Below are 57,671 nucleotides of genomic sequence, written 5' to 3'. Positions count from 1 at the left end.
TCGATCAGGCGCGACCGTACCAGTTGCGCACGCGCTGGGCCGGTGGCGAGCAGGTCGCGGAAGATCCGTACAGCTTCGGCCAGTTACTCGGTGAAATGGATTTGTATCTGTTCGCCGAGGGCAATCACCGCGACCTCAGTGCGTGCCTGGGCGCACAGCTGAAAACTGTGGACGGTGTCGACGGCGTACGGTTTGCCGTGTGGGCGCCGAATGCCCGACGGGTCTCGGTGGTGGGTGATTTCAACGTCTGGGACGGCCGCCGCCATCCCATGCGCCTGCGCCATCCGTCCGGGGTCTGGGAGTTGTTTATCCCACGCCTGAAAGCGGGCGAGCTGTACAAATACGAAATCCTCGGCGCCCACGGAATCCTGCCGCTCAAGGCTGACCCGATGGCGCTGGCCACCAGCCTGCCGCCGGACACTGCTTCGAAAGTCGCAGAGCCGCTGCAGGTCGACTGGCAGGATCACGACTGGATGAACAGTCGCCGCGACCGCCAGAAGCATTCGGCGCCACTGTCGATCTACGAACTGCACGCCGGTTCGTGGCAATGCGAGCTGGATGATCTCGGTGAAGTGGCGCGCCAGTACACCTGGCCGGAATTGGCTGAGCGGCTGATTCCATACGTCAAGGAGCTGGGCTTCACCCACATCGAACTGATGCCGATCATGGAGCACCCGTTTGGCGGTTCCTGGGGTTATCAGTTGCTCTCGCAATTCGCGCCGAGCGCACGTTACGGCACACCGGCGCAGTTCGCCGAATTCGTCGACGCCTGCCACCGCGCCGAGATCGGCGTGATTCTCGACTGGGTGCCGGCGCATTTCCCCACCGATGCTCACGGCATGGCGCAGTTCGACGGCACCGCGCTGTACGAATACGGCAACCCGCTGGAAGGCTTCCACCAGGATTGGGACACGCTGATCTACAACCTCGGGCGTACCGAAGTGCATGGCTACATGCTCGCGTCCGGGCTGCACTGGTTGAAGCATTTCCACATCGATGGCTTGCGCGTGGATGCGGTGGCGTCGATGTTGTACCGCGACTATTCGCGCAAGGCCGGCGAATGGGTGCCGAACCGTCACGGTGGGCGCGAGAATCTCGAAGCCATCGATTTTCTCCGCCATTTGAACGACGTGGTCGAGCTGGAGGCACCGGGCGCACTGGTAATCGCCGAGGAATCCACGGCGTGGCCGGGCGTCAGTCAGAGCACTCAGCAGGGCGGTCTCGGCTTTGCCTATAAGTGGAACATGGGCTGGATGCACGATTCGCTGCACTACATCCAGCAGGATCCGGTCTATCGCGCGCACCATCACAACGAGCTGAGTTTCGGTCTGGTCTACGCCTGGTCCGAGCGCTTTATCCTGCCGATCTCCCACGACGAAGTGGTGCACGGCAAGCATTCGTTGATCGACAAGATGCCCGGTGATCGCTGGCAGAAGTTCGCCAATCTGCGCGCTTACCTGAGTTTCATGTGGACGCACCCGGGCAAGAAACTGTTGTTCATGGGCTGCGAGTTCGGTCAGTGGCGCGAGTGGAATCACGATCAACAGCTCGATTGGTATCTGCTGCAATATTCCGAGCACAAAGGCGTGCAGAAACTGATTGGCGACCTCAATCGGTTGTATCGCGAAGAGCCGGCGCTGCACGACCAGGACGACGTACCGCAGGGTTTCCAGTGGCTGATTGGCGACGATGCAATCAACAGCGTTTACGCGTGGTTGCGCTGGAGCAAGGACGGTAAACCGGTGCTGGTGGTGGCCAACTTCACTCCGGTGCCGCGTCAGGCCTATCGGGTTGGGGTGCCGTTCGCCGGGCGCTGGACCGAGTTGCTCAACAGCGATGCCGACACCTATGCCGGTTCCAATTACGGCAATGGCGGCGGGGCGTTTACCGAGGAAGTGCCAAGCCATGGCCAGTCACTGTCGCTGGAACTGAATCTGCCGCCGTTGGCGGTGTTGATCCTGAAACCTGAGGGTTGATCCGGGACCGAGTCGCCTGCCATCGCTAGCAGGGCTACCTACCACATTGGTTTGTGTCGTTCACAAAACCCCTGTGGGAGCTAGCCCTGCTAGCGATGGGGCCCTCACCAACGCATCCGCACACCCAGACTGCCAATGATCCCGTTCAGATCATTGTCATCGACATCACTGCTGTAATCCGCACTGACATACAGACTCACCGCCGGCGTCACCCGCGCGACCAAGCCCAATCCCAATTCCACGGTCGATGATTTACGGCTGCTGCTGATCTTGTCGACCTGATCGAGGGTCACTGTGTTGCCGGTGTACACCGTGTGCCAGAGGTTGGTGCGCACGTACGGTTCGACCGGCAGGCCGTTCAAGTCGTAACTGCCTTTCAAGCGTGCGCCGACGCGGCCGCTCCAAGCGCTCAGATCCGTTGATGAGGCATTGCCGGAACCGGCGTAAGGCGTGTCGAGGGTGATGCGTTGATTGATCAATTGCGCCTGCGGTTCGACCACCCAGTTTTCGCTCAACCCAATCGGATAACCCCCCTCCACCGAGAACGTCATCGCACTGCCTTCGGTGGCTTGTCGCGCGCCTTGTTCGTTGCGACTGAACCCGCTGACGCGACCACCACTGGCCGTCAGGTCAACGTGCCAGCCCTGTGCACCTTTAAGGCTGTAATAGGCGCCGAGGCTTTGCCCCTGCAGATTAAGGGTGTCGGTGGTCGGGTCGTCGAAGGCGCGGCGGGTGATCAAGCCATTGCCGTTGGCCTGGATCTGGTTGAGGCCGCCGACCAGGCCGATGGTCTGGGTATGCCCGCCGCTTTGCAGGGTCAGCACGGCCGGGCCTTTGAACTCGCCGCTGCCGGGTGTCGCAAACCCCGAGGTCAACACATCGGTTTGTGCCTGCCGGGCAGGGCGACCGTAGAGCTGGTCCCAGGCGTTCGGTGCGAGGTCTTCAGTGATCAGGTTTGCGCCACGCAGGTCCGGCCGTGGGCTGAAGCGTTGCTGGTCTGGGGTGATGACGGTGGCGGGCAAGGTCATCACCGGTACGTCCGCGCGATACCACGGCAGGGTTTCATCCGCCGCAGGACCGGCCTGCGCCTCCATGGATGAGCACAGCAAGATCGAAGTCGAGACTGTGCAGAAGGTGATTTTGATCTCGTGTGGGGTCACTGAAATTCTCATGGAGGTCTACCTTGCAGGCGCATGCATTCTCTCTGTTTGGCGCCTCTCCTACCCCGAATGAGGGGCGACCGAATGGAGCGGGGCGAACCGTGGCCGCTCGATTTCGCGAGTGTCCGAAGTCTCGCCCCGGGTAGTGATTCCGGGGGTAGTAAGGTAGAGATAAGAAGAGCGCGAAGCGTCCGTCAAGAAATTGAACGATGAGCGGTAGTGGAAAATCGCAATTTGCAAGCGTTTGTTTTTCTGCACATAACTAAGTGATTGTTTGTAGGGTGAATCGCTATGTATGCCCCGTATTAGAGCCGTTTTATGTCCGACGAAAGGTCTACCAGCTGATACGCACGCCGAGATTGCCGACCACGCCACGCATCTCATTGCTGTCAATATTGCGGCTGTAATCGGTACTGGCGTACACGCTGACGGCGCGGTCGAGGGTGACCACTACGCCGAGACCGATGTCGGCAGTCGATGATTTTTGCTCAGTGCTGATGACGTCGCTGTCGCCGAATGTCACCGAATCGCGACCGGAAAAGGTGTGCCACAGGTTGGCGCGCAGATAGGGTTCCACCGGTAAGCCACTGACTTGATAGCGACCCTTGAGGCGCGCACCGAGGCGACCGGTCCAGGCGCCGTCGGATTCGAAGGAGACCCGTGAGACGCCGTCGTCCTGGCTGTCGAGGGAGATCTTCTGGTGGATGACTTGTGCTTGGGGCTCGACCACCCAGGTGTCGTTGATCGGCAGGGGGTAACCGGCCTCGGCGGAAACCGTCAGGGCATGCCCGCGGTTGTCCAGTTTGAGCCCGCGATCCGAGCGATTATCGCCATCGAAGCGGGTGCCCATGACGACCGTATCGACGTACCAGCCGTAGGGATCGGTCAACGTCCAGTACAAGCCGTAGCTGTCGCCTTCGAGTTTGATCTTGCCGGCGCTGTTGTCCTCGAATCCTTCGTTGAAACCGTCGACGTCGCCCCGCAAACGGCTATGGCCGACGAAGAAACCGAGGCGTTGCGTCTGCCCGCCCGAGGTCAGGGAACTGTACAGGTCATTGCCGACCTGGAAGCCGTTGAGCGAACCGTCCAGGCGCGGCGTGACCGTGCCGGCCCAGGTCTGATCGAAATTTTTCCCGTAGACACGACCCCAGCCCGCGCCGAACGCGCCGGTTTCATTGAGCAGACGCTGATCGCCCTGACGGTCATGAAAGGTGCCCAGTGCGCTGAGCGTCAGTTGTGCGGTGGCGGATGGCAGCACCGACCAGGTCGGCACTTCCGGTCGGTACAAGGGAATCGGCTCGGCCCCGGCGACCGCTGCCGGCAGCACTGGTAATGGCGGGCTGCCCGCAGGGGCGATGGCCGCGACCGGGGCGGCGACCACCGGCACCAGAATCGGCGGCAAGCTCGGATCGGGGTTGGGTACGCTCACGACTTGCGGTGCAACGATCGCGGAACGCAGATACCAACTGTTTTCCGTGCCCGCCGTGACGCCACCCTTGAACAGGTAGTAATCATAGGCCCCGGCGGAAACCGGGCCGTTGAGGGTGAACGCGTTATCGGTGCTGACCGTGCTGCCCTGGGCCTGCACCAGTTGAATGCCGTTGACTTGCGTCAGGCCGCCCAGTCCGCCGAGATTGCTGACGCTGATCACTGTGGCGCCGCTGAGACTGCCGTTGTTGACCACCAGTTTGTCGCTCGGCGAGTCATCGGCACCGACCACGCTTTGCAGCAACAACTGGCCGTTGTTGCCGACGTAATTGCCTTGCACGGTCAGCGTATCGTCGGTGCGGTTGTTATTGCGCGTCAGGTCGACAATCCCCGCGTTGTTGAAGGTCACGGCTTGCCCGGCGAGTGCGGGCAACACCGAGCCCTGCGTCGAAAACACGCTACTGCTGGCATCGACATTCAGCACACCGCTGCCCGTGACGGCATCACCCAAGACCAGATTGCTCGAACCGAGATCCAGTTGTGTGCCGTTGCTCAGGTTCACTGTTTCCCAGTTAACGAAGCGTGCGGGAAGGGCCGTGCGGACATTGTCGAAGGTCAGAGTGTCGCTGCCGACACCGCCGTCGATGCGTGGCGTAAGCGTGAGAACGCTGTCATCGAGGTTGCGCAGGGTGGCGCTGTCATTGCCGACGTCCATCAGAATCGCTGAACGGATGATGCCACCCCCGTCCCAGAGCAAACGGTCATCGCCGACACTGGCGCGGATCTCGCCGACGATTTCGCCGCCAGTCACGGTGATGCTGTCATTGCCGCCGCTGACGCTGATGTTGCCGCCAATCCGCCCGCCGGAGACGATGATCGTGTCGGTGCCGAATCCCGTTACCAGATTGCCAATGATCTGCCCGCCGGACAGGTCAAAAATATTGTTGTCGAGTTTCATGTCGACGCGGCCGATGCTGCCGCCGGTCATCCGCGCGACATCACCGTCCTCGAACGCGCCGACAATGGTGCCGCCGGTCATCAGGAATGTATCGCGGCTGTCGCCTTGGGCGAGGGAGCCGATCAAGCCGCCGCTCATGACGAAATCGTCGACACCATTGCCCTGATTGACGGCCCCGGTGATCACCCCGGAGTTCATCTCGACCCGATCGGTGCCGGCGCCAAAGGTCACGTTGCCGTTGATCTGGCCGCTGCCATTGGCGGGGAAGGTCAGGCTGTTGTTGCCGGAAAGGTCAATCAGTGAGCCACTGCTGCCGCTGTCGCAGGTGAACGCGTCGTTACCCGGACCGGCAACGAGATTGCAGGCGGCGGAGGCAGGTGGGCTGCTGAGTAAAAGAAGGGAGGCAGGTAAAAAAACAACGTGCGGCAGCAGCCGCCGACATTTGGCGTAGCGCGTCATGGCAATTCCCTACAACAAAATTCGGGGAATTCATCCTTGTGCAGGCCATGAGACGGACATCGACCGGAGCTGATGCCTTACCTCAGAATCATGGCCTAACGGATTGAATGCGCTACTCCTTGAGCTGATTTAGGTGTAGTTGCTTTTGCCCATGGTTCAAGCAAACCTGACCAACGGTGTTGTCAAAACCGCGATCAGAGATGCACTTCCACCGCCAGCGGCAAGTGATCCGACAGATGCGTCCAGGGCTTGTTGCCGAGAATCCGCGGGTCATGGCTGCTGGCGTTGCGCAGGTAGATGCGGTCTAGGCGCAGCAGGGGAAACCGTGCCGGATAGGTCTTGGCCGGACGGCCGTGATGACGCTCGAAGGCTTCGTGCAGATAGTCGCGACGGGCGAGGGCGGCGTTGCCTTGCAGCTGCCAGTCGTTGAAGTCACCGGCGATGATCACCGGCGCGTCCTCCGGTAACGATTCGAGCAACTGACACAACAGTTGCAGCTGCAATTGGCGGTGACTTTCCAGCAGGCTTAAGTGCACGCAAATGGCATGCACTTCCGCATGCCCAGGCACGTCGAGAATGCAGTGCAGCAGACCACGGCGTTCAGGGCCGGTGATCGACACATCGAGGTTGCGGAATTCACGAATCGGGTATTTCGACAGCAGCGCGTTTCCGTGATGGCCATCGGGATACACCGCGTTGCGCCCGTAGGCAAAATCGCTCCACATGCTGTCGGCGAGAAATTCGTACTGCGAGGTCTGCGGCCATTCGTTGTAGCGGCTGGAATGGCGCTCGTGTTCGCCCACCACTTCCTGCAAGAACACCAGATCGGCCGAGGTGCTGCGTACCGCCTCGCGCAGTTCCGGCAGGATGAAACGCCGGTTCAGCGCGGTGAAGCCCTTGTGGGTGTTGACCGTCAACACGCGCAAGCGATGAATGACGGGCGCGTCGACGGGATGACGCTTGGGATCGCTGGACACGTTCACTCCTCTGAATCCTGACTGCTTATTCATGCGACTGATGCGAGGTGGCGACAGTTCCTTCCATGATCGCGCAGGGTTTGAGGAGCTTCACACGAACACAATCTCATACGGCAACCGCATCCGCTCCAGCAGCACCGGCGGCAACATCGGTGCAATGCCGATCGCCGGCTCACCCTTGAGCTGGCTGGCGTAGGCGTGGGTGGCGTGGCTTTTGCGCGCGACAGTCCAGCTGTCGAGGCGCAGTTTGCGCGCGCGATCCCAAGGGATCAGATGCTGCTCGCGCTCCGGCCAGTGCCAGGCCCAGACCGGCACATCATGAAAGGTCGCACCAACCCGTTCAGCCGCGAGCGCGCTGGCGTGGCCGACGGCTTGGTGGTCATCGTTGCCGTCGCCGCGCCAAGTGCTGAACACCACGTCACCCGGGCGCAGGTAACGGCTGATGAACTCGGTGACTTGCGCTTCCTGCTCAGTCAGCGCGTTGTCGGTAAAGCCGCCGCGCACCCATTTCAGGCTGTGCATCGGCAAACCGAGGCGACGCAGGGCTTCGACGCTTTCCTGCGGGCGGAACACGCTCAGGCGTTTTTCCGACCATTCTCGCGAACCGGGGTGGCTGGCGCTGCCGTCGGTGATGGAGAGTAATTGCAGGGGATGACCGAGGCTGGCGAGCAACTGCAGCAAGCCGCCGCAGGTTACTACTTCATCGCCGGGATGCGGCGCAACGACCACCGCGCGCGCGCCTTCAGGTACCAGACTGCGGGTGTTGATGACGGGAATGTGGTCGAGTTGTGCCGCGCTGTTCCAGATTTGCGCAGGCAGGCTGCTGTCGCTGAGGGATAACGATTTCATGGCGGTGACGTCCTTGTTGTGGCTGGCCCTCAGTCATGGGCCGGAACGGCTGTCCACGACCCGTGAAGGCGGGTGATAGCAATGTGTACGGCGCTCCAACCCTTGGATTACCGCGCAGCAGAGTATTGCTCAAGACACGGGATTCGTCGCCTCACAGATCAATCTGATCCGTGTTTTTTTGTTCCAGCTGCGCCATGTTTCGCAAAAAGTCACCGAAGCCACCCGGCGCACGGCTGTCGAGACGGGCGCTGGTGTGCACTTGTGGCCGATGGCTCCACGCGATGTTGGCGCCACACGCCTCCAGTTGCCGCACCAAATGCACGTCTTCGTGGCAGGTCAGCGGTTTAAAGCCGCCGGCCCAGCGATAGGCTTCAGCGCTGATGCCCAAATTGGCGCCGTGGATATGCCGATGGCCATCACGCGCCTGATAGTGGCTGTGATAGCGGATCTGCGCGGCTTCATCGAAGGATTCATGCCAGCGCTCGACGGTCACGGTGCCGCACACCGCGTCAGCACCAAGGCCCAGTTGCGCCACCAGCCAGTCGTCAGCCACGCGGCTGTCGGCGTCGGAGCAGGAGATCCAGCGCGCGCCGCGCTCCAGCAGCACCTGCGCCCCGGCCGCGCGGGCCTGGCCGACATTGCGCGCAGCAATCTCAAGGCTCAGGACCGGAAAGCCCGCAACGATCTGCGCTGAGCGATCGGTGCAGCTGTCGAGCACCACCAGCACTTCGACCGGCTCACCGGCGAGCGATCCGTGCCGGGCGGCCCGCAGCGCCGCGCTCAAACATTCTTCGAGGTGTTCTTCTTCGTTGTGTGCCGGAATCAGAATGCCGATCATCGCAAACCCTCCAGCGCCGCCACCGAACGCGGCTCGCGGCTCCACACTTCAAGGATGAAATCCGCTTCCTGATGCAGCACCAGCCGCGGCAGCCCCAAGTGCTCATGGATCAGGTCGTGAACCTGTCGAGCATTCAGCGGGCAGTCGTCGATGGGCGGGCGCCAGTGGCAGGCGAGCAATTGACCGTCGGCGGTCAGGCTGTCACTGGCTCGACGGATCATGTCTGTCAGATCTTCGCCATCGAGGTAGTAGCCGATCTCGCTAAATACAATCAGGTCGAATTTTTCCGCCGGCCAGTCCCCCGGCAGGCGACTTTGGCGCACTTCGGCGTGGTCGAAATGGCTGAGGCGGATCTGCGCCAGATTCACCGCCGCCGCTGCAGTATCGCAACACAACAAGCGATCGCAGCGACTGGCCAGTTCGGCGCTCAACTCACCGTTGGCGCAGCCGGCTTCGAAGATCGCTTGGTAGTGCGGACGCGGCAGCGCGGCGACAGTGATTGCCCGTTTGCGCTGCTCGTACCAGCGCTGACGGAACGCCCAAGGGTCGTCGTTGCCGGCGAACAGGCCATCGAAATAACGGTCCTCGACACTCATAGAAACACCACCTCGAAGGGCTGCAGCAGGCGATCGATCACGTAGGGCGCGAGCACTGGCGCGAGTCCGGCGTCCGGGTCGCCTTCCAACTGACTGGCGAAGGCGTGCACCGCATGGCGTTTGCGCGCGATCTGCGCAGGTGACAGCAGAATTTTCCGCGCCCGCTGCCATGGCACCACCGCGTCTTCCGGCGTCGCCCAGTGCCAGGTCCACACCGGCAGTTCGTGGCAGATCGCGCCGACACGTTGCGCGGCGTCGGCACTGGCGCGGCCCACGGCTTCGTGATCGCTGTGACCGTCCTCGCGCCAAGTGGTGAAGACCACGTCGCCGGGGCGCAAATGGCTTTCGATGAACGCGCTCAGCTCCTTTTCCTGCGCTGCGACACGGGTGTCGGTAAAACCGCCGCGCAGCCATTTCAGGCTGTGCATCGGCAGACCGAGACGGCGCAGGGCTTCGGCGGATTCTTGCGGTCTTACGATGCTCAGGCGCTCGACCGGCCAGCGTGCGGAACCGGGATGACTGGCGCTGCCGTCGGTGACCGAGATCAGTTGCAAGGGGCGCCCGGCTGCTGCGAGCAACTGCTGCAAGCCGCCGCAGCCGAGGATTTCATCGTCCGGGTGCGGCGCAATGATCACCGCCCGCGCATCTGCCGGTACCAGACTGAGGATGTCGATGCTTTGCAGTTGCGCCAGTTGCTGCGAGCCCTGCCATTGTTGCAGCGAGGTGCCTTGGCCGACGATCGGATTGGCCTTCATAGCGACCAGACCTCTTCAGGTTGGCTGGCCACGCTCTGGCCGAGGGCGGCGAGGTCGCGTTCGGCATGGCTTTGCCGCAGGAATACCGGCAGATCGGCGATCAGTCGGGCGAACTGCCGATCCTTGCAGAACGGACCGGCGCCGAGTGCACGACCGACTTCACGCATGACCTGTTCGGCAGACTGTTCGACCACCGCGCGGGCGCGCCGGGCGAGTAATTGCGCATCGGCGTCGGGCCGCGCATCAATGTGCAACGCACTGCAGCGCAACACATCAGCCGCCGCTTGCAGCGCCGTATCGACCGCGCCGAGATGGGCGAGGGCGTGGGGTTCTTCGCGTTGCTCGCACTGTTTACGCAAGCGTTCGGCGATCTGCTGCGCGGCGCCGTACCAGCACGCCGCGATGCCGATCCCGCCTTGCCAGAAACCGGGTCGTTGCAAGTAATCGCCGGGATTGCCGATGGCCTGGGCTTCGGCGTTATCGAACAGCACTTCAACGCTGCCGGTGGCGGCCATGCCGACGGCTTGCCAGCCTTCACCGGTGACCGTCACGCCGGATTGATCGAGGGCCACCGCGACCAATTGCTGCTGATCGTCGGCGTCCCATGCGGTGAGCAATGCGTGGCTCAACACGGCTGCACCGGAGCACCACGCTTTGCGTCCATTCAAGTTGACCATGTGCCCGTTGGGCGTGACGGTCACCCGCGCCTGCGGCGGTTCGGCTGCCCACATGCCCCACGTGCTGCCGGGCGTTGGCGCGCCACCCAGTTGCTCGATGATCGCCAACGCGTCGGTGTGACCTTCGTACAGTTTGCACAAACCCAGATCGTGCCCGCCGACTTCAGCGAGCCGCTGGAAACGTTCCAGCGTGTGACCGCTGCCCGGTAACGGCAAGCGATCCAGCCCGGCCTCGACCAGCGCCCGCAGACAACTGCCGAGGGCGGCAGTGTCGGCGTAGTCCGGTGCTCGGCGGGCGAGATAACAGTGCAGATCCATATCAGTCTTCTTCATCACGTTGCAGTTCGAACAGCAGCAACGAGCGTCCGGTGACCGAGTATTCGTGACCGAATTCGAAGCGTTCCTGGCCGCGAATAGAAGGCTGATTGGTGTCGATCATGCAGGTCCAGAAACCGCCGTCAGGCACTTCCGGCAAGGTGAAGTTGACGATGTCGTGATGAGCGTTGACCACCAGCAGCAACGTCGCATCACCACCCTTGCGGCGAATCCCGGTTTCCTGCGCGCGGCCATCGAGCAACATGCCGAGGCAGCGATTGTGCGCGTCATGCCAGTGCTCGGTGGTCATCTCGGTGGCGTCCGGCGCCAGCCAGGTCACGTCTTTGACGCCGATGTCTTCGTTGTACTCGCCGACCAGGAAACGTCCGCGACGCAGGATCGGGTACGCCAGACGCAACTTGATCAGACGTTTGACGAATTTCAGCAGCGCCTTGCCGTCTTCGCTCAGATCCCAATTGACCCAGCCGATCTCGCTGTCCTGGCAATAAGCGTTGTTGTTGCCGTCCTGAGTACGGGCGAATTCATCGCCGGCAACGATCATCGGCGTGCCCTGAGAGAGCAGCAGGGTGGCGAAGAAATTGCGCATCTGCCGATGGCGCAGCGCATTGATTTCAGGATCGTCGGTCGGGCCTTCGACGCCGTGGTTCCACGACAGGTTGTTGTTGCTGCCGTCCTGATTGTTCTCGTCGTTGGCTTCGTTGTGCTTGTCGTTGTACGACACCAGATCGTTGAGGGTGAAGCCGTCGTGGGCGGTGATGAAGTTCACCGACGCGTACGGCCGACGCCCGCGCTGATTGAACATCTCGCCGGAAGCAGTCATGCGGCTGGCGAAGTCGGCGACCTGGGCGTCGTCACCTTTCCAGAATGCGCGCACGGTGTCGCGGAATTTGTCGTTCCACTCAACCCAGCCCGGCGGGAAGTTGCCGACCTGATAACCACCGGGGCCGCAGTCCCATGGCTCGGCGATCATTTTCACCTGACGCAGCACTGGGTCCTGACGGCAAGCCACGAGGAAGCTGTGACGTTCGTCAAAGCCATCGTGATAACGGCCGAGAATGGTCGCCAGGTCGAAGCGGAAACCGTCGACGTGCATTTCCGTGGCCCAGTAACGCAGAGAGTCGGTGACCATTTGCAGCACACATGGATGGCTCAGGTCGAGGGTGTTGCCGGTGCCGGAATCGTTGATGTAGAAACGCTTGTCATCGGGCATCAAGCGGTAGTACGAGGCGTTATCGATGCCGCGCATCGACAGGGTCGGGCCTTGCTCGTTGCCCTCGGCGGTGTGGTTGTAGACCACGTCGAGGATCACTTCGAGGTTGGCTTCGTGCAGGTGCGCAACCATCTCCTTGAACTCGGCAATCTTGCCGCTGGCCAGATAGCGCGGGTCCGGGGCGAAAAACGCGATGCTGTTGTAGCCCCAGTAATTGGTCATGCCTTTTTGCAGCAGATGCTGGTCGTTGACGAAGGCGTGAATCGGCAACAGCTCGACCGACGAAACGCCGACGCTGCGAATGTGTTTGAGCACATCGTCATTCATCAGACCGGCAAAGGTGCCACGCACGTTTTCCGGCACCGATGGGTGACGCATGCTGATGCCGCGTACATGGGTTTCGTAAATGATGGTTTTGTCCCACGGCACGCTGACACGCTGGTCGTTGCCCCAGGTGTGTGCCGGGTCGATGACCTTGCACTTGGGCACGAACGGCGCGCTGTCGCGTTCATCGAAACTGAGGTCGGCGTCAGGGTGGCCGATGGTGTAGCCGAACAGCGCTTCCGACCATTTCAGTTCGCCAACCAGTTGCTTGGCGTACGGGTCGATGAGCAATTTGTTGTGGTTGAAACGGTGACCATTGGCCGGGTCGTACGGGCCGTAGACGCGGTAGCCGTAGATCAGCCCCGGATGCGCATCGGGCAAGTAGCCGTGGTAAATCTCGTCGGTGTATTCCGGCAGTTCAATGCGTTCGAGTTCGACTTCGCCGGCATCGTCGAAGATGCACAGTTCAACCTTGGTCGCGTTGGCGGAGAACAGCGCAAAATTCACCCCCAGGCCATCCCAGGTCGCACCCAGCGGGAAGGGCAGGCCTTCACGGATTCTCGACGGCTCGGCGTGCGCGGTGGGTTCGGCTTTCTTTGGACGGGTCATGATTGCTCCTGCAAAAATCGGGGTAGTTCGGTTAGTACCTGACCCTGTGGGAGCGAGCCTGCTCGCGAAGGCGTCGACACATCCGATATCTCGGTGAGCTGATCCGGCGCTTTCGCGAGCAGGCTCGCTCCCACAGGGGATTGGTGGGTTTCTTGAGGACGAGTGAGTCCTCGGTGGCGAGCACGCCCGCCACACATTCATTCAGTTCAATAATCCGGTTTAGCGTCAGATCGCCGAAGGCTTTCGCGGCGCCTTGGGCTTTTTCTCGGCGGGTTTTTCACCCGGTGGAATCACTTTCGCAGCGCCGGCCGGTTTGGCTTTGGCCGGCGGTTTTGCTTTGGCGGCCGGTGCTTTGGGCTCGGCTGTCTTGCCAGCGGCTTTGCTGCCGGCGGCTTTGGGTGGCTTCTTCGGCGCCAGGGCTTCCGCTTCCGCCAGCTTGCGCGCCATCTCCCAGTGACGTGCCTCCTGGCCGTCCGGCTGGCCTTCCGATTCCCAGATTTGATAGGCGAATTCGCGAATGCGTTTATCGTCGGTACTCATCGCAATGCTCCTGAACTGAACTCGTGCTTACGTTAAGTGTTGGATAAAGAGATTGACCGGGACATCCCCCAGCGCGTCGCTGATATTCAGCTCCCTGTTTTTTGTGACTGCGGCAGTTGAAAAAAGTCCCTTCAGGTTTGTGTCAGAGGCGGCGAACGGTAGAACAACCCGCGTATCGCCCCAGCGCAGCGCATCCACCTGAGGTACAGCACTGTTTTCCAGCAGCGTGGCGCAACGGATCGGCACGATCACGATGGCCTGTTTCCCCTCGTGTTCGCGGGCAAACGCGAGCACGTTGTGCGCCTGAGTGCCCAGCACCTCCAACGGCTGGTAAGTACCCCGCCGAAACAGCTCGGCGTGTTCGACGCGCAGGTTCAGCACCGCGGCGATCAAGGCTTGCTTGATGCGCCCGTCACGCCACTGCGGCAGCAGGTCTGCGATCGGCAACGGCTGATCCAGCGCTTGCTCGCGGGCGGCGTAATCCACCGGCCGGCGGTTGTCCGGATCGACCAGGCTGAAATCCCAGAACTCGTTGCCCTGATACAGATCCGGCACCCCCGGTACGGTCATGCGCAGCAAGGTTTGCGCCAAACCATTGAGCGCGCCGGCAGCAGCAATGCTGCTGACGGTCTTGCTCAACGCGGCGCGCAGCAGTTCGCCTTCGTCGCCGGTCAGGAGTTTTTCGGTGAACGCTTGCGCGGCGTTTTCATAGGCTTCGTTGGGCGCGCTCCAACTGCTTTGCAGCTTGGCCTCGCGCAGGGCTTTCTGCTGCCACTGCCAGATGCGTTTGGCGTAGTCGGCGAACCCGGCCTGATCGTCATCGCGCAAGTCCAGCGGCCAGCTGCCGATCAAGGCTTGATAGAGGATCAGCTCATCGCCGCTCGACGGCAGTTGATCGTCACTGCGCACCGGGCGGGCGAGGGCGCGCCACAGTTCGATTTGCTCGGCGTACCAATGGCTGCGTTCGCTGAGCACGGCGAGCCGCGCGCGGGTATCTTCGCCACGTTTGTGGTCGTGGGTCGCGGTGGCCAGCAGGTTGTCCGGGAATTCGGCTAAGCGTTGTTGATTGATCTCGTGGAAATCGCTGACCGGCGCGCTGAATTGCTCGGTGTTGTAACCGACGTCATTGCGCGACAGCAGCACCGCCGAACGATAGAGCGCGGTGTCTTCCACGGCTTTGGCGGCGGCAGGCGAGGTCAGTTGCTGAAAGCGTACGCAGGCATGCTTGAGGATCTTGCGTGAACGCCCGCGCGGTTTGCGCCGCCACGGCGTGCCACCGAGCCAGGCGGCGACGCAATCGAGCACCGGCCAGTCGGCTTCGCCCAGAGTTTGCCGGGCACCGTCCATGGCCTGCTGGAAAAAACCCTCGTCCTGCGCCGAACGTCCCATCGCGCTGATGTAAGTGCGGTAGACCGGGAAGTGCACGATCAGCGCCTGCAACACCCGGCGAATAGCACCGAGCGTAAGGTCGCGAGTCATCAGGTCATCGCGGGCCACTTGCAGCAGAGCCTGAGCGACGCTTTCGCAATCGCTGGCCAGTGAACCGTTGAGAATCTGCTGACGCGCCAGTTGCGCTTCTTCGATAAACGCCGCCGGGCGTTCGGTGCGCCGTTGCCACAAGTCGCCGAGGACGTATTCGCCATCGGGATCGTGTTGCAGCAGCGACAACTGGTTCATGAATTCATAACCGGTGGTGCCGTCCACCGACCAATCGCGATGCAGGGTTTCGCCGGCGCCGAGGATCTTTTCGACGTAGATTGGCAAGTGCCGGCCCGGCGCCAGTGAATCCACGCGCCGACGCAATTTGCGGCAGTAGCCACGCGGATCGGCGAGGCCGTCGATGTGGTCGATGCGCAAACCATCGACCAGACCTTCTTCAATCAACTGGAAGATTTTGCCGTGGGTGGCTTCGAATACCGCCGGACGCTCGACGCGCAAACCGCCGAGTTCGTTGATATCGAAGAAGCGCCGCCAGTTGATGTCATCCGCCGCCGTGCGCCAACTGGCGAGGCGATAGCTCTGGCGTTCCAGCAACTGATGCAGCGCGTGGAAGCCTTCTTCAGTGGTCGAGTCGAAATGCCTGAGGTTGCTTTCAATCGCCTCAAGAATCTGCGGATCGCTTGCCTGTTCCCGCAGTTCGGCTTTCAGCGGAATCGCCAGCGCATGCGCGTCGGTTTGATAACTGAGCGTGCTGAACCGGTCGGCGAGGGGCTTTAGCGTTTCTTCATGCTTGAGGATTTCACCGTAGTCATTCGGGCAGATCGGGAAGTGATGATCGTAGTGCTCGACATAGAAGCTGCCGGTGTGCGCATTGAACAGCAGTTTCAGCGTGCCGTCCTGCAACGCGACGCCGTAATCGCTGCCGAGAAACGGCAGCAGCAACTGGCCTTCCATCAGCGGGTCGGGCGAGTGCCACTGAATGTCGAAGAACTCGCCGTAAGGGCTCAGACGTCCCCATTCCAGTAGGTCGAGCCACCACGGGTTGTCGTTGCCGCCGACGGCCATGTGGTTGGAGACGATGTCGAGGATCAGCCCCATGTTGTGTTCGCGCAGGGTGCCGACCAGACGCCGCAGCGCCGCTTCGCCACCCAGTTCCGGGTTGACTTGGGTCGGATCGACCACGTCGTAGCCGTGCATCGAACCCGAACGCGCGGCCAGCAGCGGCGAGGCGTAGATGTGGCTGATGCCCAGTTGGGCGAAGTACGGCACCAGCGGCACCGCTTGTTCGAGGGTGAAACCTTTATGGAATTGCAGGCGCAACGTCGCGCGCAGTGGCTGGATAAGCGTTTGATTCATTGGTCACGCTCGGCAGCCTGAAGCCTTGCACAGGCGAGTAATTCCAAACGGCGCGCCGCATCGGCGTCATCCAGCAGTGCTTCGCTGGTGCCGGGCAAACGCCGCGACCAGTTCGGATGAGTATCGACAGTCCCGGGGAAATTGGCCTGCTCGTTGATGCCCAGCGCGTCTTCCAACGGCAACAGCACCAACGGCGCACGGGTGTGGCCAAGGAAACGCACGGCGGCATCGACCACTTGATCGGCCTCGTGGGATTCCTCGCGGAAGTTCTGCGGGTCCTGACTCAAGGCGCTGCGCAAGCCTTCGCGTTCACGCTGGCGATGGTGGCGCCATTCGATTTCACCGTTGGCGTCGACAAAACCCAGTCGCGCGTTCCAGTCGATGTCACGGCCATGCCACCAGCCGTTGATGGTCGGGAGATCATGGGTGCTGGTGGTCGCCAGCGCGTTATCTGGCCAGTCGAGAATCGGTTTGAAATGGGCGTTGTTCTGTTCGAACAACAGCACGCGCATGCCGAGCATCGAACGGGCGATGAGCTTTTCCTGCAGGCCGTCCGGCACAGTGCCGAGGTCTTCACCGAGGACGATGGCCTGGTGACGATGGGATTCGAGGGTCAGCAAACGCAGCAGGTCATCGACCGGGTAATACAGATAGGCGCCATCGGCAGGCGCCGAGCCGTTGGGAATCACCCACAAACGTTGCAGGCCCATGACGTGGTCAATGCGCAAGCCGCCGGCATGAGCGAAGTTGGCCCGCAGCATGTCGATGAACGCACGGAAGCCGTTGCGGATCAGACCTTCCGGCGAGAACGCGGAAATCCCCCAGCCTTGCCCGGAGCGATTGAGAATGTCCGGCGGCGCACCGACGGTCAGCGAGGCGAGCAGTTCGTCCTGAAAACTCCAGGCCTGACTCCCGGCGCCATCAGCACCGACGGCGAGGTCGGCAATCAGGCCAATGCCCATGCCGGCGCTGCGAGCGGCGGTTTGCGCACGTTCGAGGCAACGGTGGATCAGCCATTGGCAGAAGGCGAAGTAGCCGATGCGATCGGCATATTCTTCGGCGAAGGTTCCGAGGGCGGCACCCCGCGGGTCGCGCCACTCTTCGGGCCATTCGCGCCAGTCGAGGCTTTCGTTGCGGGCGGCACGCATTTCCTGGATGGCTTCGAAGCGGCAGTGGTTTTCCAGTGCGGCGCCACCGGCGTGGCGGAAACTGACGAAATCCGGGTGCAGCGGATGGTCGCCGGCAATGAAACCTTCGTACAGCGCTTGCAGGAGTTTGTGCTTGGCGTCGGCGGCGCTCGGCCAGTCGACCAGTTTCAGGTCTTCCAGTTGTGCGAACTGCTCGGCCAGGCCTGCTGCGTCGATGGCATCACGCAAGGCCCGTTCGCCGAGGATCGCGCCGGGTGCTGCGTACAGCGAATTGAGGAACAAGCGACTGGACGGCGAATAAGGGCTGTAGCGCCCGGTGTCGGCGCTGAACATCGCATGCAACGGGCTGATCGCCAGCGCTTCGGCGCCACGTTCACCGGCGACGCGGGCCAGTTCTTCCAGCGCTTGGGTGTCGCCAAAGCCACCATCGCCAGGCCGGCGCAATGAATACAACTGCACGCTCAGGCCCCACGCGCGCGGGATCGGATTGTCCACGGCATCGCCGACACTGAAGCAGCGCTCCGGCGCCACAGCCAAGGTGAAATACTGATCGCCGATGTGTACCTGCTGGTAGCCGACCGGAATCAACCCCGGCAAGACCGCCTCGCTGTCGAGTTTGAGGTCGAGTCGCGAGCCGTCTTCGAGGTGAACTTCACAGGGAGTTTCCGGGGCGAAATAACGCGCCAGATCGAGGCCGACGCCGACGTCGCTGGTCAGCAGCGGCGGCAGGTGACGGTCTTGTTGCACTGCTTGCAGTTCCAGCAGGCTGGCGTCGATTTCCTGCGCGGTGCTGGCCGGGTGGCCGAGTCCGATGAGGACGTTGCGCAGCACCGCCGGGGCGACTTTCTGCGGGCGGCCGTTGGCGTCGATCCAGTCGACGGCGAGGCCGGCTCGGCTGGCGAGAATTTCCAGTTGCGCATCGCTCATAGGCGCTCTCCATCCAGAGGTTGCAAAGGGGTTGCGGCCGTGAGGCTGACAAGCGCGCAATACGCGGGCAGTTCGCCCGATTCCGATAGATCGGCGGTGGGTGGGTGCTGAAACAACCACACAGCCTCGGTCTGTGGAGGGTTGACCACCGGCGTGTCGCTGAGGTTCAGGTCAATTCGCAGCTCACTGCCATTGCCCAGGCGCCAGCGTGCGCTGACCGCGCCATAACCAAGCATGTGCGCGCCCAGTGCCTGAGTGCCGGAGAGATGGGGAATGATGTATTGGTGGCGGAATTGCAGCAGTTTTTGGTACAGCGCAAGGGTTTCCTGCTGTTTTACGCTGCCATTGCCGATCAGCCTTGGCTGTGAGGCGTGGAAGGTTTTTTCGCCATTCGGATCGGGAATCTGCTCGCGCTTGTGCGGATCGGTGAAGGCACTGAACGCAGCAAATTCATTGCGTCGGCCCTCGCGCACCAGCTCGGCCAGTTCACCGTGGTGACTGGTGAAAAACAGAAACGGCTGCTCGGCGGCGAATTCGTCGCCCATGAACATCAACGGAATCATCGGTGACAGCAGCAACAACACGGTCGCTGCCTGCACGGCGCGCGGATCGGCCAGATGATGTAGGCGTTCGCCAAAGGCGCGGTTGCCGATCTGATCGTGGTTTTGCAGGAACAGCACGAACGCGGTGGACGGCAAGTGCTCGCTGGGCTCGCCGCGCGGTTCGCCGTGGCGGGTGATGTGCCCTTGGAAGACAAAGCCCTGACTCAGGCAGCGCACCAATTGTTCGGTGGGCTGCGCGGCGTAGTCGGCGTAATAGGCGTCGGTTTCGCCAGTGAGCAAGACGTGCAGGGCGTTATGGCCATCGTCATTCCACTGCGCGTCGTAGTCGTACTCGAGCAGACTCGACTGGTTGAGTTCGTTTTCCACGGTCAGCCAGACGTGCCGACTCGGGTCGATCTGCGCGCGGATGCGTTGGGCCATCTCGGTGAGAAAATCCGGATCCTCGATGGCATGCACCGCGTCGAGGCGCAAACCGTCGAAGCGGTATTCGAGCAGCCACATCAGTGCGTTTTCGATGAAGAACTCCCGCACTTCATCGCGGCGGAAATCGATCGCCGCGCCCCATGGCGTGTGTTTGTCCTCGCGGAAAAAGCCCTTGGCGTAGCGATGCAGGTAATTGCCGTCGGGGCCGAAGTGGTTGTAGACCACGTCGAGAATCACCGCCAGGCCGTGGCCGTGGGCGCTGTCGATCAGGTGTTTGAGTTGTTCCGGGGTGCCGTAGGAGGCTTGCGGTGCGTATGGCAAAACGCCGTCGTAGCCCCAATTGCGCTCGCCGGGAAACTGCGCCAATGGCATCAGTTCTATGGCGGTGATACCCAATCCTGCAAGGCGCGCCAGGTGTTGTTCGACTTCAGCGAAGCCGCCGAGCGCACCGACGTGCAATTCGTAGATGACCGCTTCGCTCCACGGGCGACCGTGCCAGGCACTGTGTCGCCATTGATAGGCCAGCGGATCAACCACCACGCTGTGGCGGTTGAGGTCGCCATCCTGGGCTCTGGAGGCCGGGTCCGGCACCTCCAGTTCGCCATCGATGTTGTAGCGGTAACGCATGCCCGCCGGACAGCGGGCCTTGATTACGAACCAGCCGTCTGCCTGGGGCAGCATCGGCAGAGACTGGCCATCGGCAAGTTCGACACTGACGTAAAACGCATCTGGCGCCCACAACGCGAATTGCGTGTGCTCGGCATCCAGCATGATCGCGCCGTGTGGCCAGATTTCAGTAGACCGTAACGGCATTGCTGACCTCCCTGTTACTTGTGAATCGCTTTACCCAAGGCCTTCGCCACCAGTTGTTCGTAGAGTTCGGCGTACGGTTCAACGGCTTTGCACCAGTTGAAGGGCGCAGCCATTGCCCGGCAACGCATGGCATTGAGCAGTTCAGGATAGGCGAAGACTTTGAACGCGCGGCTCAGAGCTTCTTGATAGCTTTCGGCGGTGGATTCATCGAAGAGGAACCCGGTGACGCCGTTTTCAATGGTGTCGGCAAGACCGCCGGTGTTGCGCGCAACCGGCAACGAGCCGAAGCGCTGGGCGTACATCTGGCTCAGACCGCAGGGTTCATAACGCGACGGCATCAGCAGGAAATCGCTGCCGGCGAACATGCGGCGAGCGTCGGTTTCGTTGAAACCGATGCGCACACCGATCTGGCCGGGGAAACGCAGCGCCAGGTCGCGCATGGCTTGTTCTTCTTCCGGCTCGCCACGACCGATGATTGCGATCTGGCCGCCGTTCTGCACGATGTATTCGGAAACCGCTTCGGTCAGATCCAGACCCTTCTGATACACCAGTCGCGACACCACAGCGAACAGCGGACCTTCGGAATCATTCAGTTCGAACAATTCGCGGACATGAGCGGCGTTGACCGCTTTGCCTTCCCAGTCACCAATGGCGAATGGTGCGAACAGGTGCGGATCCGTGGCGGCGTCCCAGCTCTCATCGATGCCGTTAGGGATGCCACTGAGCAAGCCTTGCTGGGTCTTGGCGGCGAGGAAACCGTCGAGGCCGCAGCCGAAATCCGGGGTGGTGATTTCCTGCGCGTAGGTCGCGCTGACCGTGGTGATGTGGCTCGAATACGCCATGCCGGCCTTGAGGAACGACATCTTGCCGTAGAACTCCATGCCTTCCTGTTGCAGGGCATGGTTGGGAATACCGAGTTCAGGGCACGATCCGAGGCTGGTCACGCCTTGATAGGCAAGATTGTGAATGGTGAACAGTGTTGGCGTGCGCTGCCCGCGCCAGTGCATATAAGCAGGGGCCAGACCGGCCGGCCAGTCATGGGCGTGCACCAGATCCGGGCACCAGTGGATTTGCGCGAGGTTGGCGGCGATGTCGGCAGCGGCCAGACCGAGGCGGGCGAAGCGAATGTGGTTGTCCGGCCAGTCGCGGCCATTGTTGGCGCCGTAAGGCGAGCCTTCGCGCTCGTACAGTTCAGGGCAGATCAACACGTAGATCACCAGACCGTCCGGCATGTCCATGCGGCCGATCTTGCACGGTGGCAGCGCAGCGTGGCCGCCGAGCTCGCCTATGATGTGGATCGGGTTCTCGCTGTGCATCACTTGCGGGTAACCGGGGATCAACACGCGCACATCGTGCAGATGCGCCATGGCGCGGGGCAGGGCAGCCGAAACGTCACCGAGGCCGCCGGTCTTCACCAGATCGGCGATTTCCGAGGTGACGAACAACACTTTTTTCTTGTTAGGGTTCTGGCTCGCTACTGGAGTCAGCGTCTTGGTGCCGGGGACGTTGATCTGCCGGCTGCCGGGAACGCTGATGGTGCTCGCTTCGCCAACCGCCTGCTGAGCACGCTCTCCCTGAATTTCCAATGCCGCACTGATCATATGAATCTCCCGTATCGTTGATCTGATTCTTGTCTCGAACAAGCGATGTCCATGGCCACATCCAGTAGCCGGGCGCAAACGCGCCACGCATCGGTGAGCAAACGCTACCCAACACGCGCAAGCAGAATGGGTGATTGGGCCGTTGCAAGGATTGCACCAGTCGCTTCGGCCCTGCCTTTCAGATGACCCGCCGCTTCGCGCAAAAGTTTCGACTTTTTTTCTGCGATGTGACCGACAGGTGTTGCCCCGAAAAATCCAGTCTAGGCCAGATCCTAGAGCGGGCCAGAGCAAATGGGTAAATTGTTCGACAATCGGTTTGCCGTTAACGGCAACTTGGCTTTTGCAGGGCAAACGCACCGACGAAGTGCAGGTTTTTTTATCAGGGAGGGCCAAAACGGTGACTGCTCGGTCACGATTTTGTGCTAGCGAGGAGGGCGGTCGCACTGTTGTGGTGCGAACAGTTTGTTGATGGGGTGACTGTTATGGCCCGTTCGCCAGCAAGCTCGCTCCCACGAGGAAATTTCAGCGGACAGAAAATCTGTTCCCGACGAAGATCCCCTGTGGGAGCGAGCCTGCTCGCGAAAGCGATGGTAGCTACACCACTGCTATGAAGGTCTCAATTCAACAGGCGAACCGTCTCCCCAGCCGCCCAAGCCTGAATATCCTCGATCATCTGCGAAAAGAACTGCTCATAGTTCTGCCGACTGACATACCCCACATGCGGCGTCGCCAACACATTGTCGAGTGTGCGAAACGGGTGCAGGGCCGGCAACGGCTCCTGATCGAACACATCCAGCGCCGCACCGGCGATCTGTTGTTTCTGCAACGCCTTGATCAGGGCCGCTTCGTCCACGATCGGCCCGCGTGCGGTGTTGACCAGCAGTGCCGTCGGTTTCATCCAGGCCAGCGCCTGCGCATCAACGAGACCGCGACTGCGTTCGCTGAGTACCAGATGCACCGACAACACGTCAGCCTGCTCGAACAGTTCCTGCTTGCTGACATAGGTCACACCGGCCTGTTCGGCCCGTTCAGCGGTGAGGTTTTCGCTCCAGGCGATCACCCGCATGCCGAACACCTGACCGAACTGTGCGACTTTCTGGCCGATGCTGCCGAGGCCCAGAATGCCCAGCGTCCGGCCATGCAAATCACCGCCGAGGCCTTGCTGCCATTGACCTGCACGCAAGGCGTTGGCTTCATTCAGCAGATTGCGCGTGGCCGCCATGATCAGCGCCCAGGTCAGTTCCGGTGCCGCGTGCTTGTAGCTGTCGGTGCCACAGACCTTGATGCCCAGTCTGGCCGCTGCCGGCATGTCCAGCGCCGCGTTGCGCATGCCGCCGGTCACCAGCAGTTTCAGATTGGGCAAGCGCTGGAGCAGGTCTTCATCGAAACGCGTGCGCTCGCGCATCACGCAAATCACCTGAAAGCGCTCCAGACGCTTGGCCAGCACCGGGTTATCCGCCGGATAGTCGTGGACGAAGGTCACTTCACCAAGGCTGTCGAGGACCGACCAGTCGACCACGTCGCGGGCGACATCCTGCCAGTCATCGATTACTGCAATCTGCACCGCCATCAGCCTTACCTCATCAAGGAATCGGGTTGGATTTGTTCAGCCAGCCGAGCAGGGCCTGATGGAACTTCGCCGGTTCTTCCATTTGCGGCGCGTGGCCCATGCCGGGGAATTCCACCAGCGTCGACTGCGGGATCAGTTTCGCCACCTGTTTACCCAGCACTTCATAGTGGCCGATTTTCGCTTTCACCTCCGGCGGCGCCAGGTCCTTGCCGATGGCGGTGGTGTCGGAGGTGCCGATCAACAGCAGTGTCGGCATTTTCAAGTCCTTGAACTCGTAGTACACCGGCTGGGTGAAAATCATGTCGTAGATCAGCGCCGAGTTCCACGCGACCTGGGTCTTGCCCGGGCCCTTGCTGAGACCGGCGAGCATGTCGACCCAACGATCGAATTCAGGCTTCCAGCGGCCATCGTAATAGGTCGTGCGCTCGTATTCGCGAATGCCTTGCGCGCTGACTTTCAGCTCGCGCTGATACCACTGGTCCACGGTGCGATAGGGAACACCCAGGGCTTTCCAGTCTTCCAGGCCGATCGGGTTGACCAGCGCCAGTTGATCGACCTGCTCCGGGAACAGCAGCGCATAGCGGGTGGCGAGCATGCCGCCGGTGGAGTGGCCGAGCAGCGTAGCTTTCTGGATGCCCAGCGCTTTGAGCAGTTGCTGAGTGTTGGTCGCCAGTTGCTGGAAGCTGTACTGATAGTTGTCGGGTTTGCTTGAGGTGCAGAAACCGATCTGATCCGGCGCGACCACGCGATAACCGGCTTCGCTCAGGGCTTTGATCGAACTGTCCCAAGTGGCGGCGCAAAAATTCTTGCCATGCATGAGCACCACGGTGCGGCCATTGGCCTTGCCGTGGGCGGCGACGTCCATGTAACCCATCTGCAGGGATTTGCCCTGAGACTGGAAAGCGAAATGTTTAAGGGTGTACGGGTATTCGAAACCTTGCAGCTCCGGGCCGTAAGCCGGGCCTTCGGCAGGCGCTGCATCGGTCGCAGCGTGAGCAAATAGCGGCAGCGCGGCGCTGAGGACCAGACCGGGCAGCCATCGGGAAACAGGGGCGGGCATAAGGACAAACTCCATTTCAAAATTGGACTGATGCTGGTGCGGCTGGATTACGTCGACGTTAAGCTCAGGCAATAACAACAGGCAATCGCCGGGCCTGATCGTTCAACCGAGCCAGCCGAGGGTCAACAGGGCGACCACGGCATAACGGGCGCCTTTGGCGAAGGTAACGATCAACAGAAAACGCCCGAGCGGTTCGCGCATGACCCCGGCAATCAGCGTCAGCGGATCGCCGATCACGGGCAGCCAACTGAGCAGCAGCGACCAATGCCCATAGCGCTCATAGTGCTTGCGCGCCACGGCCATGTGCCGGGGGCTGACCGGGAACCAGCGCCGATCCTGAAATCGTTCGATCCCGCGCCCCAGCCACCAATTGATCAGCGAACCGAGCACATTGCCCAGCGTCGCCACCGCCAGCAAACCCCACAGCCAATAACGGTCGCTGACGATCAAACCGACCAGTAAGGCCTCGGACTGCAGCGGCAACAAGGTCGCCGCGCCGAAGGCGGCAAAGAACAGCCCGAAATAAGCAGCGCCCATCAATGGGCCGGGTAATCCGCCACGACCACATCACTGCCGTCCTTTTTCAGGCCGATCACTTGGTAGGCATCGCTCATGCCGTCCATTTCCATTCCCGGCGAACCCATCGGCATGCCCGGCGCCGCGACGCCAAGAAGATCGTCGCGCTTGCTCAAGGCCAGCACCTGATCGGCCGGCACGTGGCCCTCGACGAACTTGCCATTGATGATCGCGGTGTGACACGACGCCAGGCGCGGTGGCACGCCGTGTTGTTGCTTGAAGCTGCTCATGTCGCTTTCGACGTGATCCTCGACCTTGAAACCATTGGCTTCGAGGTGGCTGATCCATTTTTTGCAGCAACCGCAATTGGCATCGCGGTGCACTTCGATGGGGATCAGGTCAGCGGCCTGAGCCAGGGAAGAGATGAACAGGGCGCTCAGGGCGACCAGACGCAGGTGGGTTCGCATAACGGGATCTCGACTCGGTTAGCGGTCAGAAAGGAGCGTATTTTGACCGGTTTTTCCTGCCCGGCATCAACGGAGTGTTTCCAGTTGCTACGAGGTGGATTGCCAGGATGATCGTAGATCAAGGCTGACAATTAACTGAGAGGGAGATGACAAAGTTGTCAGGCAGCTATTAACGCTGTGGGAGCGAGCCTGCTGGCGAAAGCAGTCGTTCAGGCACTTAAACAGCGACTGACAGAGTGCTTTCGCAAGCAGGCTCGCTCCCACAGGGGGTATCTGATTTGCAGAACCCCTTTATTGATCAACGGACTTTAAAGCGCCCCATGATTGCACTCACGCGGCTATTGGCTTCCAGCAATTGCCGGGTGTTGAGTTCGCTGGCCTGGCCGCTCTGCACCAGTTCATCGACCATGTGACGGATCTGCACCATGCTGCGGTTGATCTCTTCGGTCACGGCACTTTGCTGCTCGGCGGCCGTAGCGATTTGCGTGCTGAGGCTGTTGATGTGGCTAACCGAGCCGGCCATCTCGTCCAGGCCGGTGTTAACCCGCGCAGTGGCGTCGGCCGCCGATTGGCAGCTCGCCTGGGTGTTTTCCATGGCGCTGACCGAAGAACTCACGCCCTGAGTCAGGCGGGTCAACATTTCGTTGATTTCCGACGTGCTGGCCTGAGTGCGGGCGGCGAGCGCGCGAACTTCGTCTGCCACAACGGCAAAACCTCGACCTTGTTCACCGGCGCGGGCGGCTTCGATGGCCGCGTTGAGGGCAAGCAGGTTGGTCTGCCCGGCAATCGCACCGATGACGCCGAGAATCTCGGTGATCCGCTGCGCGTCCTGTTGCATGTTTTCCACTTTATGAGTGGCGCTGGCGACTTCATCGATCAACGCGACCACGCTGTTGGTGGCTTCACCCACCACCACGCGCGAGCGGTCGGCGTTTTCGTTGGCGCGCTGGGTGAAGGCCGCCGTTTCAGCGGCGTTCTGCGCCACGCTTTCGGCGGTCGAGCTCATTTCAGTGATTGCGGTGACGGTCTGATCGGTTTCCGAGGCATGGCGCAGCAGAATCTGGCTGGTGTGCGCCGAGGTACGTTGCAGGTTGTCGAGGCTCGACGCCATGGCGCCGGTGGCTTGGGTGACTTCGCCGATCATGTTTTGCAGGTAGGCGATGAACGTGTTGACCGAGTGGCCGATGGCGCCCAGTTCGTCTTCGGCACGAATGGTGATGCGCCGGGTCAGGTCGGCGTCGCCGCTGGACAGCAAGTCGATATTGGCTTTCAACGCTTTCATCCGCTGCACCAACTGACGGATCGCGTAGACCTGCAACAACACCAGCAGAATCACCAGCGGAATCTGCAACAGGCTTAGGCTGCTCAGCACATCGTCACGTTGGGCGGTGAGCATTTTGGTCGGCAGGGCGGTGGCGAGAAACCACGGCGTGCCCTCGATCGGGCGCATGAAGAAGGTGCTGGCTTCGCCGTTATTGTCGAATTCGACTCGCTGCGCCTGATCGCGGTTTTGCAGGCCGCTTTTCACCTGGCTGGCAAACGTCGAACTGCCGGCCAGATCACTGATGTTTTTCAACACGATCGGCCCGCTGATGCGCGAACTGTTGCTGATGATCTTGCCATCGGCCTCGACGATCAGCATTTCGGCGTTGAGGTCTTTTTCCTTGCGCGCGACCAGATCATTGAAGAAGCCGAGGGTCACGTCGATGGTCGACACGCCCCACGCCGAGCCGTTTTTCTGGATCGCCATGGCGCAGTTGGTGCGCGGTTCGGCGCTGGCGTCGTCTTTATAGGCTGCAGCCCAGGCGCACTGACCGCGCGGTGTGGCCATGCCGCCCTTGTACCAGCTCTGGTCGTAGTAATTGGGTGCGGCGTCACTGTTCCAGAACGTGTTCACGGCCAGTTTGCCGGAGGCATCGCGGTGCCAGAACGTGCTGAATTTGTTGCGTCCGGCCTCACGCTGGCCCGGCAGCGGCCAGATACCGCCGCCGAACACCTTGAGCTCGCCGTACTGATCGACCAGCCCCGGCAGCACGGTGTCGATGGCTGCGCTGTCCAGCAACGGGATGGTCTGGGTGATGCTGCGTTGCTGGGACTGAACCTTGTTCAGTTCGCCCTGGATCTGCTCGGCGACTTCGGCGATGCGGTTGAGCACGACCTGCTCTTCGGTCTGCCGCAGTTTGGGCGCAACCAACTGGCTGATACCGACGACGGTCAGGACCGACAGGAGCAGGATGAACAGAACCAGAAACAATGTGTAGCGAGCCTGAATGGTGCGGAATGCGGGCATGGAAACCGGTCCTTGAGCAGCGTTTCTTATAAGGGGGGGGCAGGGCAGAACAGTGCGGGTATCACCAGCTTATCGTCGGGTTAAAGAGAAGCTTTAGGTACATACGTCCTAAAAAGGCACGGGCCGACGACAGGCATGTACCGAGGTCGATACATTCAAACTAACCAGCTCGTTCGTTAGAGTGATTGGCCTAACCGGAAGGGTTATGCGAAAGGGCTCTGGCCCAATGGTTGTGGGGAAATGGGGATTTGTATCGTAAATGTACATAATTTGTAAAAAAGCGCAGAAACAGGTTGGAGCCATCAGTTTGCCAACCGATACTCGCGCCCATTCAAGTCGCTCAACAAGGATCTTTTCATGGTCATCTCTCAAGGAGTTTTTTCATGACAATCGGCTATACCGGTGCGTGGGAGAGCAAGGCCGGCGTTCTGGTGCGCAATGCCGGTGCGAAAAAAGAGGTCGGACACAGCGTCAAAGTGCAGCAGATGCTGACCAAGGTCGGTAATGATCCGAATGCAATTAACACCGCGGAAATGGACAAACAGGGCCTGCGCAAGCAAATCAAAGGCTTCAACCCCGCCGATGTATCTGTGAAGCAGTTGGGCAAACTGAGCGTGTTCCTTCGGGAGCGAGGGCTGATTTCCGAGGTCACTTCCTTCACGCTGCTCAATGCCGGGGAGAAATTCGACCGTTTTGGCGTGCAGAAAGACCCCGAAGCCCGCTTCAATGCTCTGGAATATTTCGCGACCCAGCTCGATGCCATTCAGACCAATGGGCTCAATGGCAATGCTTACGGGAAGAATCTGATTCCGGAATTCAAAAAGGCCATTTATGTCCTGCAGAACCTGAAAACCTACGGTGAAGGTAATGCGGCGTTGCCGACGGACAAGGGCGTCAAAGCCAAGGCCTGATGCCACTGAGCGGCCCGTTCCATGTTGGAACGGGCCGCTCTGCATTCACGCGCACGGTGTTGCTGTTTCGGTGAGCCGCGCGGCCTGCTGCTGAGCCCGGTCATGCAGCTGCTGCATATGCGGGCAATGCAACGTCATAACGCGCTGCCGATAGCCTCGGTGAAACAGCGCCAGCCAACCTTCCCCTGCTTCATCCGGGGCAATACCGGTGAACACGAAGCCGATTGTCGACAGACTCTGCAGGGCATCGGCAAAGCCATGGGCAAGCCTGAGCCTGATCGAAACCGTCCATTGCCTGGGTAACCGTTGCAGTTGCTTGAGCAAGCGGTTGTCGAGATTCTTCAAATACACATCATGGCGTCCCATGTGCTCCTCAAGGGTGAGTGATGGGCCGGTCCAGCGAGTGTCCTTGTCCTGTGTCCCGAACACCCTGCCTAAATGCTCCATGAAACACTTGCAGCTCTCGGGCCATTGCAATGCCGGCAGCGGCCGTCGATAGCTGTCGATTACGGTGTAGCCGATGACGATCGATTCAGGCAGCGGTTCGCCGAAAGGCGAAGGGACATAGTCCAGCAGCAGACCGGTGCTGACGAACCCCAGTCGGTCGGCCATGCGCTGGGTGTACGGGTGTTGGGTCACTTGCTTGATCGTCACGCCCCGACAGCTCAATGCCTGCGCATGTATCAGCAATTGCCGCCCTAATTGCGTGGCAATGTTCTGTCCGCGGGTGGCTGGATGAACCACGCTCAATGCCAGTTCGGCGATGTGCGCCCCTTCGTTTCTGAACAATGTCGCATGGCCGAGCATGGCGCTGCCTGTCACGGCGACCAGGGAATGCCAACGCCCGTCGCAATGGTTCTGGTTGATCATCAGCGGCAGATACACATGGGGTTGAACGTAATGATCACCATAAATGGCGCGGAACAGGCGACTGACCGCCGTCGCGTCGCCAGGGCGATAACTTCGCAGTGTCACGTCGTCCATGGGCGTTGCTCCGGACCGGGCGCTTCATAACGGCGTAAATCGCGTAGGCGCTGGCGTTTGCCGGAGCGTGGGTGACGGCTGAGGTCTTCTGCGCGGCAGCCCTCCACGAGCAGCTCAAGTCGACGGTCTGCGCGGAGTTGCGCGATCAGTGGGTAGTGCTGAACCAACGCCGCGTGCACAGCAGCGCTGATTGCACGGGTGTCGGCGTTCGTGGCCTCGCTCAGCCATTTGAGAGTCAGCACGTCGCGGGTGTCAGCCTGGCCGATAAGCAGTTGCCAGTCATCGCCACCCGTGATTCGTCGGACGATCGCGTCGATGTCGTCGGTCATCAGGGTCAGGCTGCCGACCCGCACGCGTGAGCTATTCGCGCTGCGGCCCTGCAAGGCAAATTTGCGCATGGGTACCCCGGCAGGCTCTCGCCAGCAGGCGAGATCTCCAACCGGATAGCGAATCAGCGGCATCAGGCGCCGCGTCAGGTTAGTGACCACTAAACGTCCGGTCACGCCGCAAGCATCGATCACTTCGCCGGTCTGCTCATCGAGGATCTCCAGCACGCTGTGACGTTCGAGCATGCGGTGTTCGCCCAAGGCACAGTCGCGTGCCGTGGCGCCAATAAAACCGGCGTCGACGCTGGCGTAGCCGATGGACGCGAATCGGGCGTTAGGGAAGACCCGGCGCAACAGCGGCAATTGCGTCGCGAAAAGACTTTCTCCGCCGTAGAGCAATGTATCGACACAGTCGAGGATCCGCGAATGGCTATGCAGCCAATCGGCAAAACTCAGTAAATGCGCGGGTACACCCGCCAGCACGTTGATCCGCTGCTGCACGATCGATTCGGCAAGGACTGATGACTCGACATGGCCGGTAAACGGGTACTCGGTCACGCCGGCCGTTTCATGTGCCAACGCGTCGTGGATGAAAATGAAGCTGGCGTACAGGTCGCCGACAAAAAACAGATTGGCGACGCGATCACCCGGCTCGAGTTGCGACGTCAGCTGATTGCCAAAGTCTTTCGCCAGTGTTTGCCATTCCTGGCGGGTGAACACGGACAGCTTGCCGGTGCTGGTGGTGCCGCCGGTTTTGAAAACCAGCGCACTGTCGATCGCCGCCGTCAGCACGGGCCATTGTTCGAGGTTCTGGCTGGTTTGCCAGTATTGCTGCGGATCCACCACAGGCAGTTCGCTGAGTGTGGCAACACCGTACGCAACGTGCTGCAAGTGCGTGGCGTAATACCGGGAATGCTGCCGTACGAAGTGGATCAGATGGTTGAGGGCATGGGATGTGTTCAAAGGTTCTCTCCTGAGAGGCGGGCACGCTCAACGACGCGCGTCGATCAGTTCCGGGATCTTTCCGCTGTGTTTGTTTTTGCTGAATTGCATTGGGTTGCAGCGTTCAACTTCCAGGCAAATCAATCCGTTGCGCAGCAATGTTGCCAACGTCGTGTAGGATTGGAGCCGAGCGTGGGTGTCAGATGGTTCCCTGTCGCAGCGCAACCGCAGGCGTTCCAGACCATCGGGCGCGTGATCGAGGAGCAACTGGAACGGCGCTTCCAGGTGACCGGCCAATTGGCTCAGACAGATGAAATCGGTGCCGATGCGCAGCAGTCGACCGTGCCGCTGCAATAGCTCGAAACGCGGCGAGGTCAGCCCGCAAGCGCAGAGGCCGGTGAGCCAGCGACCGGTGTCGCCGACGGCATAACGTTGCACGCGGTGGCTTTCCCGAGATCTGCAGGTAAACAACAGCCGCCCGATCTCATCGCCGGACACCGCGACGTCTTCATCCAGCGCGACAATCTCCAGTTGTTGAATATCGCTCATCAGGTGAAACACGCCGTCCTCGGTGACTGTGCACGCGTGCCCGAGTGGCCCCGCATCGACACTGCCGTACACCGCCGAACGCAGCGTGCGCACACCACAACGCTGGAGCAAGTCGCGACATGGAGCGCTGATGTGCTCACCGCCAAGAAAGACCTTGTCGATGCCGCCGTAGTCGCGCAGACGTTGCTCTTCGTTGAGGAACAATCGGTGCACCGTGCTCGGCATGCCGATCAGAACGTTGACGCGCTGTTCGACGATCAGCTGGGCGATCTCGCTGTAATCGTCGTCGGCGGGTGCGCCCATGGGCAGTTGAGTGACGCCGGACAGTTCCAGCACTTTGGCAAAACTGTAGAAGCCGCCGTAGAGCCCGCCGCAAAAAAACAGATTCATGACTCTGTCGCGCGTGGCGTCCAGACCGGCGGCGAACAGCCCGTCGGCCGTTGCGCGCATCTGTCGCTGAAAGTCGCGATAGCTGTAGCCGGACAGGGCGGGCGTGCCACTGCTGCCTCCGGAGCGGAAGAACAATTGCGCCGCAGGCGAAGGCGCGTGCTTGGTGAACGCGTCCTTGTCCATGATCGGCAACCCCGCCGAAGGCAGCGCAGCGGCTGGCCGGTCGAGCGTTGCATGGTTGCGCAAGTGTTTCGCTGACACGCTGACCGAGACGCGGCGACTCAAACGTTGCAGCGCGTAAACACCGTCATGAGGTTCTCCGTCGTAACCCTCGTGAACCGCCTCAACCGGTGCGATGCGCGTCACGCCCGCCGCAATCAGTGTTCGCGACAATTCGCCAATCTCCGACGGCAGGCAGGCCAGCGCACAACTTTGCAGCACATTGCGCCACGGCAGCAGCGTTTGGGTGATCAGCGCCCGAGGCAACGGTTTGAGCAGCAGTGTGCGAAACAACGGCGAGGGTGTCAGCTGTCGATCATGGGTCCAGACCACTCGCCAGCCGGGCGCACTCCAGACTTCACCGGTCAGGCCGGAAAAGCTTTTGCCGAGCCGTGCCATGGCCAAGTGCGTGGTGATTTCCGATGCTTCCTGAACAGTCGGCAGCAGCGCTGGCCATCGCCCGGCGCGCCGTTCGAAGGCTTTCGCGAGGGAAGCACCGATTGAGCTGAGCACCTGCGGATCGTCGTTGTCGACCAGCAACCATTGCGGGCTGGAACAGGCTTGCTGATCAAGACGACACACTTCATCAGCTACGGCGTCGAACGCGTCATCGCTGGCGGCGTCTGTTGTCAGATAAACGAAGCTGATGCGGTGCCCCCAGTCGATCCAGCGGCACCCTGGCGGAAGCTGCGCGCGGATGGCTTGCAACGCCGTTTCCCCACCCCATGCCGAGACGCCATCGGCCAACTTGCAGAGGCGGCCGATGTCTGCGGTCGCAGCCGGCAGCACGGCGAGGTAATGACGCAGTTGACCGCTCGGATCGCATTGCAGCAAGCCGCTGAGCAACTGTGCCGTCAGCCCGCGATCACTGCTGCTGGGGCGCAGCCAGTTGATATTGCCGGCCAGCAGGCTTTCAATCACGGCGCAGAAAGCCAGTAGCGGCGCGTTGCCCGGCGTTATGTGAACGACCAGGCCCAAAGGCGCCCAGCGTTCGAAATGAGCCACGCGATAATTGAGACGGCGCAGGGAGTTCGGTTGATCGCCCAGTTCACGTTCGAGCTTGGTGCGCAGGGCGTCAGGCTGACAAAAGTCGATCAATGCCTGGCGCTGCTCGTTTTCCAGTGGCAGCCACGCTGCGTCACTGTGTAACCGTTGAGCAAAGTGGCACGCAGCGTTAATGACCGTGGCGCTCTCCAACGGCGTGTCGAGGTGCTGCGGCAAGGTTTGCTCAAGCACGCCCAGCGCTTTATCGAAGTTGAACGCCGGATGCAGTTGTCCATCGATCAAATACATATCAATGCCTCCCCAGCAGTTCGGCGGCCGCCATGGCGCAACTTCGGCCCGCCTGGGTGCCGGCACGGCCATGCAACTCGAACCAGTCGCGGTTCAAACCGCAGCCGCAAGCAGAGCCGGGATGCAGCGTCGCCAAATCGCTCATGACCACGGCATGCGCGGGGCTGGACGAGATGTACGGCGACACGAATCCCAGCAGGCCGCGCTGGCCGTAGCCAAGGACGGACAGATCTGCGCTGTCGCGTATGAAAACTTGCGCGTAGACCGGCACATGAAAATGATGCTGAGCGCATTCGATATACGGCACCGCGTGTTCCACCGCGCCATAACCGTCGCGGCAACGGCTGGGCGCAATACCCAGTTGTTGCTGGATACGTGCATACAGTTGCGCCTTGGCAATCTCTTGCGCCGCCTGGGTTTTCCAGCCTCCGCCGAAAAAGGCCAGCGAACCGGCGGGCAGTTGCAGGTTGGCCACGCCAGTAGCCTGCATGTGCTGCAGCGTCTGCCAGAGGAACGCGGGGAAACCGAAAATCCGCACCGGCAGGCCTTCTTCAGCGAAGGACTGCAGCGCGGCGATGATGCCGAACACGTCGAATTGATGGCTGTAGCCCGTGTGGCGTAAGGCGTAAGCGACACGGTTGACCGGGGCGAAACGGCAGAGGAATTGATCGGTATAGGACGTGCCCAGCGTGATCTGACCGCGCGGCTCGTAGCTCAACAGAAGATAGTTGCAGGGCGTCCCGGGGGTGATCCAGCCGTAATGAATGAAGATCCGTTCGACCATGAACTGCGCGCCGGCGAGGCTGCGTTGGTCATAGCGCATGCGGCTTTTCTGGCCGCTGGTGCCCGACGAGGTCAATTCCAGTGCCTGCTCGCCTGTCGAACTGAGGATCGGCTGTTGTTTAAAAAAGTTGGCGAAAATCGGTGGCAGCGTTGACCAGTCCTCAAGGCTGTCCAGATCCTCCGGGCGGAGTCCATTGGCCTCGAGCCAGTGGTCATAACCCGGGGTGTGCAGGCGGTGAAAGTGGCAGATTTCACGCATGGCCCGGTCAAACAGACCAGGTGGCACGCGCTCCGTGCAATAGGGCTGCGTTAGCGCGCAAAGCGCATCGCCGTGGGGGAATGAAGTCATCATCAATAATCCATTATTGAGTAGAAGGGGAGGAGTCAGGCGCGCGCGAATCGTCACGCAACACCTGCTGCAGAAAAGGCAGGCACAGCAATCCGCCGGCGGTGGCCAACAGCGCAAAAAACCCCAGACTGTTGCCGCCGCCGACGCTGGCAATGAGTGCTCCACCGGCACCCATGACGGCTATGGAAAGCATGCCGATCATGGCCGACATCAAGCCTTTGCTGTCATCGCTGGCAAACAATGCCAGCCGGTACAACGCGGCATAGCTCATGCCCAGGCCCACCGCATACATCGCCAGTGCGCTGACGGTCCAGGTCAGTGAATCGCTCGCAAAGGCACTGGTGAGCAGCAACAGCAGGCCGCAGCCGTAGGGCCACACTGCCCGGCGAATCAACGTTGGCAGCGAACAGGTCGGCAGCAATCGATGCAGAATCAGGTTGCCGACGATCACCGCTGAGAACACCGGGATCTGCCACAGTCCGTATTCCATGGCGGTGACACCCTGTACTTGCATCAACAGCAAGGGGGCGAGGCCAATCCAGGCAATCAGCGGCAGGCTCATCAGTCCCAGGGCGAGGCTGGCGCAGACAAACAGCGGGTTGCGCAACAAAGCGAAGTAACGCTGTCGCATCTGTTTCAGATTCAAAGCGACAGGGGCCAGCGGCGGGCCCTGCCGGCGCGGCGTGCCAACGGTCTCCGGCATGCTGATGAACAGCCCCAGCCAGGCCAGCGCTGCGGCAACGCTCAAGCCAAGAAACAACTGCCGCCAGCTCAACCATTCCAGCAGCACGCTGCCCAGCAGCGGGGCCAGCAACGGCGACAACAGGGCAACATTGCCAAGCAGCGCCATGAGCCTGACGGCGTCGGCCTCGCAGAACACTTCCTGCAATGCCGGATAGCTGACAGCGACGACAAATCCCAGGCCCATGCCTTGTATCAGGCGCAGTACGTTGAAGGCTTCAATGGTTCGCGTGAGCAGTGCGCCGGCACAGGCCAGGGCAAACAGTGAACTGCCGATCAGCAACAACCGTCGCCGGCCAAAACGATCAGACAGGGGGCCAATCAGCCATTGCAGGCAGACGCCCCCGATCAGGTAGAGGTTGAAAGCGTTCGGGACGTGACGTGGATCCGCCGCGAACTCATCGGTGATCAGCAACATGGCCGGCATGATCATGTCACTGGCCATGTAAGTGAGTAACTCAAAAAGGGCGACAGCCAGGCAAAAGCCGATGGCATGCCAGCGTTCGATGTTTATTAAAGTCCTCTGCATAAACGTCCTTGTGTTTAATCTTCAGGAAGGTTGTGCAGAGACTAGAGGCAGACGCAGGCGGAATCTAACGACGTGCTGCGACATTAGATTTCAAATACTTACAGCGTGTTTATAAAGAGCAGTGTAAGTCGCCATGGGCAACAGATGGTTATGGGGCGCGCAAAAAAATGCCCGCCGGTTGGCGGGCATCGGTAGCGCTTTTGATGGTCTATCGGATCCCTGCGCCCAGACTCAGCAGTCAAGGCGCAAGGCGAACAATCCTGTTCTATCGGTGGTAATAACCAGGCCCGCCGCCGTAGTAGCGGTGATGATCATGCCCGCCGCCGTGGGGGAAAATGATGCAGCCACTCAGTGTGAGTACGGCCAGCAAGGGAATCAGCCAGGTGATTCGACGCAGCATTTCAAAAATCCTCATGGTGATGCCGCCATGAAGCCAAAACTCTTCAGCGGCTGTAACATGAGACCCCGTTTGTGCCGTCGCATCCCCGTGAAACGGTAAGTGCATGGCATGCAAATCGATACAAACCGGATACATTTCAAAGTTTCAGGAAGCCGCAATGACCCAAAAGCAACGCTTTATATATTCGATTCTGATCGCCGTGTCCGTACTGGCGATCATGCTCGGCCTGTCCTGGGCGCAAAACGCCGAGATCATCAGTCAGAAGACGTTTCAGTACGTCGCCATCGGCGTGGCAGTGGTGGTGGTCGTGATCAACGCCGTGATGCGCCGCAAGGTCAAGCCTTGACGGCGATCACCACGCCCTTCAGTCGTTACTGAGGACGGCAGCAGCCTGTGGATGCAGGCTGTAGCTCTTGTCCGCATTGAAGGTGATCACGCCTTCGGCGCACAGGCGCTTGAGCACTTCGCGCACGCTGAGGAAGGACAATGGAATGTCCAGATCCAGCAATTGGCTATGTACGCCGCGCACGCCCAAACGGCGGTCGCTCTGCGCGGCGACCAGCAGGGCATCGATGACTTTCAGACGGATCAGGCTGGTGCGCAGCCCAAAGCTCTTGAGCAGCAAACGGATGCGTTCATTGCCATGACGCTCGACGTGTTGCCCGAAATCGCTCGCGTGGTTGCTCATCGAAGCTCCTTGTGGGGCCTGGCTACCTTCCGTTGGTAGTTGCGAGTTGTACATGCGGTTACTCCTTTTCAGAGCCTGATCAGGAAAGGTTTTTCGTGCTCTCTCATAACAAGACGTATCAGCTCGACAAATCATGAAAGAAAAGATGTAGAAAATTTGTCGGCAATTCGTCCTTTCCCTGTGATACGCCGCAATTTCGGGCCCCGGCGGGCTAATTTTTTTTTACCTGATTCGTTTACCGGAGAGGCCCTCTGCGCATGTTCGCGTGGGCGTTTTTGGCGGCGCAAACCTTGCGCGCCTTTAGCTATTTCGATCAGGAGCGAGCGTGATTAATTCCAGGCAGCTAACCGGGCTGGCACTTGCCGGCATGTTTCTCGGGCTGAGCCTGTCGGCGCATGCATTGAGTCCCGCCGCGCAAACCGGCGCGGACATTCGCCGCACGCAGTTTGGCGTACCGCACATTCGCGCTCAGGACGAACGTGGCTTGGGTTTTGGTATCGGCTACGCCTATGCGCAGGACAACCTGTGCTTGCTGGCCAATGAAATCGTCACGGTCAACGGCGAGCGTTCGCGGTTTTTCGGGCCGGACCAGTTCACCGTCGAGGAGCGGGAAAACCGCGTCAGCGATGTGTTCTTCAATTGGCTCAACACCCCGGAGGCGGTTCAGTCTTTCTGGCAGGCGCAACCGCTTGAAGTGCGCAATCTGGTGGAAGGCTACGCCGCCGGTTACAACCAGTTTCTCGCCGAGCGCCGCCAGCAGGGTTTACCCCAGCAATGCCAGGGCGAGTGGGTACGCGACATCGCCGCCGAAGACCTGGTCAAGCTGACCCGGCGTCTGCTGGTGGAGGGGGGCGTCGGGCAGTTCGCCGAAGCCCTGGCCGGGGCTACGCCGCCGCAAGCCACGGCGCAATCAGGCAGCGATGCCCGTGCTTATCAATTGGCTGATGCACGCCAGCAGCGCTTCGCGCTCGATCGTGGCAGCAACGCGGTAGCGGTTGGTAGCGAGCGTTCCTTCAATGGTCGCGGCATGCTCCTGGCCAACCCGCATTTTCCGTGGGTCGGCGGCATGCGCTTCTATCAGATGCACCTGACCATTCCCGGCAAACTCGATGTGATGGGCGCGGCATTGCCGGGCCTGCCGATGATCAACATCGGTTTCAACCAGCATCTGGCCTGGACGCACACGGTCGATGCTTCCAAGCATTTCACCCTGTATCGCCTGCAACTCGATCCGAAGGATCCGACCCGCTATCTGCTCGATGGCAAGTCGCTGCCGCTGAACAAGCAGACGGTGACCGTGCAGGTCAAACAGCCTGACGGACAGGTGGTTGCGGTCAAGCGAGACATCTATAGCTCGCAATTCGGCCCGATCGTGCAATGGCCGGGCAAGCTCGACTGGGACAACCAGTTTGCCTACAGCCTGCGCGACGCCAACCTCGACAATGACCGCGTGCTCAAACAGTGGTATGCGATGAATCAGGCCTCGACCCTCAAGGATCTGCAGGATTCGGTGCACTCGATTCAGGGCATTCCGTGGGTCAACACGCTGGCGGTGGATGACAAGGGGCAGACGCTCTACATGAACCTGTCGGTGGTGCCGAACGTCAACGCCGAGAAACTGGCCAAGTGCAGCGATCCGCGCGCCGGGTTGCGCATGATTGTGCTGGACGGTTCCAACAGCGCTTGCGCGTGGGACATCGACCCGCAGGCGGCGCAGAAGGGCATTTACGCCTCCAGCCAACTGCCGCAACTGTTGCGCAAAGACTTCGTGCAACACTCCAACGATTCAGCGTGGCTGGCTAACCCGGCACAACCGCTGACCGGTTTTTCGCCGCTGATCAGCCAGGACGGCCAGCCATTGGGCCTGCGTTCGCGTTTTGCGCTGGATCGCCTGAGCGCGTTGAGCCAAAAGGGCACGCTGGCGGTGAAAGACCTGCAACAGATGGTCATGGACGATCAGGTTTATCTGGCTAAACAAGTCATGCCGGATTTGCTCAAGTTCTGTGCTGCCGAGCAGGGCGCCGATGCCGCTGCGTTAAAACCGGTGTGTGTCAGCCTCAAGCAGTGGGATGGCCGGGCGAACCTCGATTCAGGCCCAGGGCTGGTGCACTTCCAGAACATCATGCAGGTGCTGCAGGAATCGCCGGATGTGTGGCGAGTGGCGTTCGATCCCAAGGATGCGCAAAACACCCCGCGCGGCTTGGCGGTCGAGCAGGCGCCGGTGGCCAAGGCCCTGCGGGAAGCGATGCTGGCGTCCGTGGCGACGGCGGAAAAAATGGGCCTCAAGGCTGACACGCGCTGGGGCGATATTCAGGTCGTCAGCAGCGGCGGCCAGCAGACGCCGATCCACGGCGGGCCGGGCACGCTGGGCATCTACAACGCCATCCAGAGTGTGCCGCGTGAAGACGGCAAACTCGAAGTGGTCAGCGGCACCAGTTATCTGCAAGTGGTGACGTTCGACAACAAGGGGCCGCACGCGCAGGGCTTGCTGGCGTTCTCGTTGTCCAGTGATCCGGCGTCGAAATACTCCCGCGATCAGACCCAGGCGTTCTCGAAGAAACAGTGGAGTGTGCTGCCGTTCACCGAGCAGCAGATCAAGGCTGATCCGCAGTATCAACTGCAGACGGTTCGCGAGGCGGTGAACAAGAAAGGCGAGGTGGCAGCGCAATAACCGCTGACAGCAGTCTAGACAAATAAGAAGGCCGCTCCTCGCAAGAGGCGCGGCCTTCAGCTTTTAGAAGGTTGTTGCGGCATCGAATTGATGACTGGATTGCCTTCCTTGTTGCGCGTCAGATAGACAGGCAACACCTTGGGCAGTGTTCCGACCAGCTTATTAAGCTCTTTGATGTTGTAGACGCCGCCGACGCGAAGCGTGCCCGTGGCGTTGTCGGCGAGCATCAGCGGAGTCTGCAGATAGCGGTTGATCAGCGGCAGGGCTTCGTGCAGCGACAGATCGTCGAGCACCAGTTTGCCGCTGCGCCAAGCCAGCGAGCTGTCATTGGCATAGGTCTGACTGATCTGCGGCATGTAGTCGCCAGGCTTGTAACTCGCCTGCATCGATGGGCCCAGACGCAGGCCATCACCCGGCAATGCCGCGTTGCTGGTGACCAGCACCGAACCTTCAACCAGATTCACGCGAACCTGCTTTTCGTACAGCCAGACGTTGAAGCGGGTGCCGGTCACGCGGATCTTGCCTTCGCCGGCCCGGACAATGAACGGATGACGGCTATCATGACTGACCGAGAAGAACGCCTCGCCCTTTTTCAGGGTGACGCGGCGCTCATCCTTGTAATTGCTGTAGCTCAGCTCGGTGTTCAGGTTCAGTTCGAGCTGGCTGCCATCGGGCAGGGTGACCTGCCGAACGTTATCCGAAGCTTCGAAATGCTGATAGCTGTTGGGCAGCCATCCCAGGTTCCAGCCGGTGTACGCTGCCAGAGGCAGGGCCAGCGCAAAGACCCCGGCAGCCACGGCGTACTGTCGCCACGAACGCGCAGGCTTGTCGATCGCCACCCCATTGGCGGGCGCATCCGATACAGCGCCAGCCTCCGGGCGCGGCAGGTGTTCGGCGACGTCCCAGATTTCCAGCATCGCTTCGTACTCGAAGGCGTGCAGCGGATGCGCATCACGCCACCGTTCGAACTCCGCCCGTTCCTGAGCAGAGCAATCGACAGCGTGCAGACGCATGCACCAATGCGCGGCGGCATCGGTGATGGCATCGTATTCAGCTTCCGTAAGGGTGTCTTGGGTCATCGACTCGTCCTGATTTCGCGCATTCTAACCTTTGCGAGTCTTCGCCGAGAACAGGCGTCATGGCATTTACCCATCAAAGTGAACTTATTTTCACCGCAGGCGCCCAAAAAACAGGACGCGAATGCCTACTATCCATAAATGGAGTGAAAAAATGATCAAAAAAACGTTTGCGGCGCTGATTGCTACTGCCAGTTTGCTGAGTGCTGGTGCAGCCATGGCGGACAAACCGGGCGCCGGTTGGGTCACCATCGAGAAGGCCATCGAGATCGTCAAGACCAAGGCCGGTTACGTCGAGGTCTACGAGATCGAGGCCGACAACAACGGCTACTGGAAAGGCGAGGGCCGCAAAGCCGACGGTGTGGTCTACGAGTTCCGCATTGATGGCGCGTCGGGCAACGTATTGCGCGATCAGAAAGACTGAAACATCCAGTAAGCAAAAATGCGCAGCTTCGGCTGCGCATTTTTTTGGCCAGTTGGCAGCGCTACAGATCGAGTTGCCGGCCCATGACGCAGATCAGCATCGCCAAGGAGTCGGCGTTGAGCAAGATCGTCTTGATCCGCGCGTCCGCCGTGTGCTGGTCAAGGAAGGCGTTGCGGGCTTCGGCCAGCGTCGCACTCGACGTCGCCTCCAGAATCCCCCTACACGCCGCCGCTTCGGCAACCCCCTCGAGTTTGTCGAGGCTGACCCAGGTTTCATCTTCACTGTCCCAGCGCCCGAACAACTGATCGCGCGGCGTTGCCAATGACAAGGCCTCGCGCTGGAAATCCTGTTGCGCTTGCTTGAGCTCCACGCCTTTGGGGGTTGTCGTAGAAATCAAATCTGCAAAAGGCCGACGGGCCTCGAGCATGGTGATGTCCTCGGCGTTGGAGACAAGGTGGGCGAACTCATGGATCAGTAACGCCGCTTGAGCGTGGCCCTCAACGTTGAACGGCTCGGTCAGACCGGTCTTGTACCAGTCCAGGTGCGAATCGAAAAACAGTTCGGTGAAATGCACTTTCTTTTCGGCATCGTCGTCGTAAACGAACGCCGACATTTTCCCTTGCGGGTATTTGTTCGAGCCGATGACAAAGCGGTCGGTGTTCATCAGGTCCTGCGTCGGGTCCACCAGTGCATTGCAGATCGGCACGATGGCTTTGTGGATTTTCTCCAGCAGTGACGTGTCCACGGCACTGGCATCGAAGAATTCCTTGAGGAATTTGTCGAGACGGGCGTTCGGCACTTTGGTCTTCAGTTGGGCAAGGTTGTGCAGGCTGTTGAAGGCGTAGTAACGCGCCAGATCGACCGCTTGTACCAGCATCCACGCCTTGAGCGGGTGTTTGCGGCGAATCTCTTTCATGCCCCGCGCTTCAATGTTCAGCGCCTCGCGGGACTCACTGCGGTTGGATTCGCGGCGACTCAGTTTCGAAAAGACTTTGCCGGTGCGCAGCGGGCGAAGCTGCGGGTCGAGGATCAGAACTTCATCCCTTTTGCGCAAGCTCGGGCCGAATTTTTTCCCGTCGTAAAGACGCCAGTCGGCGCCGTTTTTCTTGATGCGCACGACCTGGCCATCAATCGCGGCATAGGTTTTCTTGGCAGCGTCCTCATAGGTGCCTTTTTTGGCATCGTGGGTCAGATCCTTCAGCGCCACGTTCGGGGTTACAAAAGGTTGCCATGGGGTGCGCAGGGACGAGGTCGGCTTGATGTCTTTCCAGTCAGGGACAAATTTCTTGCTCGGCTTGTCGGGCTTCTTGGGAGCGGTCTCAGTAGATTCGTGCGCTTCATTCGTGACCGTGAGCGCGGTCCTTCGGGGGGAGTCATCTTCGAGCGCCAGCCAACCCAGACTGACCATCTCCACCGCACCATCGATGAACGCCCGCAAGGCCTGTCGCCAATGGTGATTTTGCAGGTTCTCCGCAGAGTCCTTGAAATCGTTGTAAGCGCGCCAGAGAAACGGCAAATAGGCGAGCTTGCCCGGCAGCAGGTCGGCGAGACGGCGGATACCGGCGCTCAGCAGACTTTTCGCCACTTCCCAATCCGGCTGCGCGTTGCTCTGTGTCTGGGTGGTTAAAAACTGTTTGATCAATGCGGTGTTGTCGATGAAGAACTGCGCAAACCAATTTCCGTCGAGGGCGCGTGTGGCCAGAGTCATTTCACTGGTTTCGCCGACGCTCGATTGCAGCAGACTGCGAAACACCGCTTGCTGGGCAGTGGGCAAGCGGCGCAGCAGCAGCTCCTGCAAGCTGCCGGGCGTGTTGAGGGCATCAATCAGTTCGGCGGCGCTTTCAAACTCGTGAAACACCGGGTCGGCGTAGGGGGTGAACAGCACGAGCGGGCCTGTTCCATCGCCAGCTCGACTCACGACATACAAACCCTGCACCTCCACGGCCTGCGCGCCGACGGTTTTGATCAGCGACAGCGGCGCGATAATCGCGTTCGCGTGGGTCACGCTGGCTCGCGCGGTGCCATCGGGCATGTCCAGCACCTGAGTGAGGCTGTCGAACGCTGCGGCGGACAGCAGGCCTTGCAACTTCATGGCGTGGGCGTGCTGCATCAACTGCCACGGCAACTGGCGGAAAAACCGCAGTTGCCGCTCGCTGCCCTCGGCGTCGGTGGCGGACAGCATTTCCACCACTTTGCTGGCGTAGGTCGAGCCGATGTTCAGCGACAACAGCAGTTGCTTGACCGCGCTCTGATCCAGCTCCTTCGGCAGTGCGTTCGGAGTTTTCGAGGCGATTTTGAACCCGGTGCCCTGGGCCACGTTGATGTGATTGAGGGCGAAGTCGGTCAGACTGAGCGCCGGGCCTGCCAAGGCCAGGTTGGGGGTGATTTCGATCAGTCCCGGGTCAAGATCCTGTCCGGGGAAGCGTGCGTTGAGCAGCGTCTTCAAGCGTTGTTGCACGTACGCCTTCAACGTCGGCACACCGTCGAGGTAGTCCTTGTCATCACTGACGCTGTTGTGCCATTGCTCGAGCAGTTCCAGATGCAGTTTTTGCTCGTGGATCGGCGCCATGCCGAGCCAGGCCGGTAACGTTTGTTGCTGGTAGATGGCCGCAGACAAACCCGCCGCCCGAGGCAGATTGGTAAATCCGGCGGCACGCGTCAGACGCTTCAGCGCCGCTGTCTGTTTCTGTGCGTCCTTGATGTTTTTGCGTAACGCGTCAGCGTGGGCCATGCAGTGATCGATCGCTGACTGAATACGGTTTTGCAGCACATCTTCCTCGATCAACCGAAACGGGCCCAAGCTGTAGTTTTCGTGGGCCTGCCACTGCCCGGGTGTGAGGTTTTCCAGTAAACATTGGCGCTTCACACTGTCAGCGAGCCGGCGATCCAGCACTTGGCGGGCCTGCACAATACTGTCGAAAGGCTCCAGGCCCATCGCCGGCGTCCACAGGATAGCCCGGCCAGAGTGCTGGTCATCGAGACCGCCGCGTTCGGTCAGCAGGAAGCACCCGGCCAGCGGCAGCCGCTGTTGTTTGTGCGCCGCCAGCAGGGTGAGGGCATAGGCGTCCGGACGAAAACCGTTGAGCGCGCGGCGTTCGCGGCGGCTGCGGTCAGCGCCGGCCAGCACCGTGTCGACAATCGCCTGATCGGTTGCCGACAGACTGCCCTGCAAGCGCCGCATCCGGGCTTCACCCCGGACGCCCACCGACAAGGCGTCGACCCATTTCGCGCGCAGGCCCTCAAGCCAGGCACGTTGTTCGGTCTGGCCGTTGAGGGGCTGGGCGCTGAATTCTGCATCCAGCCGCGACGCCACGCTGGCGTAGCTTTTGCCCGCCAGCGCCGCCGCATCGGCCAGCACGCTGGACGGTTGCTGGCCGCCAGCGAGCACCGGACGAGTGCTCCAGCGACCCTGACTGTCGAGCGTCAGCAATCGCTCATGGAGCATGGCGCGGATGTCCAGCGCCTTGTCGAACAACGCGTAGATGTCGACGCTGCCTTCGCTGTGGCGAAACACCTGCAAGGCATACAGGACATTTTCACGTTGCTTGGTCAGGATGCCTTCGAACAACACGGTGAAGATGTCGCCAGCAATCATTTCCCCAGACACGTTCGGTTTGTCGAAACCCTGGAATCGGCTCTGCTCATCCAGACTCAACAGCGCATACATCTCGTCGGCATGGCCGCGCGCGCGGAATTTGCTTAACAGTGTGGTTTTCAGATCCTGATAGTCGGCGAGCACTTGCAGGCCGGAGGAGGGCGTGTACAGAAACGCGTTGCTGTCACCGATCATCAAGCACCCGGCGGGCTCGACGTGATTGGCCTGGTGCTCCCAAAGTTGCACGGTTTCAATGGTCGGGCGACGGCTGCCGGCAATCTGTTTGACGATCTGATGCACCGTGTCGAACTGGCTGGCGGTGATGATCTGGCTTTCGCGTTTGAGCAGCAGATCGGTGCGCGCCTGACTGGCCAGTGCCTCGGCGAAAAACGTACGGCGGTTGGCACCGTCAGCGGATGCCGCGTCCCAGTAAGCTTCAAGTTGCTCGAACAGCAGCGCCGGCAGTTTGCTCGCTGCCGTGGCTACGGCTTTCTCCCAGGCTGCTTGATCGGCGTCTAGCGGCGTCCTGCCAGGATTGGAAAATTCGTGTTGCTGGTCGGCAGGCCAGTAGGGATGGCGATAGAAGCGCAACACCGCATCGCTCAGGCTCATGGCTTCGAGCCAATAGCGGGTCAGCGGCGGTTGTGGATCGCTGTCGGTTTGCGCCAAGGTGTAGAAACTGACGCGGGTATTGCGCTGGGCGAGTGCGCCGAAGGTTGGCTGCAGCAACTTGTCCAGCGCCCGCTCCAGCAGTTCATTCAGCGAGGGCAGTTGTTTCAGTTCATCGGTCATGGCTTGGGCGTTTAGCCGTTGCGCCTGTGTCAACGCTGCCGTTTGCGCTTCGAAAACATCGCCTTCAATGGTTTCCAGGGTCAAAGTGATGGCGGCGGCGTCCACCCCGCGCCGACGCTGCGAAAACGCCAGAAAGGCCAGCAGATCGTCGTCTTCGTTCGCAGCTTCCAGGCGCTTTTGCAACGCTGTTTCGAGGGCTGCACGGTTGTCGTGTTTTGTCAGGCCGTCGTAGGGGGTGTACAGCAAATGCGCTTTTTCATCAGGCGTGGCGCTGAGAACAAATGCCCCGGCGAGCTCCACCGGTCCGCCGCTGCCGACCTCGATCAGAATGCGCTCGGCGAGCAGGGGCGGCGTCTGTTCGCTGCGCAGCGTGTCAGTGGCCAGATCAATGTGCGTCAGCCAATTGAAATCCTTTTCCGACAGATCATGGGTTTTACCCAGATCCTTCCATAGCCCCGGGGAATTCAGTATTTCGGGAAATAACAGCGGTCCAGCAGTGGTCATTGTGGCGTCTCGAGCGGTGATGGGTGAGCGCTCAAGATTGAAGGTCCGCGCAGGGCGCAAGGTGGTATTGGGCTATCGCACGGACGACCTGCAAATGTGCCGACGTGCCCATCACCGACGCCAGGGTTGACAGGCCACCGACTCGCCATGGTTAATCGGAGCGCGGTTGTCCGTACGCTGTTGTTCCCTCCAATAATCATTCTGGAGCTTCAGATGTCTGCGCCACACGACGCTGTTCCTGCTGCTGCACCTGCTTTGTCCCTCCAAGCGCTGACGCAACTGCTTGAAAAGATTTTCCTCAATCACGGCACCTCGGCCGAAGTCGCGCGCTCGCTGGCGGCCAACTGTGCCGGTGCCGAGCGCGATGGCGCCCACAGTCACGGTGTGTTCCGCATCCCCGGTTACGTCTCGACACTGAAAAGTGGTTGGGTCAACGGCCAGGCCATCCCGCAGGTCGAGGATGTCGCGCCGGGGTTTGTCCGCGTGGATGCCGGCAACGGTTTTGCGCAACCGGCGCTGGCGGCGGCGCGAGCGCTGCTGGTGGAAAAAGCCCGGCATGCCGGAATCGCGGTGTTGGCGATCCGCAACTCGCATCACTTCGCCGCGTTGTGGCCGGATGTCGAACCGTTCGCCGAAGAAGGTCTGGTGGCGTTGAGCGTGGTTAACAGCATGACTTGCGTGGTGCCCCACGGCGCCGATCGACCGCTGTTCGGCACCAACCCGATTGCCTTCGCCGCGCCGCGTGCCGGTGGCGCGCCGATTGTGTTCGATCTGGCCACCAGCGCCATCGCCCATGGCGACGTGCAGATCGCCGCGCGCAAGGGCGAGCGCCTACCGGCGGGGATGGGCGTCGACAGCCTGGGTCAGCCGACTCAGGACCCCAAGGCGATTCTCGAAGGCGGCGCGCTGCTGCCGTTTGGCGGCCACAAAGGCTCGGCCTTGTCGATGATGGTCGAGCTGCTGGCGGCAGCCCTCACGGGCGGCAATTTCTCTTTCGAATTTGACTGGTCGAATCATCCCGGGGCGAAAACCCCGTGGACCGGGCAGTTGCTCATCGTCATCGACCCGAGCAAAGCCGCCGGGCAGAGTTTCGCCGAGCGCAGTCAGGAGCTGGTGCGGCAGATGCACGGCGTCGGGCTCAAGCGCTTGCCGGGTGATCGTCGGCATTGGCAGCGCGCCAAATCGCTGGCCGACGGTATCGTCCTCGACGAGCAAACCCTGGGGCAATTGCGTGAACTGGCCGGGCAATAGGTTTCCGGCAGGCATGAAAAAGGCGAGCCCAATGGGCTCGCCTTTTCACTTGCGTCTGCGCTTAACGGCGACCGAGCAACAGCCCGACAACCAGGCCGAAACCGGCCGAGATCGCCACGGTCTGCCAAGGATGGCCACCGATGTAGCTTTCGGTGGCATCAACCGCGGGTTTGGTGCGATCGCGCACGCTCGACACCGAATCCAGCGCCTGTTGCAGTTTCAAGGCGATTTGACCGCGCAGGGTCTCCGCTTCTTCACCGACCAGTGAGGCGCTGCTCTTGAGCAGTTTGTCCGATTCTTCGATAAGAGCCTGAAGCTCGCTGAAAGCTTGATCCTTGATTTGATCCTGAGCGGCTTGCACGGCGGATTTACGGGCCATTGGGTAACTCCTTGCTGAGAAATGGACAGTGATCAATGGAGTGCGGCGTTGCGCGAAAAGTTGCACTGAATTTAGGTCAGAAAGAAAAACCTGCGCGGGAGATTTCCGTCGAGCGTGTAAGATGTCGCCATTTTACGCAGCAGGATAATTCCCCATGAGTTTCAATCTGGCCGACAAGTCCCTCGCCGAGCGCGCTGCGCTGGAAGACGAGAAATCCCGTCTGTTCGAACTCTGGCAGAACAATCTGGGTAAAGCCAAAGGCGAGGCCGCGCGGTTGTTCGGCGAGCGCGGCAAGCGCAAGGGCAAATGGGCCGAGTGGGTCCGTGCGGAACTGGACGGCATGTCGCCGCCGGAGTTCGCCAACATGGTGCGCAGTGAAGTCAATCGCCTGATGGCGGCGAGCAAGTAAGGGTTCAGCGGAAACTGGCGGCAATCGCTTCGCGGACTTTCACCACCACCGGATCGATCTGTGTGCTGGTGCGCCAGCCCAGTTCGATCGGGTAGCGCGGCAAGGCCAGCGGGCAGGGCAACAGGGTCAGCCCGCTGAGTGCTGCGATGCCCTCGGCGGCATGCGCCGGAATGGTTGCCACCGCGTGACTGCCCTTGAGCAGATAGGGTAACGCGGCGAAATGCGTGGTCGAGGCGCACACCCGCCGACTCATGCCGAGTGCCGCCAGCCCTTCATCGGTGATCCCGATAAAACCGCCCGATGACACCAGAATGTGCTCGCGGGCGACGAACTCTTCCAGACTGATCTGCTGCTGGCCCGGCGCCAGACTCGCCGGGTCGACCAGACACGCATAACCCCCTTCACCCAATACCTGACGACTGAGCAGACGCTCGGCAAACCCACCGGCGGTGATCGCCAGGTCGATGCTGCGCTCCATCAGCGCGCTCGCGACAATCTGGCTGTGGGTCTGGCGAAAGATCAGCCGCAACTTCGGCGCGCTGCGGGCGATTTCTTCGATCAGGCGACGCCCGTAGGCAATCTCGAAGTCGTCCGACAGCCCCACCGTGACCGAACGCCCGTCGTAATGATGGGCCGTTGGATCGACCATCGCCAGGCTCTGCCGGCACTTGTCGAGGGCATCACTGACCACCGGTTTCAACTGGTTGGCTTTGAGTGTAGGCGCTAAGCCGCGTCCGGTGCGCACGAACAAAGGATCGCCGTAGACCTCGCGCAGACGTCGCAACGCGGCGCTCACCGCCGATTGCGTCACGCCCAGACGCAACGCCGCGCGGCTGGCGCTGGATTCTTCGTGCAGCGCTTCGAAGACTTTCAGCAGGTTGAGGTCAACGTTGGCGATATTCATTTGGTTCATATCATTCAGCAGTGATCGGGGCTTTATTCATGATCGCGTGGCGCCGCAGAATCAGCAACATCGGAAACGGACGGAGTGAATGCAATGCCCAAGTCAATCGTTGCTGCCCTGCAGATTGGCGCCTTGCCCGGCGGCAAAGGCGAAACCCTCGAACAGATTCTCAGCTGGGAAGACGCGATCATCGACGCCGGCGCGGCACTGGTGGTGATGCCCGAAGCGTTGCTCGGCGGTTACCCGAAAGGCGAGGGCTTTGGCACGCAGTTGGGTTATCGCTTGCCCGAAGGCCGCGAAGCCTTTGCGCGCTATTTCGCCAACGCCATCGATGTGCCCGGTGCGGAAACCGACGCGCTGGCCGGATTGTCGGCGCGCACTGGCGCCAACCTGGTGATCGGTGTGATCGAGCGGGCCGGCAGCACCTTGTATTGCACGGCGCTGTATTTCGACCCGCAGGCCGGGCTCGTCGGCAAACACCGCAAATTGATGCCCACCGGCACCGAACGCCTGATCTGGGGCAAGGGCGACGGCTCAACCCTGCCGGTGCTCGACACTCAGGTCGGCAAACTCGGCGCGGTGGTGTGCTGGGAAAACATGATGCCGCTGCTGCGCACGGCGATGTACGCCAAAGGCATTGAGGTCTGGTGCGCGCCGACCGTGGATGAGCGCGAGATGTGGCAGGTCAGCATGCGCCATATCGCTCACGAGGGCCGCTGCTTTGTGGTCAGTGCCTGCCAGGTGCAGGCATCGCCTGAAGAACTCGGCGTGGAGATTGCCAATTGGCCGGCGGATCGACCGCTGATTGCTGGCGGCAGTGTGATTGTCGGGCCGATGGGCGATGTGTTGGCCGGGCCGTTGCGCGGCGACGTTGGGTTGCTGACCGCAGAAATCGACACCGATGAACTGGTGCGGGCGCGTTACGACTACGACGTGGTCGGCCACTACGCGCGGCCGGATGTGTTTGAGTTGAGTGTCGATGAACGCGCGAAACCGGGGGTGCGCTTCACCGCATAAACTCAGACCATACACAAACCCTGTAGGAGTGAGCCTGCTCGCGATGGCGTTGTATCAGTCAATACATTCATCACTGACAGAACGCATTCGCGAGCAGGCTCGCTCCCACAAGGGGACATCACTACGCCGTAAAATCAGCGCCGTTGCCGCCATTCTTCCCGAGTGATTTCCCAAATCTCCCGAGGAAAACGCCCACCCACAAAATCATCCTCATCCGTGCGAATCAAGCGCATGCCAACCCGCTCGGAAAGCCTGCGCGAACCGATGTTCGGCGCCGCTTTCGGCTCGCGCATCAGCGGACGATTCAACACGTTGAACCAGTAATCGGTCACCGCCGTGCTCGCTTCGCTCATCAAACCCTGACCTTGCCACGCCGGCGCGAGCCAGAATCCGCGATGGTTATCCGGCTGATCCATCAGGCTGACATTGCCGATCAACTGCTCCGGTGCGGATTTGAGGCGAATCGACCAATGCCACTCTTTACCTGCGGCCACTGCCGGCAAGGCAATGTCGCGCAAATAGGTGAGGGCGCCGTCTTCGGGATACGGCCAGGGCACGGCGGCGTTGAGATAGCGCACCACGTCCCAGTGCGGAAACATTTGTTGTACGGCCTCGGCGTCGGCCAGTTCCATCGGGCGCAATATCAGCCGTTCGGTGTGCAACGTCGGTGTGTCTTCCATAACCTGTGACCTCCATGCGTGTCTTTATAGAACGCCGGAGGCTATCGCATTTTTACCAGGTCGCGGCAGTGGCCTTGGGCAAACTCAGCGTGCCGCTGTCGACAAAGCGCATCGTGCCGAACAAACCGCCGGCGAGTTTGCCGCGCAACACGTAAGGCAGGTTGTCGAGGGTTTGCGTCTGGCTCAGGCCAAGGGTCTGGCGCAACACCGAGAACGCGGAAACGCTGACCGGGACGCTGACGATGGTTTCGGAAAAACGCGGGATCGAGCCGCTCTGATCGCTGACACCCGAGGCCAGGGAATGGCCATTGACGTCCAGATCCAGGGCGATGCCGTTGTAATCGATGGCCGTTTCATTGGGGTTCTGCACGCGCAGTTTGATCGCGAAACGCACTTCCAGCTCCTGGCTCGGCAACGGTTCGAGGCCGACCACGTTAATGGTCACCGGATCACGATTGGGAAACAGCGCGCAGGCACTGAGCGACAACAACAGTAACGACAGAATCACGGTTTGGACGCGGCGCATAAACGATCTCTCAACAAAAAAGGGCTGAACCGTGACCGGCGCAGCCCTTTTCTGCAACGCAACGTTTAACGGTTCAACTGTGCGACAGCCGCTGGTTGGGCAGGTTCACCCTTGGCCGGCATGTCCGGGTTTTCCATGACCTGAAGAATAGAAGCTTCCGGGTCGAAATCGTCTTCTTCCAGCTCGATGAATTCTTCGGGCAGGAAGATGTTCAGCACGATAGCGCACAACGCGCCGACGGTGATTGGCGATTCGAAGATGTTGCGCAGCGCTTGCGGCAGTTCACGCAGCACTTCCGGCACGGCGGCGATGCCCAAGCCCATGCCGAGGGAAATGGCGACGATGAGCATGTTGCGCCGATGCAGGCCCGCCTCGGCGAGGATCTTGATCCCGGCCACGGCGACGGTGCCGAACATCACCAGTTCAGCGCCGCCAAGCACCGGTTTCGGCATCAATTGCAGCACTGCGCCGATCATTGGGAACAGGCCGAGCAGCACCAGCAGGCCGGCAATGAAGAACGCCACGTAACGGCTGGCCACGCCGGTGAGCTGGATCACGCCGTTGTTCTGCGCGAAGGTCACCATCGGCATGCTGTTGAACACTGCAGCCATGGCCGAGTTGAGACCATCGGCGAGCAGCCCGGACTTGATCCGGCGAATGTACAGCGGGCCTTTGACCGGCTGACGCGAGATCATCGAGTTGGCCGTCAAGTCGCCCGCAGCTTCGAGCGGCGAAACGAGAAAAATCACCGCCACCGGCACGAACGCCACCCAGTCGAAATTGAAACCGTACTTGAACGGCACCGGGACGCTGACCAGCGGCACCTCAGGCATCGAAGCGAAATCCACCGTGCCCATCAGCCACGCTACGACGTAACCGAGAGTCAGGCCGATGACGATCGCCCCAAGACGCAGGAATGGCACATCGACGCGGTTCAGCACAACGATGGTGCCAATCACCAGCGCCGCGAGGAACACATGGCTGGACGCGCCCAGATCCGCTGCACCGAAGCCGCCGGCGATGTCGGTCATCGCCACTTTGATCAGCGACAGGCCCATCAGCGTGATGATTGTGCCAGTGACCACCGGGGTGATCAGCATGCGCAATTTGCCGATGAACTGGCTCAACACCACTTCAATGAACGCGGCGAAGAAACACACGCCGAAGATCGTCGAGAGGATTTCATCGGTGCCGCCGCCGCGCGCCTTGACCATGAAACCGGCGCTGAGAATCACGCTGATAAAGGAAAAACTGGTGCCTTGCAGGCACAGCAAGCCAGAACCGACCGGGCCGAATCGCTTGGCCTGCACAAACGTGCCGAGGCCGGAGACGAACAGCGCCATGCTGATCAGGTAGGGGATTTCACTCTGCAAACCGAGGGCACCGCCCATGATCAGCGTCGGCGTGATGATGCCGACGAAGCTCGCCAGCACGTGTTGCAGCGCGGCGAAGACGGTGGCGGTGAGGTGCGGACGGTCGTTGAGGCCGTAGATCAGATCGTTGTTGCGCGGGACTTTTTCAGAGGCGGTCATGGTGATTTGCGTGCCGCGAGGCGGTGCCGGGTCAAAAAATGGACGCGCAGAATGCCGGAAGAGGACGGCGAGGGCAACGAGCAATAACTGCCTGAAAGGTCAGGTTTTCCGGCGCTTGCCCGCTTAATCGATTCACGCAAATGCTTTCAGCAAATCTTCTTCAAAGGCTTTTTGCGCATCGCCCGGTACCTGCGCCCGATGCCGCGCCAGATGAAACGCCACCTCAAAACTCAACTCGCCTTCACGCACGGTGCGCAACAAGCCTTTCTCTTGCCAGCCGCGCGCATAGTGGTCCGGCAGATAACCAACATGTTTGCCCGACAGAATAAACGCGAGGGTGCCTTCGACCTGCTCCGATCGCGCCGAACAGACCTTGCCCTGGAACGGCTCGTCGCTGCGCAAAAAACGGTAGGGATGATCGACTCGGTCGCATGCCTCAAGCGCCGCGTCACTCGGCGCCGCGTCGGTAAACAACGGATGCCCCGGCGCGCAATACAGATGCTGGGTTTCGCTGAACAATTGGCGGTAGTCGAAGGCGCTCTGCACTTGCGAGAAATAACCGATCGCCAGATCCAGCCGCTGTTGCAACAACAGACGTTCCATCTCGCCGGGCATGGCGCTGATCAACTCGATGCGTACTGACTCGTCACGTTCACGAAAACGTCGAATGGCCTCGGCGACACGTTGCAGCACCGACTGATCGACCGACTCGGAAATCCCCAGCCGTACTTCACCGATCAAGCGCCCGGCGACGCCGTTGGATTGATGGCGGAACAACTCGATCGACTCAAACAGCGCACGCACCGCGATCAGCAACTGCTCACCCTTGGGCGTCACGCTGAATCCGCCTTTGCCCCGGCTGCACAGGCGATAACCCAAACGGGTTTCCAGTTTGGCCATTTGCTGGCTGATGCTCGACTGGCTCAGGCCCAGATCACCTTGCGCGGCACTGAAACCTCCGCACTCGACTACCCGCACAAACAGGCGCAACAACTGCAAATCAATGTCGTGGAGTTGCCCCAACATCACATTACTCCGGGATAAAGTCAGGATAATTATTCAGCTATTTTTCTAATGTATCCGACGGCGCATCCTGCAACCACTTCCTCCGGTCAGGTGTTCGTCATGGCTCCCTTTTTCAAGCTGTGTTTCCCCGCGCTGTTGTTGTCCGTGGCCATCCACGTTCACGCCGAGGAGAAAACCCTCAACCTCTACAGCTGGGCCGATTACGTTCCGCCGCAAACCCTGCAGCGTTTCGAGCAGGAAACCGGCATTCATGTGCGCTACGACACCTTCGATACCTCGGAGGTGCTGGAAACCAAACTGCTCACTGGTGGCAGCGGGTATGACGTGGTGGTGCCGTCGTCCAGCGTGCTGGCCCGGGGATTGGCCGCAGGCGCGCTGAAAGAAATCCCCCACGACGGACTCAAGGGCTACGCCAATCTTGATCCGGATTTACTGGAGAAGCTCGCCGCTGTCGATCCCGGCAATCGCTACGGCGTGCCATACACCTGGGGCACGTTGGGGCTGGGCATGAATGTCGAAGCGGTGAAACAGCGTCTGCCGGACGTGCCGCTGAACAGCCTCGATCTGCTGTTCAAACCCGAATACGCCAGCAAACTCAAGGACTGCGGGATCGCGATTCTGGATTCGCCGCAGGAAGTCATCGGTCTGGCTCTGCATTACTTGGGCAAAGATCCTTACAGCACCGACAAACAGGACTTGGCAGCGGCCGAGGCGTTATTGCAAAAACTCCAACCGTCGGTGCTCTACGTCGCCACCGGCCGGCAGATCAACGACCTGGCCAGCGGCAACGTCTGTTTGGCGCTGACCTACAACGGTGATGCGAGCATGGCCGCCGATCAGGCGCGCAAGGCCAACAAGCCCTACGAAGTCGCTTATCGCATTCCCAAGGAAGGCACGCTGGTCTGGCAAGACAACCTCGCCATTCCCAAAGACGCGCCGCACCCCGACGCCGCCCGAGCGTTTATCGAGTTCATGTTGCGCCCGGATTCGGTGGCCGAGCTGACCAACACGCTGTTTTTCGCCACGGCCAATCAAGCCGCGACGCCGTTGGTGGATGAAGCCGTGCGCAACGATCCCGACATCTACCCACCAAGCGATGTGCGCGCGCGGCTGTACGCAGACCGCAGCATGAGCCTCAAGGACATGCGCCAGCGCACGCGCCTCTGGACCACGTTCCGTAGCCACCAATAGCCCTGAATACAATAAGAAGGAGCACTCCGATGGACGTGCCAATGCAAAACGACCAGGCGATTACCCGTGACAGCCTTTACGGCACTGCCGCCGAAAGCACCTACGCCGGCATCACCAGTTTCATGCGCCGGCGCTATAGCCGGGACTTGCGCGGCGTCGATGTCGCCGTCAGCGGCGTGCCGTTCGACACCGCCACCAGCAACCGCCCAGGCGCACGTTTCGGGCCACGCGGGATTCGCGCCGCGTCCACCGGGATTGCCTGGGAGCGCCACTGGCCGTGGGCGTTCGACCCGTTCGATCATCTGGCCGTCATCGACTACGGCGACTGCGATTTCGATTACGGCGCACCGCACAGCATCCCGGAAAGCATTGAGGCCCATGCCGAGTACATTCTCAATGCCGGCAGCGCCATGCTCACCTTTGGCGGCGACCACTTCATCAGCTACCCGCTGCTCAAGGCCCACGCGCGCAAACACGGCACGCTGTCGCTGATTCACTTCGATGCGCACAGCGACACCTGGCCGGACGAGGAGGGCAAGCGCGTCGATCACGGCACCATGTTCTGGCACGCCGCGCGGGAAGGGCTGGTCGATCCGGCGCGCTCAGTGCAGATCGGTTTGCGCACCACCAATGACGACCCGATGGGTTTTCAGATTCTCGATGCGCGGCAGGTGCATCGGCGTGGCTGCGAAGCAATTGTCGAAGCGATCCGCGCGCGGGTTGGCGCCAACCCGGTGTATCTGACCTTCGACATCGACTGCCTCGACCCGGCCTTCGCACCCGGCACCGGCACACCGGTGTGCGGCGGCTTGAGCACGGTGCAAGCGCTGGAGATTCTCGGCGGTTTGCGCGGGATCAATCTGGTCGGCATGGACGTCGTCGAAGTCGCCCCGGCCTACGATCATGCCGACGTCACCTCACTGGCCGCCGCTACGCTGGCCATGGAAATGCTTTGCCTCTACGCCGCCCGACACAAAGTCGATTGTTAAAACCCGTGTGCAGAACCCCTGTGGGAGCGAGCTTGCTCGCGAAGGCGTCGGGTCAGCTAACCTCTGTACTAGCTGACCTGACGCCTTCGCAAGCAGATCCTCAAACCCTCACGCCACCGGAACCTTAGGTAAATCCAGCGTCTGCGAACCGGTATAACGCGGCGCAGAGCTGACAATCGTCTCGTGTGGAACACCCGCCGGCGTGCTGCTGATGCCATCGAGCCGCGCCAGTTGCGCGTCATCCAATTGCACGTCGAGTGCGCCCAAAGTGGCATCAAGTTGTTCACGAGTCCGCGATCCCAGAATCGGAATCAGCGCGGTGGTTGAGCGTTTGGCTTTTTCCCGTAGCCAGGCAATCGCAACGTGGGTCGGGCTAACGCCGATTTCGCTGGCGACCGCCAGCAGGTTGTCGAGGAGGGCGGTTTCCCGAGCGCTTTTTTCCGCATGCACCAACATGCCGAGTTTCGCCGCACGGTTGTTGTCATCGTTGCCGCGATACTTGCCGGTGAGGAAGCCGCCGCCAAGGGGCGACCACAGCGTGGCGGCCAAACCGAGCGCTTCAGCCATCGGCAGCAACTCGCGTTCAGCGCTGCGTTCGGCGAGGCTGTACTCGACTTGAATCGCCGCAATCGGCGCGAACCCCCGCACCTCTGCAAGCACGTCGGCGCGGGCGATGCGCCATGCCGGGAAGTTCGACAGTCCGGCGTAGTGAATCTTCCCCGCGCGAACCAGATCATCAAATCCACGCAGGATTTCTTCCATCGGCGTCACGCCGTCGCTGATATGCGCCCAGAACAGATCGATGTGATCGGTTTTCAAGCGTTTCAGACTTTCTTCGACGGCGCGCACCATGTTTTTACGGCTGTTGCCGGTGTGGGAAATGCCATCGGCTGGTGTAGTCCCCATGCTGTATTTGGTGGCGATCACCAGACGATCACGCTCCGCAGCGATGAACTCGCTGAGCATCGATTCCGATTGCCCACCCTGATAGCCATTGGCGGTATCGATGAAATTGCCCCCGGCATCGAGATAGCCATCAAAGATGCGCTTGGCTTCATCGCGCTCCGCGCCGTGGCCCCAACCGGTACCGAAGTTGCCGGCACCCAGCGCCAGTTCCGAAACCCGCAGGCCGGTTTTACGGCCAAAAACTTTGTAGTGCATGGCGATGTCCTCGATGAAAATCTGACGGTGGAAATGAGATTACAGTCGAAATATGGCGCCAATATGATGCTGGTAATATTGGCTGTCAATACCTTGGGTGCTCAACGGTCAGGGGGTTATGGCGGCATTTAGTTTCTGCGCTCTAAGCGGCCTGATCAGGTATTTCGCGAAGGCAAAAAAGCCGAATCGTCGCACTGTCGCTACCGTAGTAAACATCGCTCCGTTCATCGGAAAACACGTTGCCCCTGTCAGATCTGACAGGTGACACCCCGCCCACTCTGCGCCTAAATCACTCCGTTGCTTTCCACGACCGGAGCCCGCCATGACCACTCCTGAATTGCCCGACAACAGCACATTGCTGCTCAACGAACTCGACATCCCCGGGCGCACCGGGCCGGTGTCTGAAACGCCATTGGTGTGGGGCATCAACCTGGCGGCGGCGAGGGAAAATTTTCCGCGTCATGGCTTGTTGTGCCGGGCCGGGCCGTGGGCGCCCATGTATACGGGTGATCACGTCAGGGTGTTTCTGGAACCCAAGGGACTGGTTTACAGCACCTACCTTGACCGGGATCAT

The 57,671-nt window shown here is 60.7% G+C and carries 46 protein-coding genes (1 of these 46 running past the window's edge); 11 read left to right on the top strand and 35 right to left on the bottom strand.

What is annotated here, in order from left to right; genetic code table 11:
• On the top strand, positions 1–1,976 hold the 3' portion of the coding sequence (gene glgB, locus ACQ4OE_RS04160; protein ID WP_430945801.1) for a 1,4-alpha-glucan branching protein GlgB. The gene continues 256 nt to the left of window position 1, outside the view; 1,976 of the gene's 2,232 nt are visible here — the last part of the coding sequence; its start codon lies beyond the left edge, outside the window; its stop codon occupies positions 1,974–1,976.
• A 104-nt stretch (positions 1,977–2,080) separates the two neighbouring features.
• Here the strand turns inward: glgB and ACQ4OE_RS04155 are convergent, their stop codons facing one another.
• The 19 genes from ACQ4OE_RS04155 to ACQ4OE_RS04065 form a co-directional block, all read right to left on the bottom strand.
• Positions 2,081–3,148 carry an autotransporter domain-containing protein gene (locus ACQ4OE_RS04155; RefSeq protein WP_430945800.1) on the bottom strand — a complete coding sequence of 356 codons (1,068 nt, stop codon included), beginning with the start codon at positions 3,146–3,148 and terminating at the stop codon, positions 2,081–2,083.
• A gap of 322 nt (positions 3,149–3,470) precedes the next feature.
• Positions 3,471–5,981, bottom strand: a complete 2,511-nt coding sequence (locus ACQ4OE_RS04150) for an autotransporter outer membrane beta-barrel domain-containing protein (protein WP_430945799.1) — start codon at positions 5,979–5,981, stop codon at positions 3,471–3,473.
• Between the two features lie 194 nt (positions 5,982–6,175).
• The gene (locus ACQ4OE_RS04145) at positions 6,176–6,958 is read right to left on the bottom strand and encodes an endonuclease/exonuclease/phosphatase family protein (RefSeq protein WP_430945798.1); all 783 of its coding nucleotides are present in this window, start codon (positions 6,956–6,958) and stop codon (positions 6,176–6,178) included.
• A 90-nt stretch (positions 6,959–7,048) separates the two neighbouring features.
• A complete protein-coding gene (locus tag ACQ4OE_RS04140) occupies positions 7,049–7,807 on the bottom strand; it encodes a PIG-L deacetylase family protein (RefSeq protein WP_430945797.1) in 759 nt (252 codons plus the stop codon).
• Positions 7,808–7,958: 151 nt separating this feature from the next.
• Positions 7,959–8,645 carry a glycosyltransferase gene (locus ACQ4OE_RS04135; RefSeq protein ID WP_430945796.1) on the bottom strand — a complete coding sequence of 229 codons (687 nt, stop codon included), beginning with the start codon at positions 8,643–8,645 and terminating at the stop codon, positions 7,959–7,961.
• Complete coding sequence (locus tag ACQ4OE_RS04130) at positions 8,642–9,241, bottom strand: SAM-dependent methyltransferase (RefSeq protein ID WP_430945795.1); 600 nt, start codon at positions 9,239–9,241, stop codon at positions 8,642–8,644. The genes ACQ4OE_RS04135 and ACQ4OE_RS04130 overlap by 4 nt, the downstream gene beginning before the upstream one ends.
• Positions 9,238–9,996: a PIG-L deacetylase family protein gene (locus ACQ4OE_RS04125; RefSeq protein ID WP_430945794.1), complete on the bottom strand. Its 759-nt coding sequence runs from the start codon at positions 9,994–9,996 to the stop codon at positions 9,238–9,240. The genes ACQ4OE_RS04130 and ACQ4OE_RS04125 overlap by 4 nt, the downstream gene beginning before the upstream one ends.
• On the bottom strand, positions 9,993–10,991 hold the full coding sequence (locus ACQ4OE_RS04120) for an acyl-CoA dehydrogenase (RefSeq protein ID WP_430945793.1): 999 nt from the start codon (positions 10,989–10,991) through the stop codon (positions 9,993–9,995). Before ACQ4OE_RS04120 ends, ACQ4OE_RS04125 begins: the two co-directional genes overlap by 4 nt.
• A 1-nt stretch (position 10,992) precedes the next feature.
• Entirely contained in the window at positions 10,993–13,152 is a 2,160-nt protein-coding gene (gene glgX, locus ACQ4OE_RS04115; RefSeq protein ID WP_430945792.1) for a glycogen debranching protein GlgX, read from the bottom strand.
• 225 nt (positions 13,153–13,377) lie between these two features.
• Entirely contained in the window at positions 13,378–13,692 is a 315-nt protein-coding gene (locus ACQ4OE_RS04110) for a DUF2934 domain-containing protein (RefSeq protein WP_430945791.1), read from the bottom strand.
• Positions 13,693–13,719: 27 nt separating this feature from the next.
• Positions 13,720–16,488, bottom strand: coding sequence for a malto-oligosyltrehalose synthase (locus ACQ4OE_RS04105; RefSeq protein WP_430945790.1), 2,769 nt, complete (start codon positions 16,486–16,488; stop codon positions 13,720–13,722).
• Positions 16,485–18,563, bottom strand: coding sequence for a 4-alpha-glucanotransferase (gene malQ / locus ACQ4OE_RS04100; protein ID WP_430945789.1), 2,079 nt, complete (start codon positions 18,561–18,563; stop codon positions 16,485–16,487). Before malQ ends, ACQ4OE_RS04105 begins: the two co-directional genes overlap by 4 nt.
• Positions 18,560–20,362 carry a malto-oligosyltrehalose trehalohydrolase gene (gene treZ / locus ACQ4OE_RS04095; RefSeq protein WP_430945788.1) on the bottom strand — a complete coding sequence of 601 codons (1,803 nt, stop codon included), beginning with the start codon at positions 20,360–20,362 and terminating at the stop codon, positions 18,560–18,562. The genes malQ and treZ overlap by 4 nt, the downstream gene beginning before the upstream one ends.
• Before the next feature lie 14 nt (positions 20,363–20,376).
• Entirely contained in the window at positions 20,377–21,963 is a 1,587-nt protein-coding gene (gene glgA / locus ACQ4OE_RS04090; RefSeq protein WP_122595786.1) for a glycogen synthase GlgA, read from the bottom strand.
• Between the two features lie 616 nt (positions 21,964–22,579).
• On the bottom strand, positions 22,580–23,533 hold the full coding sequence (locus ACQ4OE_RS04085) for a D-2-hydroxyacid dehydrogenase family protein (RefSeq protein ID WP_430945787.1): 954 nt from the start codon (positions 23,531–23,533) through the stop codon (positions 22,580–22,582).
• 13 nt (positions 23,534–23,546) lie between these two features.
• A complete protein-coding gene (locus ACQ4OE_RS04080; RefSeq protein ID WP_430945786.1) occupies positions 23,547–24,593 on the bottom strand; it encodes an alpha/beta fold hydrolase in 1,047 nt (348 codons plus the stop codon).
• A gap of 102 nt (positions 24,594–24,695) precedes the next feature.
• A complete protein-coding gene (locus ACQ4OE_RS04075) occupies positions 24,696–25,130 on the bottom strand; it encodes a YqaA family protein (RefSeq protein ID WP_430945785.1) in 435 nt (144 codons plus the stop codon).
• Positions 25,130–25,576, bottom strand: a complete 447-nt coding sequence (locus tag ACQ4OE_RS04070) for a DUF411 domain-containing protein (RefSeq protein WP_122595790.1) — start codon at positions 25,574–25,576, stop codon at positions 25,130–25,132. Before ACQ4OE_RS04070 ends, ACQ4OE_RS04075 begins: the two co-directional genes overlap by 1 nt.
• 298 nt (positions 25,577–25,874) lie before the next feature.
• Entirely contained in the window at positions 25,875–27,866 is a 1,992-nt protein-coding gene (locus ACQ4OE_RS04065) for a methyl-accepting chemotaxis protein (protein WP_122595791.1), read from the bottom strand.
• 383 nt (positions 27,867–28,249) lie between these two features.
• On the opposite strand from ACQ4OE_RS04065, the gene ACQ4OE_RS04060 reads away from it, so the two are divergent.
• Positions 28,250–28,777, top strand: a complete 528-nt coding sequence (locus ACQ4OE_RS04060; RefSeq protein WP_122595792.1) for a hypothetical protein — start codon at positions 28,250–28,252, stop codon at positions 28,775–28,777.
• Between the two features lie 45 nt (positions 28,778–28,822).
• Here the strand turns inward: ACQ4OE_RS04060 and ACQ4OE_RS04055 are convergent, their stop codons facing one another.
• The 6 genes from ACQ4OE_RS04055 to ACQ4OE_RS04030 all read right to left on the bottom strand — a co-directional run bounded on the left by ACQ4OE_RS04055 (position 28,823) and on the right by ACQ4OE_RS04030 (position 36,282).
• Positions 28,823–29,761: a GNAT family N-acetyltransferase gene (locus ACQ4OE_RS04055; RefSeq protein WP_430945784.1), complete on the bottom strand. Its 939-nt coding sequence runs from the start codon at positions 29,759–29,761 to the stop codon at positions 28,823–28,825.
• Entirely contained in the window at positions 29,749–31,050 is a 1,302-nt protein-coding gene (locus ACQ4OE_RS04050) for an AMP-binding protein (protein ID WP_430945783.1), read from the bottom strand. Before ACQ4OE_RS04050 ends, ACQ4OE_RS04055 begins: the two co-directional genes overlap by 13 nt.
• 27 nt (positions 31,051–31,077) lie before the next feature.
• The gene (locus ACQ4OE_RS04045; protein ID WP_430945782.1) at positions 31,078–33,480 is read right to left on the bottom strand and encodes an acyl-CoA reductase; all 2,403 of its coding nucleotides are present in this window, start codon (positions 33,478–33,480) and stop codon (positions 31,078–31,080) included.
• 1 nt (position 33,481) lies between these two features.
• Positions 33,482–34,612, bottom strand: a complete 1,131-nt coding sequence (locus tag ACQ4OE_RS04040) for an acyl-protein synthase (RefSeq protein ID WP_430946041.1) — start codon at positions 34,610–34,612, stop codon at positions 33,482–33,484.
• Positions 34,613–34,625: 13 nt separating this feature from the next.
• Complete coding sequence (locus ACQ4OE_RS04035) at positions 34,626–35,882, bottom strand: MFS transporter (protein WP_430945781.1); 1,257 nt, start codon at positions 35,880–35,882, stop codon at positions 34,626–34,628.
• A 265-nt stretch (positions 35,883–36,147) separates the two neighbouring features.
• On the bottom strand, positions 36,148–36,282 hold the full coding sequence (locus tag ACQ4OE_RS04030; protein ID WP_277343544.1) for a hypothetical protein: 135 nt from the start codon (positions 36,280–36,282) through the stop codon (positions 36,148–36,150).
• Between the two features lie 157 nt (positions 36,283–36,439).
• Between ACQ4OE_RS04030 and ACQ4OE_RS04025 the strand changes: the two genes are divergently transcribed.
• The gene (locus ACQ4OE_RS04025) at positions 36,440–36,628 is read left to right on the top strand and encodes a hypothetical protein (protein WP_122595797.1); all 189 of its coding nucleotides are present in this window, start codon (positions 36,440–36,442) and stop codon (positions 36,626–36,628) included.
• A gap of 18 nt (positions 36,629–36,646) precedes the next feature.
• Here ACQ4OE_RS04025 and ACQ4OE_RS04020 read toward each other — a convergent pair whose 3' ends face one another.
• Entirely contained in the window at positions 36,647–37,024 is a 378-nt protein-coding gene (locus ACQ4OE_RS04020; RefSeq protein ID WP_122595798.1) for a fe2+ zn2+ uptake regulation protein, read from the bottom strand.
• A 271-nt stretch (positions 37,025–37,295) separates the two neighbouring features.
• Here ACQ4OE_RS04020 and ACQ4OE_RS04015 point away from each other — a divergent pair, with 271 nt between their 5' ends.
• The gene (locus ACQ4OE_RS04015; protein WP_430945780.1) at positions 37,296–39,641 is read left to right on the top strand and encodes an acylase; all 2,346 of its coding nucleotides are present in this window, start codon (positions 37,296–37,298) and stop codon (positions 39,639–39,641) included.
• A 56-nt stretch (positions 39,642–39,697) separates the two neighbouring features.
• On the opposite strand, the gene ACQ4OE_RS04010 is transcribed toward ACQ4OE_RS04015, so the two are convergent.
• A complete protein-coding gene (locus ACQ4OE_RS04010; protein WP_430945779.1) occupies positions 39,698–40,720 on the bottom strand; it encodes a FecR family protein in 1,023 nt (340 codons plus the stop codon).
• Positions 40,721–40,871: 151 nt separating this feature from the next.
• Here ACQ4OE_RS04010 and ACQ4OE_RS04005 point away from each other — a divergent pair, with 151 nt between their 5' ends.
• Positions 40,872–41,141 carry a PepSY domain-containing protein gene (locus ACQ4OE_RS04005; RefSeq protein ID WP_122595801.1) on the top strand — a complete coding sequence of 90 codons (270 nt, stop codon included), beginning with the start codon at positions 40,872–40,874 and terminating at the stop codon, positions 41,139–41,141.
• 61 nt (positions 41,142–41,202) lie between these two features.
• Here the strand turns inward: ACQ4OE_RS04005 and ACQ4OE_RS04000 are convergent, their stop codons facing one another.
• Complete coding sequence (locus tag ACQ4OE_RS04000) at positions 41,203–46,032, bottom strand: dermonecrotic toxin domain-containing protein (protein ID WP_430945778.1); 4,830 nt, start codon at positions 46,030–46,032, stop codon at positions 41,203–41,205.
• A gap of 213 nt (positions 46,033–46,245) precedes the next feature.
• Between ACQ4OE_RS04000 and ACQ4OE_RS03995 the strand changes: the two genes are divergently transcribed.
• On the top strand, positions 46,246–47,283 hold the full coding sequence (locus tag ACQ4OE_RS03995; protein WP_122595803.1) for an Ldh family oxidoreductase: 1,038 nt from the start codon (positions 46,246–46,248) through the stop codon (positions 47,281–47,283).
• Between the two features lie 61 nt (positions 47,284–47,344).
• Here ACQ4OE_RS03995 and ACQ4OE_RS03990 read toward each other — a convergent pair whose 3' ends face one another.
• Positions 47,345–47,662: a DUF883 family protein gene (locus tag ACQ4OE_RS03990; RefSeq protein ID WP_122595804.1), complete on the bottom strand. Its 318-nt coding sequence runs from the start codon at positions 47,660–47,662 to the stop codon at positions 47,345–47,347.
• Positions 47,663–47,816: 154 nt separating this feature from the next.
• Between ACQ4OE_RS03990 and ACQ4OE_RS03985 the strand changes: the two genes are divergently transcribed.
• Positions 47,817–48,071, top strand: a complete 255-nt coding sequence (locus ACQ4OE_RS03985; protein WP_122595805.1) for a hypothetical protein — start codon at positions 47,817–47,819, stop codon at positions 48,069–48,071.
• Positions 48,072–48,075: 4 nt separating this feature from the next.
• Here the strand turns inward: ACQ4OE_RS03985 and ACQ4OE_RS03980 are convergent, their stop codons facing one another.
• Positions 48,076–48,984 (bottom strand): LysR family transcriptional regulator, encoded by a 909-nt coding sequence (locus ACQ4OE_RS03980; RefSeq protein ID WP_430945777.1) that lies wholly within the window; start codon positions 48,982–48,984, stop codon positions 48,076–48,078.
• 84 nt (positions 48,985–49,068) lie between these two features.
• Here ACQ4OE_RS03980 and ACQ4OE_RS03975 point away from each other — a divergent pair, with 84 nt between their 5' ends.
• Positions 49,069–49,992, top strand: coding sequence for a carbon-nitrogen hydrolase family protein (locus tag ACQ4OE_RS03975; RefSeq protein WP_430945776.1), 924 nt, complete (start codon positions 49,069–49,071; stop codon positions 49,990–49,992).
• Positions 49,993–50,126: 134 nt separating this feature from the next.
• Here ACQ4OE_RS03975 and ACQ4OE_RS03970 read toward each other — a convergent pair whose 3' ends face one another.
• The 4 genes from ACQ4OE_RS03970 to ACQ4OE_RS03955 form a co-directional block, all read right to left on the bottom strand.
• Positions 50,127–50,672, bottom strand: coding sequence for a GNAT family N-acetyltransferase (locus ACQ4OE_RS03970; RefSeq protein WP_430945775.1), 546 nt, complete (start codon positions 50,670–50,672; stop codon positions 50,127–50,129).
• 52 nt (positions 50,673–50,724) lie between these two features.
• Positions 50,725–51,198, bottom strand: a complete 474-nt coding sequence (locus ACQ4OE_RS03965; protein WP_122595809.1) for an LEA type 2 family protein — start codon at positions 51,196–51,198, stop codon at positions 50,725–50,727.
• Between the two features lie 65 nt (positions 51,199–51,263).
• Positions 51,264–52,730: a nucleobase:cation symporter-2 family protein gene (locus ACQ4OE_RS03960; protein WP_158956181.1), complete on the bottom strand. Its 1,467-nt coding sequence runs from the start codon at positions 52,728–52,730 to the stop codon at positions 51,264–51,266.
• Positions 52,731–52,862: 132 nt separating this feature from the next.
• On the bottom strand, positions 52,863–53,756 hold the full coding sequence (locus tag ACQ4OE_RS03955; protein WP_430945774.1) for a LysR family transcriptional regulator: 894 nt from the start codon (positions 53,754–53,756) through the stop codon (positions 52,863–52,865).
• A 99-nt stretch (positions 53,757–53,855) separates the two neighbouring features.
• On the opposite strand from ACQ4OE_RS03955, the gene ACQ4OE_RS03950 reads away from it, so the two are divergent.
• Entirely contained in the window at positions 53,856–54,947 is a 1,092-nt protein-coding gene (locus ACQ4OE_RS03950; RefSeq protein ID WP_430945773.1) for a polyamine ABC transporter substrate-binding protein, read from the top strand.
• 29 nt (positions 54,948–54,976) lie between these two features.
• A complete protein-coding gene (speB, locus tag ACQ4OE_RS03945; protein WP_430945772.1) occupies positions 54,977–55,936 on the top strand; it encodes an agmatinase in 960 nt (319 codons plus the stop codon).
• Between the two features lie 108 nt (positions 55,937–56,044).
• Here speB and ACQ4OE_RS03940 read toward each other — a convergent pair whose 3' ends face one another.
• A complete protein-coding gene (locus tag ACQ4OE_RS03940) occupies positions 56,045–57,097 on the bottom strand; it encodes an aldo/keto reductase (RefSeq protein ID WP_430945771.1) in 1,053 nt (350 codons plus the stop codon).
• 322 nt (positions 57,098–57,419) lie between these two features.
• Between ACQ4OE_RS03940 and ACQ4OE_RS03935 the strand changes: the two genes are divergently transcribed.
• The coding region (locus ACQ4OE_RS03935; RefSeq protein ID WP_430945770.1) for a hypothetical protein at positions 57,420–57,671 on the top strand (252 nt) is incomplete at its 3' end.

It is taken from the genome of Pseudomonas sp. WC2 (genome assembly GCF_050586545.1).
Classification (GTDB): Bacteria; Pseudomonadota; Gammaproteobacteria; order Pseudomonadales; family Pseudomonadaceae; genus Aquipseudomonas.
The sequence above is the reverse complement of the archived record's forward strand: the minus strand, read 5'-3'. Positions and strand labels throughout refer to the sequence as shown.

Bases quoted from the DNA above. Each gene is read 5' to 3' on its own strand.
- ACQ4OE_RS04155 (WP_430945800.1), bottom strand. From the start codon at position 3,148: ATGAGAATTTCAGTGACCCCACACGAGATCAAAATCACCTTCTGCACA.
- ACQ4OE_RS04150 (WP_430945799.1), bottom strand. From the start codon at position 5,981: ATGACGCGCTACGCCAAATGTCGGCGGCTGCTGCCGCACGTTGTTTTT.
- ACQ4OE_RS04140 (WP_430945797.1), bottom strand. From the start codon at position 7,807: ATGAAATCGTTATCCCTCAGCGACAGCAGCCTGCCTGCGCAAATCTGG.
- ACQ4OE_RS04135 (WP_430945796.1), bottom strand. From the start codon at position 8,645: ATGATCGGCATTCTGATTCCGGCACACAACGAAGAAGAACACCTCGAA.
- ACQ4OE_RS04130 (WP_430945795.1), bottom strand. From the start codon at position 9,241: ATGAGTGTCGAGGACCGTTATTTCGATGGCCTGTTCGCCGGCAACGAC.
- ACQ4OE_RS04125 (WP_430945794.1), bottom strand. From the start codon at position 9,996: ATGAAGGCCAATCCGATCGTCGGCCAAGGCACCTCGCTGCAACAATGG.
- ACQ4OE_RS04120 (WP_430945793.1), bottom strand. From the start codon at position 10,991: ATGGATCTGCACTGTTATCTCGCCCGCCGAGCACCGGACTACGCCGAC.
- glgX (WP_430945792.1), bottom strand. From the start codon at position 13,152: ATGACCCGTCCAAAGAAAGCCGAACCCACCGCGCACGCCGAGCCGTCG.
- ACQ4OE_RS04110 (WP_430945791.1), bottom strand. From the start codon at position 13,692: ATGAGTACCGACGATAAACGCATTCGCGAATTCGCCTATCAAATCTGG.
- ACQ4OE_RS04105 (WP_430945790.1), bottom strand. From the start codon at position 16,488: ATGAATCAAACGCTTATCCAGCCACTGCGCGCGACGTTGCGCCTGCAA.
- malQ (WP_430945789.1), bottom strand. From the start codon at position 18,563: ATGAGCGATGCGCAACTGGAAATTCTCGCCAGCCGAGCCGGCCTCGCC.
- treZ (WP_430945788.1), bottom strand. From the start codon at position 20,362: ATGCCGTTACGGTCTACTGAAATCTGGCCACACGGCGCGATCATGCTG.
- glgA (WP_122595786.1), bottom strand. From the start codon at position 21,963: ATGATCAGTGCGGCATTGGAAATTCAGGGAGAGCGTGCTCAGCAGGCG.
- ACQ4OE_RS04085 (WP_430945787.1), bottom strand. From the start codon at position 23,533: ATGGCGGTGCAGATTGCAGTAATCGATGACTGGCAGGATGTCGCCCGC.
- ACQ4OE_RS04080 (WP_430945786.1), bottom strand. From the start codon at position 24,593: ATGCCCGCCCCTGTTTCCCGATGGCTGCCCGGTCTGGTCCTCAGCGCC.
- ACQ4OE_RS04075 (WP_430945785.1), bottom strand. From the start codon at position 25,130: ATGGGCGCTGCTTATTTCGGGCTGTTCTTTGCCGCCTTCGGCGCGGCG.
- ACQ4OE_RS04070 (WP_122595790.1), bottom strand. From the start codon at position 25,576: ATGCGAACCCACCTGCGTCTGGTCGCCCTGAGCGCCCTGTTCATCTCT.
- ACQ4OE_RS04065 (WP_122595791.1), bottom strand. From the start codon at position 27,866: ATGCCCGCATTCCGCACCATTCAGGCTCGCTACACATTGTTTCTGGTT.
- ACQ4OE_RS04060 (WP_122595792.1), top strand. From the start codon at position 28,250: ATGACAATCGGCTATACCGGTGCGTGGGAGAGCAAGGCCGGCGTTCTG.
- ACQ4OE_RS04055 (WP_430945784.1), bottom strand. From the start codon at position 29,761: ATGGACGACGTGACACTGCGAAGTTATCGCCCTGGCGACGCGACGGCG.
- ACQ4OE_RS04045 (WP_430945782.1), bottom strand. From the start codon at position 33,480: ATGTATTTGATCGATGGACAACTGCATCCGGCGTTCAACTTCGATAAA.
- ACQ4OE_RS04040 (WP_430946041.1), bottom strand. From the start codon at position 34,612: ATGACTTCATTCCCCCACGGCGATGCGCTTTGCGCGCTAACGCAGCCC.
- ACQ4OE_RS04035 (WP_430945781.1), bottom strand. From the start codon at position 35,882: ATGCAGAGGACTTTAATAAACATCGAACGCTGGCATGCCATCGGCTTT.
- ACQ4OE_RS04030 (WP_277343544.1), bottom strand. From the start codon at position 36,282: ATGCTGCGTCGAATCACCTGGCTGATTCCCTTGCTGGCCGTACTCACA.
- ACQ4OE_RS04025 (WP_122595797.1), top strand. From the start codon at position 36,440: ATGACCCAAAAGCAACGCTTTATATATTCGATTCTGATCGCCGTGTCC.
- ACQ4OE_RS04020 (WP_122595798.1), bottom strand. From the start codon at position 37,024: ATGTACAACTCGCAACTACCAACGGAAGGTAGCCAGGCCCCACAAGGA.
- ACQ4OE_RS04010 (WP_430945779.1), bottom strand. From the start codon at position 40,720: ATGACCCAAGACACCCTTACGGAAGCTGAATACGATGCCATCACCGAT.
- ACQ4OE_RS04005 (WP_122595801.1), top strand. From the start codon at position 40,872: ATGATCAAAAAAACGTTTGCGGCGCTGATTGCTACTGCCAGTTTGCTG.
- ACQ4OE_RS04000 (WP_430945778.1), bottom strand. From the start codon at position 46,032: ATGACCACTGCTGGACCGCTGTTATTTCCCGAAATACTGAATTCCCCG.
- ACQ4OE_RS03995 (WP_122595803.1), top strand. From the start codon at position 46,246: ATGTCTGCGCCACACGACGCTGTTCCTGCTGCTGCACCTGCTTTGTCC.
- ACQ4OE_RS03990 (WP_122595804.1), bottom strand. From the start codon at position 47,662: ATGGCCCGTAAATCCGCCGTGCAAGCCGCTCAGGATCAAATCAAGGAT.
- ACQ4OE_RS03985 (WP_122595805.1), top strand. From the start codon at position 47,817: ATGAGTTTCAATCTGGCCGACAAGTCCCTCGCCGAGCGCGCTGCGCTG.
- ACQ4OE_RS03980 (WP_430945777.1), bottom strand. From the start codon at position 48,984: ATGAACCAAATGAATATCGCCAACGTTGACCTCAACCTGCTGAAAGTC.
- ACQ4OE_RS03975 (WP_430945776.1), top strand. From the start codon at position 49,069: ATGCCCAAGTCAATCGTTGCTGCCCTGCAGATTGGCGCCTTGCCCGGC.
- ACQ4OE_RS03970 (WP_430945775.1), bottom strand. From the start codon at position 50,672: ATGGAAGACACACCGACGTTGCACACCGAACGGCTGATATTGCGCCCG.
- ACQ4OE_RS03965 (WP_122595809.1), bottom strand. From the start codon at position 51,198: ATGCGCCGCGTCCAAACCGTGATTCTGTCGTTACTGTTGTTGTCGCTC.
- ACQ4OE_RS03960 (WP_158956181.1), bottom strand. From the start codon at position 52,730: ATGACCGCCTCTGAAAAAGTCCCGCGCAACAACGATCTGATCTACGGC.
- ACQ4OE_RS03955 (WP_430945774.1), bottom strand. From the start codon at position 53,756: ATGTTGGGGCAACTCCACGACATTGATTTGCAGTTGTTGCGCCTGTTT.
- ACQ4OE_RS03950 (WP_430945773.1), top strand. From the start codon at position 53,856: ATGGCTCCCTTTTTCAAGCTGTGTTTCCCCGCGCTGTTGTTGTCCGTG.
- speB (WP_430945772.1), top strand. From the start codon at position 54,977: ATGGACGTGCCAATGCAAAACGACCAGGCGATTACCCGTGACAGCCTT.
- ACQ4OE_RS03940 (WP_430945771.1), bottom strand. From the start codon at position 57,097: ATGCACTACAAAGTTTTTGGCCGTAAAACCGGCCTGCGGGTTTCGGAA.